A 57,671-nucleotide genomic window follows, 5' to 3' on the forward strand; every position below is an offset into this window, starting at 1 on the left:
GTTTTAAACCAGCGCTATAAATAAAGGATATCTAAATCGCATCCGTCATCCATATCTTTTTAAAAGTCTTGCTTTTTCACGTCCCCAATCGCGTTTTTTTTCCGTTTCGCGCTTATCATGAAGCTTTTTTCCCCGCGCTAGAGCAATCTCCAACTTAACACGCCCTCGTTCATTAAAATAAAGTTTAAGAGGAACAAGTGTCATTCCTTCACGAGACGTTGCATTAAAAAAACGTGCCATCTCACGTTTTGAAAGTAATAACTTGCGCAAACGTCGCGGTTCATGATTAAAACGATTAGCCTGCGTATATTCAGGAATATAGCTGTTTACTAACCATAATTCCCCATTCTCAAAACTCGCATAGCTTTCAGCAATATTGGCATGATTAGAACGTAAGGACTTTACTTCCGCTCCCTGAAGGACAAGACCGGCCTCGAGATTATTAAGGATTTCAAAATTAAAACGTGCTTTACGATTGTCAGCAATTATTTTCCGTACGGGCGCGTTCTTTTTTTTATTCATGGCTTTGTCAATATCATTTTATGCTTTTAAAATACCAGCATGACTGAGGGCTACATCAATAATCTTCTTTGTTCTTTCTGTTAATGGAACAATCGGAGAACGCACAGTATCACCACAAAATCCTAATTTTGCAGCAGCATATTTAATACCCGCTGGACTAGGCTCAATAAACACAGCACGATTAAGAGGCATCAAGCGATCATTTAATTCTCGTGCTGTTTTATAATCACCACGAAAACAAGCAGCTTGAAGCTCTGCACACAGCTTTGGAGCAACATTGGAGGAAACTGAAATACACCCCATACCTCCATGTGCATTAAAACCTAACGCTGTACAATCATCACCGGAAAGCTGTACAAAATCCTTCCCACACTTTTCACGTTGTTCACTAACGCGTTCAATTCTGCTCGTTGCATCTTTTACACCAATGATATTTTTAAAATCTTGATAAAGGTCTTTCATCGTTTCCACAGCCATATCGATAACAGAACGACCAGGAATATTATAAATTATAATCGGAATAGAAACAGCTTTGGCAATGGAAGAAAAATGTTTGTATAAACCAGATTGATTTGGTCTATTATAATAGGGAGTGACAACCAAAACTGCATCTGCACCAGCTTTTTGCGCGTATTGTGCAAGCTCTACAGCCTCACTTGTGCTATTTGATCCCGCTCCAGCAACAACAGGAACACGCTTTGCGACCTGCTCAACACACAATTCTATAATCCGCTTATGTTCTTCATGACTTAACGTTGCTGATTCACCGGTTGTCCCAACTGGGCTTACACCGTTAATCCCTTGTGTGATCTGCCATTCAATAAAATCACAAAACGCCTTCTCATCAATTTCGCCCTTATTATCAAACGGTGTAATAAGCGCAGTTATAGCTCCCTTGAGCATGATAAACTCCCTATAATATTCGCTTTTATTTTTTTAATAATCGCCTTTTATAAATTTTAAATAGAGCATAATCTTGCTCTATCATTGAAGCAAGATGAATTTCAAAAAAAGCCCTCATAAGATGAAAATGTCCCTCCTTAAATGTTGGACATTTGTTTAAAATAAACCGTCTATATTAACGCGTTTTTCATGCTTGTGTTCTATAAATCCTTAAGTTTTTACAAAAAGCAAGGTCTCAAGGTCTTTTCTCTATGCGTGTATTTTCCACCTCTCTTTTCGTATCAACCTTTACTGCACTTATACTGGCAATAAGAATTTTATTTTCAAGTGCATCCGCGCAAACACCTCTTTTGCACGGGAAAGCGCCAATCCCTTTGGTGCGCCCTACTCTCTTTCCCGAAAAAGGAGCTCAAGAGCCTCTTCCACAGATACACACGACATCACACAATACTGCTACACTTCAGCAACTGAAAGCTGGGCTAGATACACTAGCAAACAACAATATTGCAAAAACAATAAATCTTCGTAATTCAATGGAAAAACATAGCCTTGATCGTCATATTTTGACATGGGCGCTGGGGATATCAAACAAAGCTAATATACCAAGTTCTGAAATATTTAATGCAATCAACATGCTAAAAGGATGGCCCGGTATAGAAACGATGCAACGCAATGCTGAACGTGCTTTTCTTAACGAAACCAACCTCACACGCGCAATCATCCAAAAATTTTCTCATCACCCGCCCCAAACAGCGCAAGGAATGGCTCTCTTCGCTAAAGCACTTATTGCAACGGGACAAACCACTCGTGCTCGACACGTTATTGCGCCATGGTGGCATAAAACACAGCTTAATGCAAAAGAAGAAATATTTGTTCTTAAAAATGCAAGCGTTGCATTAAAACCCATTGATCATTTGAAACGCATGCAATTTATGCTGTATGCATATCGTTTTGATTCAGCAGCACGCGTTGCAAAATTAGCCCATGCTCAATCTCTTTTTGATGCTTTTGTGGCCGTTGAAAAAAATGACCCTAGAGCTACACAAAAATTAAAAGCTGTAGAGAGATCATGGCAAAAAGATCCTCTTTTTCAGTTTGCTCGAATACGCCATCTTCGACGAACAGAGCAATATAATGCAGCCGCAGCACTCATGATGAAAACATCAAAAGATGCATTCCGCCTTATGAACCCTCATTCATTGTGGAAAGAACAACGCGCCCTTTCTCGTGAAATGCTCGATTTAAACAAACCCAAAATTGCTTATCAACTCGTTGCAATGCACACTGGTATAACATCTGCATTAGCTATCGATGCTGAGTTTCATGCAGGATGGTACGCACTACGGTTTCTTCATAACCCTAAATTGGCAATGCAGCATTTTTCACGTATTCCTCAACTCTCTTCTTTACCTTTTTCTGCATCACGTGGATATTACTGGATGGGACGAACAGCAGAAACGCTAGAAGAACATAAAAATGCCCAGCAATACTTTCATCGCGCAGCTCATTTTGGTGCAACTTACTATGGTCAATTAGCCGCTGCACGACTCAACCAAAAAAAGCTTAAAGTTTCCTTTCCCAAACCAACAACCGCTGAGCGACAACATTTTAGTGCACGAAAAGCGATCAAAGCAATTCAACGTCTTGAAGCAGCCGGCTATGCTGATTTTGCTAAAATTTTTTATAGAGAGCTCGGAAAAAAAATAGAAAGCCCCGGCGAATTAGCCCTTCTGGCTGTTATGGCAGAAAAAAATGGAGACTATTATACCAGCCTCAAAATTGGAAAAATGGCTGTCTTTCAGGGAAAAAATGTCGGTGCACTCTCTCATCCTCTGGGAGCTATACCAGCTTCTACTAATATTTCTGTAGAAGAAAAATCGCTTATCTATGCCATTGCACGCCAAGAAAGCGAATTTAATCCAACAGCCATATCAAAAGCAGGTGCACAAGGTATACTCCAATTGCTTCCTACAACAGCAAAAGCATTGGCAAAAAAATACTCAATCGCATGGTCTCCTAAAAAATTTAGCAGTGATGCTCATTATAATGCAACATTAGGTGCCCATTTTCTCAATGAACAATTGGAACGTTTTAATGGATCCTATATACTAACTCTTATTGGCTATAATGCGGGTCCCCGTCGTGTCAATGAATGGATAAAACGTTATGGCGATCCTCGAGGACAATCTCTCGATAACGTCATTGATTGGATTGAGCGTATTCCTTATACAGAAACACGTAATTACGTGATGCGTGTCATGGAAAATTATGGTGTCTACAAAGCAAGACTCACTGGGAAAATAGATATAAAAACCGACCTGCTTTCTGGTCGACGGAAATAATATGCCTTAACTTCCCAAATGGTATTTGAAAGCGTTCATAAGAAATGTTTTTATTCCTTTTTAAATAGTATCCACATACCAACCTGCTTATGATGTATAAGCAAGTAATTTTAATTGATTCAGTATCAATAAATTCAAAATGAGAAAACCCTACGCTATCAGGGTCTTTTATTTCAAATACAAAATGATGAATTATCATTATAAATCAACATGTTGTACAAATAGTTCATTTCTTCTCAACATAAACGACAATATCATAGATGATTACAAATAGGTCATTTTTTTACTGTTGCTTATTAGTGTCAATATTCAAATCTTGTACAACAGCATATTTTAAGACTATTTTGTTCTGCTTATAACATTTCTATACCAAATAAGAGTACGTTATTATGTATATCGTTTGGATTATCTCTAATAACAGAAAGACAGACTCATTGAGTTAGAAAGCTTTAAAGACAAACAATTCTCTTCTACCCCTTCCCTTTTCATTCGGGTTTACGACTTTTAAATATGTCAATATCTTTTAATGATGAAGATAAAGCTTTGCTTTTTTTTCCCATTTTTACATATAAGCTCACATCCTTCACACAAAACAGAGCATCTCAAAATAGTATGTTTTTCTTATTTATATTCTTGTTTTATTTTAATGTTTCTAAGTCCATTTCACAACGGTGTATCTGAAAAGTATTTACGAAAATCCTCTCACGAATGGTATAAAAATCGATGAGACACGATTAACCTTTACTGAATAAAAGCTATAGCTCTATCATCCCTTAACTCCCAATGTTGCAACAGCCCTTTCATTTAGAACATTCATAAGAAGTATATTCACTGCTTTTTAGAAGTTTTTTACCCATACTCCCCCTTCAACTTGTGTCATAAGTAAGCGGATGGTTTTGATTGACACAACGTCAAAAAAATCGAACGAACTATATTTTAACTTTTATTCAAATTGTAAATAATTATTATAAATCAATATATTATAAGAATAAGCGCCCTATATAAAAAATCAGCTAAATATCAGGGATACTCTGATTATTTTATTCACTTTTGATGGTGGTGGTGGTGGAAAAGAACCAACGCGTTGAAGTGCCGCCATCGCTAATCGATCAAGTTCCGGATTACCAGCAGAGACTGCTACACGACTAGAAAAAATACTCCCCTGCTCACGCACCATAAATTCTAACTTCACCGTTCCTTTTGCACGACTGGTACGCTGTCCCACAATATAATTTTTTTGCCTTTCTAATTGTGACTGTACCTTTGCTAACCACTCCATTAACAACATATCTTCAAGCCCTGCCGTACCGACGCCCTTGTTGGTGGAAGAAGAACGTACCGCCTTTGCATTGGAGCGCTTTACTACAGCCTTTGGCATCGGTATTGTTTTTTTGATAAACGCTTTATGTTCCACTTTTTGAGGAAGGGGTTCTTCCAAAGACTTTAAGTCATCTTGTTCTATCATATGCTGAGGTTCTTCCGATTGAACTTCATCCACGGATTCCAATTCCTCTGACTCCTGCTCTAAAAGATCAGACTGTAATACTTTTGGCTCTGTATTAATATCCGACTCTGTATGAATATCTGACAAATCTGTATCAACATCCAGATAGATAGTTTCTTGCACAAAAGTCAGCTCAATCTCCGACGAGAGCAAGCCATTACCTACACCCGTACTTTGAAAATAAAATTGCGCTCCCAATAATACATGCAAAAATAAAGCTCCAACAAATGCACCAATCCAAAGAGTTAATAATTGCGTCGTATTTGCAAAATTCATCATTTCTTCTGCCACTATTTTAAGCTTAATATTGGTGTTCAATCTCATTAAAACAGGCTATTTTGAAATTGCAACTTTTTTCTTGACTGATTTTGTCATGTTTAATATGGTTTTCTAGTGATTTTGTCTTGTTGGCAAAATCATTTCTGCTTGGCTGGCAAGTTTTAATCAGCGGGTCCAGCCTTTTTGTATGTAAGTAAAATTTCAAAACAGAGAGGGGATGTTTAAAAAGGTTGTGATGTGTTATGCAAATAAGACGAAAAAATATCTATAAAAGCTGTGTGATTTTAAGTGCATTATCGGTCTGTATGCCTTCATTTGTTTTTGCACGAAATAAAGATGGAGGTGCTGTCACTGAACTCAAACCAATTGTTATTGAAGAGAAAAAAATAGGAACGGCCTTGGATTCGGTCAGTATTCTGACAGATCGAAAAACCGCGAAGGATATTCGTGAGAAGCAAATAACTGATGCCTATGATATTAGTCGTCTTTATCCAACCGTGGGGTATAACCCAAGCAATAACAGTTTTGTCATGCGTGGTTTAGAAGCAAACCGTGTTCTCACAACAATGGATGGTATTGTTCTTCCATGGTTCAATGATATATTGCGTGAGAACAGTGGTAACACAATGTTTGACTTTAGTGCGCTTTCCACACTTGATGTTATTCAGGGATCGGATTCTAGTCTTTATGGCTCTGGTGCACTAGGAGGAGTTGTTGCGTTGCGTACCCTTGATCCTGAAGATCTTATCACAGAAGGAAAAAATTGGGGTGGTCTTATAAGAGGTGGTTATCATTCTGTTGATAATAGTTGGCACGTAGATCAAGCTGTTGCAATGCGTGCTCAACAAACGTTTTTGCTTTTCCAAGGTTCTTATGCGGAAGGTCATGAGCGCAAAAATATGGGAACTCTAGAAGGCTATGAAGAGCGCACACGTAAAAACCCTGCTCATTTTGACCAAAATAATTTGCTCTTTAAAATTCACCAATACCTTGATGACAATCACCGGCTTGGTTTTACAGCAGAGCGTTTTGGTCACAATATTGATACACATTTATTGAATGCTTCTGACAGATATGCCCCTGGTTCCGTTTATGAGAAGGACGACAAACTCCGTGAACGCTTTTCTCTTTCTTATGACTATAACGGCAATGAAGATGCTATTTTTGATGCGTTTCGTGGACAGATTTATTGGCAAAGACAGTCAAGTCATGATATTACGACTTCATTTCGTGTTTCGGCACCCAAAGGGGATTTTTTGAGAGATAATTTTTTGCGTAATACCAATTATGGTTTCAATGCTGATGCTCTCAAGAAAGTTCATATTGGCACTGTAGATCATACGTTAAAGCTTGCCGCTAATGTCGTGTCATCTAAGTTTCATCATTATTTGTTCGGGAAAGATAATTGTCACTTGCCGGAAAATGCACGGGGGTGCCTCTTTGTACCCGCTAATCGGTCAGATTCACCAGATACAAATGGCTATAATTTGGGTTTTGTTTTTGAAGATGAAATTGGCTTTGCTGATAACCATTTCCGTATAACACCTGGAATTCGTTATGATTGGTATAAGTATATCCCTCAGAAAACGTCTTCTTATGAGAAAGCTCTGCTTTCTGACAAATTTCCTCCAGAAAGAAATGGTTCACGTTTTTCTCCCAAATTACGTGTGGAGTGGGATGTTCGTGATCAAGTAACGCTCTATGCTCAATGGGCACAGGCTTTTCGTGCACCACGTGTTGCAGAACTTTACGTCTCTTATATGAAACCCCCTGCTTATTACTCGAAGGGCAACCCTGATCTAAAAGCAGAAACGAGCAATGGGTATGATGTTGGCATAAGGTATGGAAATGGAAATTTCGGTGGTTCACTCAGTGCCTTTTTCAATCAATACAAGGACTTCATAGATACTGTGGATATAGGGCCATCAGAGGAATACCGATTGGGACGTCGCCATTATACAAATCGTGCGAATGTGCGTATTTATGGTGCTGAAGCAAAAATACATTTGGCTCTTAATGATGGATTCCATAGCAATTTTTCTCTTACCTATTCGCAAGGAAAGGATCTTGATAAAGATGAATATCTTAACTCAATTCCAGCTTTAAAAGTGATTGCTGGGATCGGATATGCAAAAGAAATCTGGGGAGCAGACGTCGTGCTTACCTCATCTGCCAAACGTGATAAAGTTGCTAAGGAATCGGACTATCAAAAAATTCCAGGTTATAATATTATTGATGTGTCAGGTTGGTTGAAGCCCTTTGGTGAAAAGGGTCCTGTTATAAGGGCTGGTGTTTATAATCTGTTCAATCAAAAATATTGGAATGTATCAGATCTTCCTTCCGATGACGGCTCAACGCCGAAGGATTATTATAGTCAGCCTGGTCGCAACTTTAAAGTTTCGTTCGTGCAAAAATTTTAGTCACTTTTGTTAACCATTAGATCAATTAAAAAGGTTATATCGATAAAAAATAAATTATTGCGTTTCTGTTCTCATTGTTCTTTGAACAACAAATTTTGAGGTTTGCGCTTTAACTCTTTGTAATTTATTGGTTTTTATTGTTCTATTGTTGATAAAATAAGGGCTTGTTTGGTGGTGAGTTGAACCATTAGTTGATAGTGGTTCGACTTACTTTTTTTGATTTGAAAAATTAAACAATTAACCTTTAAACAGGTAACATAAGGATAAGCCCATGTCATACACAGCCGAAATGATTATTCGCTTGCGTGAAGAAAAAAAAGAAATGCGTAACCGCGATTTCGCGGACTCTATTGGTATATCCGAAGCAGAACTCATTGCGGCTTATTGTACAATTGGAAAAGCAAAAAAACTACGCGCTGATGTCGCTACTCTCTTGGAAAATGCTCCTAAACTTGGAATAGTCATGGCATTAACACGGAATGAAAATGCTGTCCATGAAATAACAGGATGTTTTGAGAAGATTGTTCAAAGCCAGCATATTCCGATAACACTCGGTGAAATTGACTTGCGTATTTTTTCAAAACAGTGGAAGTTTGGTTTCGAGCATGACGTGACTATTCTCGGAACACCTATGAAAAGTCTGCAATTTTTTGATCAATATGGCATTGCTATTTTCAAACTCTATTCTCAAGACGCAACAAATATGGAAGAATGGGCTGCACTTGTTGAAAAGTTGCTTCATGACGATCAATCACCCGCACTTGATATTTCTCCCGTTCCTACTCCAGTACAATGTGATACGGCAAAGCTAGATGTTGAAAAGTTCCGAGATCGTTGGCGACAGATGACTGATGTGCATCAACTTCATGGAATTATTTCTGAACTGAAAATTAATCGACATAATGCTGTAAAACATGCCGGAAATGAATTTGCCGATGAGTTAAAAATAGAAGCTGTTGAGATGATGCTCAAACAAGTTGCGCAAGAAGAGTTACCAATTATGTGTTTTGTTGGAAATAAAGGATGTATCCAAATTTTCACTGGGCAAGTAAAGAATATTAAGCAAATGGGACCTTGGCTTAATGTTCTCGATCAGAAATTTCACCTCCATTTACTCGTTTCTGGAATCAAGAAGGTATGGCGTGTTCGCAAACCTACAATTGATGGGTATGTCAACTCACTTGAAGTTTTCGATAAAGATGATGAGATGATTATTCAATTCTTTGGCGTACGCAAGGAGGGCCAAAAAGAACGTGAAGATTGGCGCTCTTTATTGAATGGTTTACCATCGTGCCAAGAAAACAGCAGTAACTAAGATAAGGTAAGGTCAAACATGTTCATATCTCTTTTGCATAGGTTATCAAACCTTTTCCTTATGTGTTTACTGCTCTCTCTTACCTGTTTTTCTAAACAAGTGATTGCTGAACCCACAACCCGTTTTCCTGAAAATGCTCGAATTGTTTCTATCGGCGGAGCACTTACAGAAATTGTCTATGCATTGGGAGCCCAAGATCAACTTGTCGCCCGTGATAGTACAAGCGTCTACCCACAAGAAGCGCTCAAGCTTCCTGTGCTTGGATATATGCGTGCTCTTTCACCTGAGGGTGTTTTATCACTTGCCCCAGAGGGCATATTGCTTGTTGAAGGAAGCGGTCCCGCTTCAACAATTGATATTCTCAAAAAAACATCAATACCTCTGGTGATCATACCAGAAGACTACTCCCGTGAAAATGTGATAGAAAAGATTCGCCTCGTTGGCCAAGCTATTCATCGAGAAGTGCAAGCGGCTGCGTTAATTGAAAAATTGAAGCGTAATTTTTTAGAAAACGATGCGCTTTTGGCGAAAGTAACAACACCAAAGCGTGTTCTTTTTGTTTTCTCTGTGCAAAATGGACGCGTCATGGCATCTGGAACAGGTACTGCAGCTGATAGTATGATAAAACTTTCAGGTGCTATCAATGCTATCACCGATTATAAAGGATATAAACTTCTCAACGGCGAAGCGTTATTGAAATCAGATCCTGATGTTATCTTACTTGTAAAACATGGTGCAAGATCAACCAGCATTGATAAGATTTTAGCCATACCGGCAGTTCAAGCAACAACAGCAGCAAAAAATCATGCCATAAAACAGATGGATGCTATGTATTTTTTAGGATTTGGTCCACGCACTGCAGACGCATCAAGAGAGCTTATTGAGATACTTTATGGTGCAAATCAAAACGGTAAGAGCTGATAAAAATGGTAGACGGTACATCCATGATGCATTTACCTGAAGCAAAAGAAGGTAAAAAAATAAACCGTTCAAAGCAGGGAAAGATTTTATTATTAAGCTTAATAATATTCCTTATCTTTAGTATTTTTGGTGGGCTCTTGAATGGTGCCGCAAAGGTTTCTTTCGTTGATCTCCTCCATGTAATGCTTACACAAGATTTTTCAGTAAGTAGTAAAACGCGTGATTACCTCGTGCTTATCGACATAAGGCTTCCCCGTGTTATCTTTGGATTGTTGATTGGAGCAGCTTTAGCTGTCTCCGGTGTTCTTATGCAAGGGCTTTTCCGTAATCCTCTTGCAGATCCTGGAATTATAGGTGTATCAGCAGGTGCTGGACTTGGAGCAGTCTTAGCAATTGTTGTCGGTATTGCTTTTCCTGTTTCATTTGCACCTTTTCTAGAGCCTTACAAAGTTATCATAGGTGCTTTTTTTGGTGGACTTTTATCAACGATTATTCTCTACATAATAGCAACGCATAATAGCTTTACCTCTATTGCAACCATGCTGCTTGCTGGTATTGCTCTTGGTGCATTAAGCAGTGCAGTTGTTGGAACATTGATTTTTATCGCAAATGACCAACAACTCCGTGATATCACTTTTTGGAGTCTTGGCTCTCTTGCGGGCGCTACGTGGTTGAAAGTATGGCTCGTTCTCCCTTTCATCGTTATTGGTCTTCTTTTCTCTCCCTTTTTATCACGAGCACTTAATGCCCTTGCTCTTGGAGAAGCTGTTGCTGGCCATATTGGTTTCCATATTCAACGCGTTAAAAATATTGCTATTCCCCTTGTTGCTCTTATGTGTGGTAGTGCTGTTGCTGTCAGTGGTGGTATTGGTTTTATTGGTATTATTGTTCCTCATATTTTACGTCAACTCATTGGTCCTGATCATCGCTATCTCATTCCTTGCTCTGCTCTCTTGGGAGCAGCATTACTTATTTTTGCTGATACGTTTGCACGCTTAATTGTTGCCCCCGCAGAATTGCCAATTGGAATTGTAACAGCACTTTTTGGTGCACCTTTCTTTCTATGGATCCTTATATGCAAACGAGGAACAGACTTTTCATGATTGAAGCGACAAATATTTGTGTTCAGCGCGGAAAGAAGCAGATTCTTAAACACATTAATCTTCAAGCTAAAAGTGGTGCTTTTACCATTATTATTGGTCCTAATGGATCAGGAAAAAGTACTTTTATCAAAGCTCTGAGTGGTGAAATTCCTTACAGTGGAAAAATAACCTTAAATGGTTATAATGTATGCCAAACAAAAACTCATGAAATGGCGAAAATGCGCGCTGTACTACCACAATCAACAACGCTCGTATTTCCATTCTTAGTCCATGAAGTTGTAGGGCTTGGCCTTTCTGTAAACCAATTTACCATTGCCAAAGCCGAAGTGCAAAATCTTATCCAAAAAGCTTTAGAGTGCGTTGACCTTTCTGATTATGGCAACCTGTATTATCACCAATTATCAGGTGGAGAACAAGCTAGAGTACAACTTGCCCGTGTACTTTGCCAAATCTGGAAACCTGTTCATAATGGAATTCCTCGCTGGATGATATTAGATGAACCTATTGCTAGCCTCGATATTCAACATCAAATCATCGTTATGGATATTGCGAAACAATTTGCCCATTCTGGTGGCGGCGTTCTTGCTGTTCTTCATGACCTCAATCTCGCAGCACATTATGCAGATAACATGATTTTGCTCAAGGAAGGAGAGATTTATTGCGAAGGAAATGCAACTAACGTTTTGACAACACAAAATCTCCGCGATGTTTATCATTGTTCTTTAAACGTTTCTGAATTACCTAAAGAAGATATCCCATTTATACTCCCTCAAACAGCATCCTCCTATGAAATTAGATCTCTAAGCTATCGGTTTCAATCTAAAAACTAAAGTCCATAGAAAAATAAAACATGCAAATATTCAAGAATTTTTTTTATTTTTATATGAGTTTTTTTTGTCATCTGTCATTTTAAAAAAGAAGACCAAACACCCTAAAGATATTTTGGGAAAAAACTACTAGTTTAAAATTTTTTAAGATTTTACATAACTAAAAACATGTGAAATTTTGTTTTGCTATCACACTGTTAGATAATACTAATTTATACAACATAAATATGCGTTTTCCCACTCTTTCTATCACTTTTATCTTTATAAAAATGATTCAAGAAATGCGTACAAATGCCTTTGTTATAATAATGGGGTGTATTATTTATATCTTCTAAGGACCATGTAGAAATCAAGTACCTTTCTCCCATCCATAAAAGATTTATTTGTAGCTGTAATGGTAATATTTTCTTTATAACACATATAATTTAGCTTTTTGTATAAATAAATATTGATTTATAATGATATTCTTTACTTTTCTCTCTCTATTTTAAAAAAATGTTCATTGGCATATCACAAATAATTAAACTATTGAATAAAAACTTTAAAATAAATTCAATAACGCTTCTTATAAGCCCCCTAATGCAAAAACAGTGCGAAATATAGGGATGAGGAGAGAGATAGCGTTTGTCTGCTGCTTCACAAGCATAACGATGATTCCACTCAAGGAATACTATCATTTACAGGTAAGGCCTACACCATAGCAATGCAAAGAAATGAAATCGACAACAATATGAGAGATATCTTTATGAGATGAATTAACTCATACAGGGGTATGCTGTTTTTGCACAAAAAACGCTAAAAATATTGTACTTTTTTATGCCTCAGGTTGAATAATTTTATCACCTTACCCCCTATCAAAACACCTTATGAAAAAATATATCTCCAGATCTCTTCACGGCACAGTTTAAATGATTGTTACACATTTTTCCTATGTTATCATACAATTATAAAAAAGTTATGATTTTCTTTTTCTTATAATAAATTATATCCTTAACTCTTTCTTTCTATCATTTTAAAATTGTTTTTTGACTCTCTCAAGTATCGTATTAACAATATAGATTTCCTCTTCATGTATATGTATATGAAGATAACGCGGAATTGCTCCGCGTTAACAAAACTATCAGGGTGTATGGATTATTATTACTCAAACATACTCATGATTTTATAGCGTAGACAACGGTTGCATTAACAGGGCGCGTTTCTGCCTCACCCGTATGGGAAAGAGTTACCTTGTGTGTATGTGCACCAGCAGAACCTGTTCTCCCTTTCAGGGTCGCATTATAAGTATAGTGATTCGGTAGTCTCCCAATATCACCAACTGGCCATCCTACCCCTTGATACTCAAAATTATGCGCATGCTCGCCTGCATTTTCAATACTCCCAATATGCGTATGTGATTTTATGCTATCTTGTTGTTCATCTGCAAATTTTCTACCACCATCTAAACCCCGACCATTATCAAAGCCGCGTAAAAACATGCCTCTAAAATCAGGAACTTTAAAAGTTTTATTGCTGTCTTTTCCCCATTTATCACCTATTGCGTTGAATAACTGCGGATAATCTTCACGCTTATAGGCCTTACCATCACACAAAAGCCAACCATTTGGCACATTTTGCATAGCAAATGTTGCAATGAATCCAGAGGGGAAACTTTCTATCTTTGGTGGTGTAGGATTTAATAAGTACCACCCCTCATGCTCTTTTATTAAAACACCATTATTGTATACCATTTCATAAATGCCATCTGTTTGAAGTTCTCCACCTTCTAATGGTATAACCCCCGCATCAGTTGCTTTATAGATAAGCTTTTCTCCTATATTATTAACAGTTATTTTTGTCGCGCCAATATTTACACCACAAGCTTTAAAACGTATGATGATATCATTGTTGTATTTCTTTATAGGCGAAACTGTCTTTAAGGTAATTAATGTTGTTTTATCTTCCACATTTACTATAAAGCTTGAATTAATAGATCCACCATTATCTGCAAGATATTCACGCACGCGCTGCATCATCGCCCGTGCACTATCATTAACAGAACTAGGCGGCTGACCTTCTGCCCAATTAATGATACTATCTGAATAAGCATTTTCATCAGCCTTTAGAGACCAATCGTAAATATTAGACATTATAAATCCCCCATTATTTTCATAGTTTTTTTTAACAAATTCTCGTTCTGTGCACTAAAATGTGCTGCCGCTGTTGATTGGTACATCATAATCACTGCACCATCCGTATTTACGCATTTTACCTCTCTTCACTCCTTACAATTTAATAACCTAAATTCACCAGATGCTTTTCATAACATTAGTATTAATGTTTTCTCTTCTAATGTGTAATGTAACACCTCATCTGATGTTACTTAATATCTTGTTTTGTTGCTTTGCTGTTGTTATATAATTATTTTTTAAATCTTGCATCTTGTTGCAAAATTTATAAATACTGTTCAAAATTTTCCTTATTATGGATTTCATACAACCATTATCGAATGTAATAACTTATCATCCACATAGAAAGTTTCTGATTTAAACATTATCTTTTTTTATTTTTTTCAATAGTTTAAATCTATCGCGTCGATATTTTAAAACAAAGAAACTCTATCTTTTGGCTATCACTTGTATTAAAATTTTAAAAGTTAGCTTCAACTTCGTTGCATGCTTCATTATGTTTTTATTCACATGCAGATGCTTTGTTCTATTTTATTCAATTTATTCCTGAAATTGTGTCACAAGGTCAGCACCAATGTTTTTTTGAACAAGCTTTTGTCTAATCTAAATGCACCATAGAGAATATATTCAATATGGACATTTCTTCACACTTTCATTGAACTGGAAATGAAATACTTTGAAATACTAAAGAAACACCACACACCCTCACCAAATCTGAAGGTTGTATCCAATCCGGAAAATATTAAAAAACATAACCTAGCATCCTCCCCCAATTTTTATGAACAATACTCTTGTTTTTTTAAACGCCCCGTAATCAAATTCTCCCCTCCCGCACTTAGCATATCTCTATATATATTATTATATGTATATTTTTTTTGCAAGAATAATAAATCATTCTCAACAACATCTTGCAATTATTGGTGCTCTTCTCTATTCTTTCCGGCGTTTACCTCATTATTTAGTATAAGTGCACTACTTAAAAATGATTTTTTTAACAAGATCTAAAAGATAAACTGTTTTTTATATCTTTCATAATGTTCATAACCAGTTTTATAGTATTAGTGGGACAATACAAAGCGATTATAGAATGCTATAATAGTGTAGATAAAGAATTCACTAACGAATTTACCTATGAGTCTCTTGTTAACACATTTGTCTATCTCTGGGGTATACCAATCATCTTTGCCTGTATAGCTGCAGCTTTTATATGGCTACCAATTGTAACATTGCTAATAATAGCAATATTAGTGGGAATTTGGTTACTCCTCCTCATAATTCCCTACTTATTCCAAAATTAGTTTTTGGCTTTGTTAATCATTATCATAATAATTCTTTGTTTGCGTTTGTTTTATTTATTACCTATTTTAGTGTTTAAAAAAATTTTGACGCAAATTTACTCAATTTTTCTCTTGTTGTCTTATAATAATAAGAGCACTTCATTATAATTAGAAAGCTTTTTGTATATAATTAGTGATTTCTTATCTGTAATATTGTTGCACGATATCACATGACTCTTGAATAACTTTACCTTGAAAACAAAGAGTTTTATGTCTCAAAAAATGAATTTTTGCCTCATCTTAAGCTAAAACACAGCGCTTTGTGCGCATTTCTATTGCAAACTAATTAATGAATTTACGTAGTACTTTATGCTGAGATACATCCTTTTGCTTTCCTCTCTCTTCCAACTCTTTAAAAGTGTTGATGACATTTCAAGATGAAAAGCCTTTGTTTATTTTCATCATCATTTTTTAATTCCGCTTTACGATTTTTAAAACATTCAAGGCAATTTATTTTTAATAATGAAGATTAGGTATTGTTTCACGCTTTTGTTTATCGCATTCTTAATGGGAACATCCCCTCATGAAAAATAGAATGCCCCACACAAAATATAATGATATTGCATATCACGCACTTTTTAAAGAAATATTGCTTAAAATATACTCCGTTCATTTTACGACAGCGCACGTCAATGATACAATGATAAGCCATTACAGATCATCATCTTTAAGCTTTTGAAGATACAAGCTAGAACCCATTATACATTTTGTTGGTCCCCACATTGCGATAGTCCTCGCATCTGAGAATGTTCATGAATGACTTTTGGCTTCCTTTCTTCAAGTGTTTTGCCCCATATGCTCCCACTGATGACGTGCAAGAAGTGATTTTATATGAAAAGATGTATGATGAAAGAATCTTATGGTATTCTGAGTTATTACTTTAATATGAAAAAAATCTCGATCAGAGCTATAAACTATCTAATTTTTCCTTGATAATCCGTTTTTAACTTTATTCTTGTTTATAAAAGCTTCAGTATCATAGTTTATCACTTCATAATATCTATTTTCACTCTTAAAAAACACACCAAAATCGTTTAAATATATTTTTATGATTGACAATATAGATATTTAAGCCAACCATATTCGTATTAACAAAAATACTTTAAGTGGGAGGAGGCATGCAAATATTAGAATAGATATTGTATCAATTTTTCAAAATAAATTTTCTTGAGCTTTATTGGGTTTGCTTTGCTATAAAGCAATACTATTTCTATTCATCCGCATGCTCGTAATTGATAATTTGAATACATCCCCATTAACATCGCAACCTATTTTTGAACTCTGTATCTATAAGGAAAAAGTTTGTGCAGAAAAATACTCCATCAATCAGTTGTAGCCCCTTTCCCGCTTCACGCAAAATTTATCAACAAAGTCCTATCTTTTCTGATGTGCACGTACCATTGCGTGAAATTTCACTGACTGATGGCAGTGATGAGAAACCTTTAAACGTTTACGATACTTCTGGCCCCTACACAGATAAAAATATGATCATTGATATTACAAAAGGCTTGCCAGCAATTAGCTTGCCTTGGCTCTCTAAGCGGGATGATACTGAAACTTATCCTGCACGATTAGTTAAACCTGAAGATAATGGATTGGCTTCTGATAAAAACCTTACACCAACCTTTAAACAAAAACGTCCCATTTTACGAGCAAAAAATGGCAAAGCAATTACACAAATGGCTTATGCGCGCGCAGGCATTATTACAGCGGAAATGGAATATGTGGCTATACGAGAAAATGAAGGATTAGCAGTAAAAGAACGGCAGAATGTACCATCAAATGAAACATTTTCTGGATCAATACCAGAAATTTATACTGCCGAATTTGTTCGCAATGAAATTGCTTGTGGACGCGCCATTATTCCACAAAACATTAATCATCCAGAGTGTGAACCCATGATTATTGGGCGTAATTTTCGTGTTAAAATTAATGCCAATATTGGCAATTCAGCAGTGACTTCATCTATGGAAGAAGAAGTTGATAAAATGGTTTGGGCCATTCGCTGGGGAGCAGATACAGTTATGGATCTCTCAACAGGTCGAAATATTCATAATATTCGTGAGTGGATTATTCGAAATGCCCCTGTTCCCATTGGGACTGTTCCACTTTATCAAGCACTTGAAAAAGTACAGGGTATTGCCGAAAACTTAACATGGGATATTTTCCGTGATACCCTTATTGAACAAGCAGAGCAAGGTGTTGATTATTTTACCATTCATGCGGGATTAAGATTACCTTTTATCCCTTTAACCGTTGATCGGGTAACAGGTATTGTTTCACGAGGTGGTTCTATTATGGCAAAATGGTGCTTGCATCATCACAAAGAAAGTTTTCTTTATGAACATTTTGATGAAATTTGTGATATTGCACGCACGTATGACATCTCTCTTTCCTTGGGAGATGGATTGCGCCCTGGCTCTATTGCCGATGCCAATGATGAAGCCCAATTTGCAGAGCTTAAAACTTTGGGAGAATTGACAAAAATTGCTTGGGAAAAAGATGTACAGGTTATGATTGAAGGTCCTGGGCATGTCCCAATGCACAAAATTAAAGAAAATATGGAGCAACAATTAGATCTCTGTCACGAGGCGCCTTTTTATACTTTGGGACCTCTTACAACCGACATTGCTCCTGGTTATGATCATATTACATCAGCAATTGGTGCCGCTATGATTGGATGGTTTGGAACAGCTATGTTGTGTTATGTAACGCCTAAAGAACACCTAGGACTCCCCGATAGGAATGACGTAAAAACTGGTGTGATCACTTATAAAATTGCTGCTCATGCCGCTGACCTTGCCAAAGGTTTGCCTAGAGCACAATTGCGCGATAATGCTCTTTCGCGTGCACGATTTGATTTTAGATGGCATGATCAATTCAACCTTTCTCTTGATCCGGAAACAGCCTGTGCCTTTCATGATGAAACAATGCCTAAAGAAGCCCATAAATTGGTACATTTTTGTTCCATGTGTGGACCAAAATTCTGTTCTATGCGTATTTCTCATGATATTCGTGAGGCAGCAGCAATAAGAAAAACAAAAGGGGAAGGTATGATCGCCATGGCCGAAAAATATCAAAAAAATGGTGATCTTTATATGGAAATCGTTTCTCCTCAAAAAGAGAAAGTAAACAGTTGAAGAACATTCTTATCAAAGGTGCAGGTGTAGGCGGCTTAACGGTTGCCTTTATGTTACAGCGAAAAGGTGTTTCTGTTACTATATCAGCTCCCCCTCATTCTCCTATAGGAAGTGCTAGTTGGTATGCAGGAGGAATGCTCGCACCTTACTGTGAGAGAGAAAATGCGGAACAGATTGTTGAAGATCTTGGTATACAAGCTATACAGTGGTGGCGTAAAATGCTCCCCAACCTTGTCATACAAAAAGGCACTTTAGTGGTTGCACCTACACGAGATAGAGGAGAGCTTGAACGATTTTCTGGGCGCACGCATAATCACAAAACCATAGATAATACAGAAATAGCTCATCTTGAACCAGATCTTGCGGAACGTTTTAACTGTGCGCTCTTTTATGAAAATGAAGCCCATATTGATCCTCGCAAAGCACTTATGGCTTTAAAAGAAAAGCTTCTCAACAATGGAGCGTGTTTTGTTGATGTAGAGACGGCTGAAACAAATTTTGATATTGTTATTGATGCGACAGGAATAGCCCGTTTAGGAAAAGATAAAAATATACGGGGCGTACGCGGCGAAATGCTTCTCGTGCGCTGTACCGATATTAAAATTTCGCGTCCAATTCGTCTTCTTCATCCACGGTTTCCTCTCTACATTGTACCTCGACAAGATAATATCTTTATGATTGGCGCAACAATGATTGAAAGTGACTTTGATGGTGCAATCTCAGTGAGATCAATGATGGAACTGCTCAACGCGGCTTATACTTTACATCCTGCTTTTGCTGAAGCAGAAATTATTGAATCTGGTGTTGGTGTTCGTCCATGTTATCCTGATAACTTCCCTTCTGTGCATAAAGATGGTAATTGTATTTCTATTAATGGATTTTATAGACATGGTTTTCTTTTATCTCCAGAAATGGCAAAACGAGCAATGAAATTGGCATTGGAATAAAGCATGCAAATATTTGTTAATGGTGAAACAGTCCAAACAGAAGTTACGACTCTCGGTCTCTTGCTTGAAGAATTGGGTTATGAAGAAAATTGGCTTGCAACCGCTGTTAACGCTGAAGTTGTTTCCATAGATGCACGAAGCCAATTTGTCTTGCATGAAGGAGATAAAATTGAAATTTTAAGCCCAATGCAAGGAGGCTAAAATTATGCTGAATCTTTATGGACGACAATTCTCTTCCCGTCTTCTATTAGGTACAGCGCAATATCCTTCACCAGCAATTCTTCGTGATGCTATTCATAAATCGAATACGGAAATTGTGACTGTTTCCTTGCGTCGTGAAACGGCAGGTGGAAAACAAGGTGGACAATTTTGGCAATTTCTTCAAGAACTTGGGGTAACAGTGCTTCCTAATACTGCTGGTTGTTATACTGTTAAAGAGGCCGTAACCACAGCGCAATTAGCAAGAGATCTCTTTAAAACAGCTTGGATTAAACTCGAAGTGATAGGAAACCCAGACACCTTACAGCCAAATATTTTTTCCTTAATCGAAGCAGCGCAAATTTTAAACAATGAAGGTTTCAAAATTTTTGCTTACACAACGGATGATCTCATTGTTGCTGAAAAACTTTTCGACATTGGTTGCCGTGTTATTATGCCTTGGTGTGCTCCTATTGGTTCTGCCAAAGGACCTCATAATACTGATGGACTGCGTTCTATCCGTGCTTACCTTCCTGACGCTACTCTTGTTATTGATGCCGGCATTGGACGCCCATCACATGCTGCCATTGCGATGGAACTCGGTTATGATGCAGTACTGCTTAATACCGCAGTTGCTAAAGCAGGTGATCCTGTCTTAATGGCTGAAGCATTTTCTAAAGCTGTTCAAGCAGGACGTATGGGATATAAAGCTGGCATGATCGAAGCACGCAATGTAGCAGTCCCTTCAACGCCAGTCATTGGAAAAGCAGTATTTTCATGAAACTGGATCCATTTTACCTCATCGTTGATAACGCTGATTGGGTTGAACGTTTGCTCCCTCTTGGCATCAAGCTCGTACAATTGCGTATGAAACATGAAAATCAACAAATAATCCGTCAACATATCAAGCGCGCAAAAAACATATGCAATAAATTGGAAGCACAATTAATTATTAATGATCATTGGGAAATAGCAATTGATGAAAAGTGCAATTTTATTCATCTGGGACAAGAAGACCTAAGCAATGCTGATCTTCACGCAATTCGTAAAAGTGGTATAAAAGTTGGTCTTAGTACACATGATGAACATGAATTGGATATCGCACTCTCTGTTAATCCTGAGTATATTGCACTTGGTCCTATTTATCCGACAATCTTAAAAAAAATGAAATGGATGCCGCAAGGACTAGAAAAAATCAAACAATGGAGAAAGCGGATTGGTGCTTTACCTTTGGTGGGTATTGGTGGTTTAACACCAGAACGCGCAGTTGGTGTTTTAAAAGCGGGAGCAAATAGTGCTGCTGTTGTGACTGATATTATCCTCCATAAAAAACCTGAAGAACGTGTCCAACAGTGGATAAAAGTGACACAAACATGGCGTTGATACCTTCCATTCTTATTGTTGCAGGCACGGATCCAACAGGAGGTGCCGGTATTGTTCGTGATATAGAAACCGCTGCACATTTTCAAATAAAAGCAAATTTGGCAATCACTTGTGTTAACGTACAAGATGATAATCGCGTTGCCGAAATCATTCCAATGCGTGAAGACCTCGTCGCTGCGCAAATGCGTGCTGCCCTAGAAGCAAATCCAATAAGCGCAATAAAAATCGGTATGATGGGTACAAAAGCAATTATAACAGCAATCTGTAACGTACTCAAAGACTATCCCCATGTTCCAGTTATTTTGGACCCCGTACTTGTCGCTTCATCAGGAGGAAAACTAACAACGGAAGCAATCATCGACACGATGATCGATAAACTGCTTTCTCATGTTACTCTTTTAACACCGAATAGAGAAGAACTTGCTCTTCTTAGCCAAAGTCCATTGGCATCTCATGATGAGCAAGCAATACAACAAGCAAAAAAACTTTTGTCATTGGGAGCTCGATCTATTTTAGTAAAAGGGGGACATGCAGAGGGTCCTCTTGCAATTGATAGCTTCATTGACAAAACTGAAGTCATAAATATTTCTACGCCACGTTTAAAAGGAACAATGCGAGGAACAGGTTGCATTCTCTCAAGCGCTATTGCTGCGCATTTAGCATTAAATGAACCTCTCATTTCAGCTGTAAAAAAAGCAAAAGCATATATCTACACATTGCTTTTAACCCATTGCAAAAACAGTTTGTAAAGTCTTAGTATTTTCTCATATATCTAATATTTTCTCATATAAAAGTAATATTTATATATCTCATTAATATATTTAATATTTTTAATAAAAATTATTAAAAAAAAGATAAAAATATAATAATAAAAAATTTATACTTAATTATTACAAATAAAATACTACAAAAATCACTTTCATTAATTATTAAATATAGAATATAATGATCAAAAATGTTATCATACCACTTGCATTCAGTAGAGAATTCTTTTATTATAAAGAGCTTAGTCTGTTTAAAAATTTAAAATAGCGTAATTTAAACAAATTGTACATTTAAAGATGTATATAATCGCGAACACTCGCATTTTACGATTTGCCTTTTTTGTGAAAAGAGAGAATCCTATCAGCGTTCTTGTACATTAATGGCTAGCGAATACATTTATAAAACTTGAAGGATAATTTTGTTTGATCTATAGTTGCTAGATCATTAGAAAAAATAAAATGTTAAATCAAACGCCGTGCTCAATTTCCTATGAAGAACTCTTAAACTTTTATAAAGAAAGTGGTGCGGATGCTGTTCTGACAAATTTCCCTATTAATCGTTTTAAGCAGTCTGCTTGTTCAGAGAGCAAATTAATATCTGTCGTGAACATTTCTCATAATCAACAAACATCTCCCACCGTAAAATCAGATCATCGTCCGCTGCATAACTCTAGGGGGGCTATACAAAATGAACCCACAGCTATAGAGAGTGCAAACAATGCAAAAACACTTGATGAATTAAAATCTGCGCTCCTCGCATTTAATGGCTGTTCACTAAAATTGACAGCAAAAAATACCTGCTTTTCAGATGGAACAGCAGGAAGCCCCCTGATGCTTATAGGCGAAGCACCAGGACGAGAAGAGGATATACAAGGAATTCCTTTTGTGGGAAAAGCAGGGATGTTGCTTAATAAAATCCTCGCATCAATTGGCTTAACAAGAAATAATGTTTACATTGCCAACACTATTCCTTGGCGTCCACCAGGAAATCGTACACCAACACCAAGAGAAGTTGCCTTGTGCCGCCCTTTTATTGAACGGCACATTTATTTAGCGCGTCCTCGTGTACTTATAGCACTGGGAGGCATTGCTGCACAGTTTCTTACGGGATCTCAAAATGGGATTATCCGAACACGAGGGAAATGGCATATTTATGAAAGTGAGGATAATATAAAAATACCTGTTATGCCAACTTTCCACCCTGCCTACCTTCTCCGAACCCCTAGTCAAAAAAAACTTACATGGACAGACTTCTTAGAAGTAAAAAATCGCCTCGATAGCCTTTTGTAATTCTGTAATCTTCTTTGACTCTAAAATTAAACACCTTCTTTAACTCTTAAAATACGAATGGGAAAAACTATGGAACAGCCAACAACATCTATTTATCGTTTGGAAGACTACCAGCCAACCCCTTACGCTATCCCTAAAACACAACTTTCCTTCCAATTGGCACCAACAAAAACCTATGTTACAGCCATATTGTCTATTGAACCCCGTCACAATACAAAAGAATTAACACCTCTTGTTCTTTCTGGTGATGATCTTACTTTAATTTCCGTTTCTATCAATGGTGAGACGTTAGCCCCAAACACTTATAAAGTGACGCCTTCACGTTTAGAAATTACAAACCCACCAGCGGCTCCTTTTACATTGAAATTGGTTACGGAACTGAATCCTGAAAGCAACCGCCAACTTATGGGCCTTTATCTTTCAAATGGTGTTTATTGCACACAATGCGAATCGGAAGGCTTTCGTCGTATTACTTATTTTTACGACCGCCCAGATGTTCTTTCTACCTATAGAGTGAAAATTGAAGCAGATTCCCAAACAATCCCAATCTTGCTTTCAAATGGTAATCTAGTGGAAACAGGAACTTTAGAGAATAATCGCCATTTTGCCATTTGGGAAGATCCTTATCCCAAACCATCTTATCTCTTTGCTTTAGTAGGTGGAGATCTTGATAAGTTAGAAGATCATTTTACAACTGTATCTGGACGACGTATCGAGCTTGGTATCTATGTGGAAAAAGGAAAAACCAAACGCGCAACCTATGCAATGGATGCTCTTAAACGTTCCATGCGTTGGGATGAACAATGTTTTGGGCGCGAATATGATCTTGATGTTTTCAATATTGTTGCTGTGTCCGACTTTAACATGGGAGCAATGGAAAATAAGGGACTTAACGTTTTTAATGATAAATATGTTCTGGCAGATCCTGAAACAGCAACCGATCAAGATTATAGAAATGTTGAACGTGTCATTGCACATGAATATTTCCATAATTGGAGCGGTAATCGTATTACCTGTCGCGATTGGTTTCAACTCTGTTTAAAAGAAGGATTCACTGTTTATCGTGATCAGGAATTTTCATCAGATCAAAATGTACGCAGCCTACAGCGAATTGAAAATATAAAAACATTAAAAGCTACTCAATTTGCCGAAGACGCTGGTCCCCTCGCTCATCCTGTACGTCCTCGTCAATATAGCCAAATTAACAATTTTTACACCACAACTGTTTATGAAAAAGGTGCTGAGGTTGTTCGCATGATACGGACTATTTTAGGACCCTCTCTGTTTCGTAAAGGTACTGATCTTTATTTTCAACGTCATGATGGACAAGCTTGTACAATTGAAGATTTTATCACCTGTTTTGCTGAAGTATCTGGTCAAGACTTTTCCCAATTCATGTTGTGGTATGAACAAGCTGGAACACCAAATGTAGAAATCGATAGTCATTATAGCGATGGTGTTTTAACAATTCATGCAAAGCAACATATTCCGGCAACCCCACAACAAAATACAAAAAAGCCCATGCTTATCCCTATATTATTTGGCTTGTTAGGACCTAATGGAGAAAACCTCACCTATGAAGCGGATACAGATATTCAATCAAACGTTATGCTTTTATCCAAGGAAAACCAAACGTTTACATTAAAGGGTCTGCGTGAAAAACCTGTTTTATCACTGCTTAGAGACTTCTCTGCGCCAATCAATCTACAAACTCCATTCAATGAAAGCGAACTTATTTTTCTTGCACAACATGATGACAATCACATCAATCGCTGGCAATCTCTTAATCATTTAATGACGCAAGCTTTGATTCAAAGCATTCAAGATGAAACAAAAGCAAAAGAGGGGATGCCCTCTGCTTTGATAAAATTGATTGAAGCTATCATTACAGATGAAAGTCTTGAACCTGAGTTTCGTGCATTTTGTTTAAGTTTACCGAGCGAAGTTGAACTTGCCCATACACTTGGTAAAAATATTCACCCAGAGCGTATTCATCATGTGCGCAATCAGTTTTTAGCTTCGCTCGCACATACACATCAAGGGCTCTTCACAAAATTTTATGGGCAAATGCAAACCAAAGAGCCCTATTCATCAAACACTGTACAAGCTGGAAAGCGAGCATTAAAGAATATAATACTGGATTATCTTTCCATTACTGAGGCCAATCCAAATCGTGCTGCCGCACAATATGCAACAGCTGATAATATGACTGACCGTATGGCTAGTATCGCTGTTCTCGTGAAGCGTTTTAATGAAAGTGAGCAGGCGCAAAATGCCTTAAATGATTTTGAAAACCGCTATCACCATGATCCTTTGGTCATGGATAAATGGTTCTCCATTCAAGCAATGGTTGCAGGGGCATCAACGCTCGAGAATGTTCAAAAGCTCATGCAACACCCGCTATTTTCAAAAGACAATCCCAATCGTGTGCGTTCCCTAATCGGTGTCTTTGCCTCTAACAATCTCACGGGCTTTAACAGGATGGATGGAGCATCTTATCATTTTCTTTGCCAAATCATTTTGGAAATTGACAAAAAAAATCCACAGCTCGCTTCACGATTATTAACGACGATGCGCTCTTGGCGACAATTAGAACCCATTCGACAACAAAAACTTGAAACTGAATTAAAAACAATTGCTGCTGCGCCAAAATTATCAAGCGATGTCGCTGATATTATCAACCGTCTGCTCACTTGAAACGAAAAATTATTTTAAATCAATATTCTATAATATTTTTTAAATAAATTCTACAGACTATTCGATCATCATTAAATCTATAAACAGGCAATCTAAGCCTGTTTATAGATCATGTTTAAAGTGCCTTTTCCTTTTCATATTCCAAGTTCATAGAAGTAAAATTATTTTTTTAAAAAAAAAGACTGGACAGAAGACTCCTGTTTTGATTCATTGCACTCGATGGGGTTACTATGAATATCGAAGCAGTTTTTAAATCACATTATTCTGTAATTAAAGGAACAAGAGATGGCTAAATTGGACGCATATAATGCGCCAAGGGGGATATATGCTGATTCAAAATCGAGCGCTCCAAGTCATAAAGCGCAGAAAAAACGTATTCATCTGCTTTCTGGCTCCGCCTATCAAAAGCTTCTCTTTATTGAACCTTGGTTGCGTCGCTCACTTCCGTTTGTCATTTTAGCATTTCTTATTGTACTTGCATCAATTCGTTTTGTATCACTCTATGATTGGCGTAACACGATTGATAAGAACACGCGTTCTACCATCACTCTCTTAGCTTCTCATATTACCAATACAATTAATCATGACTTACTGGCTGTTTCTCAGAAAGGAAAAGTCTCTGCCCTTTCTCATAGTCATTTGCAAAATATCCTCACCACTTTTCGTAATCAAGATCTTATTAATCCTAGCACTCTAATCGCCATTATTGATCAAAAAGGAAATGTCTTAGCTTCATCCAGTTCAGAGATTTCTTTAGGAAAACCTTTGCAAGATTTTATCTCTGACAGCATTGCTTTACAATCTCTTGGACAGCACGTTGGAATTATGAAAATCACAATAGGAAAAGATGCCCCTGCTCTTGCTTCATTTCAGCAAACAGAAAATGGGCAATATGGCGTATTCATTAGCGAAAAAATGCAAGATAGCGCCATGGAATGGCGGAAAATTCTCTCGTTAAATATAACCCTGTTCATTGGAACTAGTGGCGTTATCCTCGCTCTTCTTTATGCTTATTACAACCAAATTGTACGAGCACGCAAAACGGATCTTGTCTCAGAAAAAATTCAAAACCGTATTGATATGGCAATGATGCGTGGACGCTGTGGACTATGGGATTGGAATATGGCAAGTGGACGCGTCTACTGGTCACGAGCAATGTATGAAATGCTGGGCTATGTCCCTCAAGATGCACTGCTATCAATTTCCCAAATTAGCGCCATTATCAATCCAAATGATGCGAATTTTTTTGATCTTGCTCAGGAATTAATGAGCGGTAAAAAAAAGCATATCGATATTAACGTTCCCATGCGTCATGCCGATGGCCATTATGTCTGGATGCGCATTCGTGCTGAAGTTACTGAAGAAGAAGAACCCCATTTGGTTGGTATTTCCTTCGATATTAGTGAACAGCAACAATTGGCTGAACAAACAGCGCAAGCCGACCTTCGTATCCGTGATGCAATTGAAAACATTTCAGAATCTTTCGTCTTGTGGGATTCAGAAGGACGTTTAGTCATGTCCAACAGCAAATTTTGCGAATATGCTGCTATTCCTAAACAAATTCTACAATCCGGTATCCAACGTGCAACCGTCGAAGCCATGGCACGCCCTGCACTCAGTGAATATCCCCTTAAAGATGATGGTACTGGTAACTTAACCAGTATTCGCCAAACGGCAGATGGTTGTTGGCTCAAAATTAACGAACGGCGAACCCAAGACGGAGGATTGGTTTGTATTGGTACTGACATTTCTGAGCTTAAACAACAACAGGAAAAATTTGAAGACAGTGAAAGGCGTCTTTTTTCTTTTATTCAAGAACTCAAACGTGCTCGAGGAAGTGCTCAACAACGTGCCTCAGAAGTTGAAAAACTTAATAAAAGTCTCAAGGCAGAAAAAGAGCGTGCTGAAAGTGCTAACAAAGCTAAATCAGAGTTTTTGGCTAATATGTCCCATGAATTGCGCACTCCTCTTAACGCTATTCTCGGCTTTTCAGATATCATGTTGCAATCGACTTTTGGACCTCTTGGCTCACAACGCTATAAGGAATATATGCATGATATTTACAATTCGGGAACCCATCTTCTAACCCTTATCAATGACATCCTTGATATGTCAAAAATTGAAGCTGGAAGATTTTCGCTTGATTGTAAAAATACCGATCTTGAGCCCATCATTAGTGAAGCAGTACGGACACTAACGCCTCAAGCTCAAGAAAAAAATATTGTTGTTACAACAAACATTACGCCAGAACTTCATGCTGAAGTTGATGGTCGTGCTATGAAACAGATTTTCCTTAATCTCATCTCTAATGCCGTTAAATTTACGCCTTCTGGCGGAAATATTGATGTTTGCGCTTTCAAGAAAAAAAACAACCTTATTTTTAAAATTACAGATACAGGTGTTGGTATTCCCCAATCAGCAATTAAAAAACTTGGGCAACCTTTTGAACAAGTTGAAAATCAGCTTACTAAATCTCACACGGGCTCAGGTCTTGGCTTAGCCATTTCACGCTCCTTGCTAGAACTCCACAAAGGAAAACTTGAAATTACCTCAAAAGAAATGAAAGGGACAACTGTAACGATTATAATGCCCATCACACAAAATTAAATTCCTCCATTTTGTTCTCGTTGTAGCAAAATCTGTTTCCGTTTGGATCCCCAACGATACCCTGAAATAAAACCATTTTTACGCACAACACGATGACACGGAATGATAACAGCCAATTCGTTACGTGCACACGCATTAGCAACGGCACGAAAAGCGTTCGGTATACCAATACGGCATGCTAAGACTTCATATGAAATTGTTTCACCACATGGTATATCACATAATACTGCCCATACTTGTCGTTGAAAAACTGTACCATTTATATCTAAGGGAAAATTATATTTTTTGACCAACTTAGGTGTTTCTATCATAGCTATAATATGAGCAACTTCTCTCTTAAATGTATTGTCACCTACAACTTGTTGTGCATTGCCAAATCGTATCGTAAACTCCTGTAATAATTGTTCTATAGTATCTCCTAACGCTATATAACAAATCCCTTTTTGAGACCTAGCCACCAAAAGCTTTCCTATTGATACATCTTTCAGACAGAATATTCTCGTTTGGGAAATGTTCAGCATTTTAGCCTTCTTTATATTTTTAAATATTTTTGAACATCATCCATAAAGTAAAGAGAGAGTATTCACTATCTTTTAACAGCAAACAAAATCATTCTGAAATTATCTCCTTAGCCATTGTATTAAAATACACTCTCACCCTTTTATGAAATGGAAATATACATCAATTGACTTTCTTCCTACCCTAAAACGGAAAATTCGACCAGAACAGATCTATCAACAATCTTGCTTTTTATCTAACAGATTCCAACTAAGACCATTTCATATGGTTTATTTCACAAGCTCTCTAAAAACAAATCCCGCCCTGAATTCTATCATATACTCTAACAAAAAACACCTTAATGTGGTAAATTTTCATACCTTATATCACAGCTCTAAACGGCAGTATTTTACGGAATAACAAGATAAACTTCCCATTTTATTTTACGAAATCCCATCGAACCATCAATAGTGGCTTATGTTTTACAAGCAACAGAAAAAGTGCGCGCCCTCTCTTTAGGAAAACAACGTCATAAAACACAAAATGTGCCGGCAATGGACTGAAAAGATGTTCCGGCTTTTATTCTCCACAGTATGCTTAAATATTCTAATTTGTTGGAGTACTACTATTATTTTTTTATCAAAGATCATACTTTTGATATACTTACGAGATGACTCAGCTCAAAAAAGAAATTTATCTTCAATTTTATGAAAAAAAGCATGGAAAAGGTATTTTAGTGCTTACTTTCTTTGTCACTTAACTTATAAAATGACTGTAGCCTCAGAACTGAAATATTTTACCCGCAACAATCGCGCACAGATATTTGTCATAGGAAAAAGCCATGCCCAAACGCACAGATATAAAATCTATTCTTATCATCGGAGCAGGACCTATTATCATTGGTCAGGCATGTGAATTTGATTATTCAGGCACACAAGCCTGTAAAGCATTAAAAGAAGAAGGTTATCGAATTATTTTGGTAAATTCTAATCCTGCCACGATTATGACAGATCCAGATCTAGCTGATGCAACTTATATAGAGCCCATTACTCCTGAAATAGTTGCCAAAATTATTGCCCACGAACGTCCCGATGCCCTTTTGCCCACTATGGGAGGACAAACAGCCCTCAACACTGCTTTATCATTAAAGCGTATGGGTATTTTAGACCGCTATCATGTTGAAATGATAGGGGCCAATGCTGATGCTATTGATAAAGCTGAAGATCGTGCTTTATTCCGCCAAGCGATGGCAAAAATCGGTTTGGAAACGCCACGCTCTATGTTAGCCAATGCAACAGAACTAAAAGAAGAAAATCGCCGACAGCACGCAAAAACGCGTGCTGAACTTAAAGCAAAACTTTCTGGTGCTGCACTTGACAAAGCACTCGAAGAACTTGAGCGCAACTGGCGACATACCGAAACTGATCGCAAACAACATTATATCGCCCATGCAACAGCAAAAGCAGTTCAAGCTCTTGATGTTGTTGGACTTCCAGCTATTATTCGTCCTTCATTTACCCTTGGTGGAACCGGTGGTGGAATCGCTTACAATCGTTCTGAATTTTATGAAATTATCGAACGCGGTCTTGAAGCTTCGCCTACAACTGAAGTTTTAATTGAAGAAAGTGTTTTAGGGTGGAAAGAATATGAGATGGAAGTTGTTCGTGATAAGAACGACAACTGTATCATTGTTTGTTCTATTGAAAACATTGATCCAATGGGGATTCATACCGGTGATTCGATCACTGTAGCGCCTGCTCTCACCTTAACAGATAAAGAATATCAATGTATGCGTAATGCTTCGATTGCTGTTTTGCGTGAAATTGGTGTTGAAACGGGGGGATCCAATGTACAGTTTGCTGTCAATCCTGAAAATGGGCGCCTCATTGTTATTGAAATGAATCCACGTGTTTCTCGCTCTTCAGCGCTTGCCTCAAAAGCAACGGGGTTTCCCATTGCCAAAGTAGCCGCTAAACTGGCTGTTGGTTATACTCTTGATGAATTAAAAAATGATATAACGGGTGGTGCAACACCAGCATCATTTGAACCTTCTATTGACTATATTGTGACAAAAATTCCTCGTTTTGCTTTCGAAAAATTTCCCGGTTCATCACCTGTCCTCACAACTGCGATGAAATCTGTAGGAGAAGTCATGGCAATTGGACGCACTTTTCAAGAATCGTTACAAAAAGCACTCCGTGGACTTGAAACAGGACTTACGGGTCTTGATGAAATTGTTATTCCAGAGCATGCTGAAGGTGATGAAAAAAGTTCTATACGCTCCGCCATTGCAATACCAAGCCCTGATCGTCTACGCTATATTGCTCAAGCCATGCGCACAGGCTTACCCTTAGATGAGATTCACCAAATTAGCAAAATTGATCCGTGGTTTTTAGAACAAATAGCCTCCATCATTGAAATGGAGCAGCGTATCCGCGTTCATGGATTACCCCAAGACGCAGATAACTTACGTATGTTAAAAGCTATGGGATTTTCAGATGCGCGATTAGCCTCCCTTACTGGAAAAGAACCCGATGATATCGCAGCTTTACGCAAATCACTGAATGTTAAACACGTCTTCAAACGGATTGACACTTGTGCTGCTGAATTTTCTTCTCCTACAGCCTATATGTATTCAACATATGAAGTTCCCTTTGCAGGTATAGAGCACTCGGAAGCACACATTTCTGAACGCAAAAAAATTGCTATTTTAGGCGGTGGACCAAACCGCATTGGGCAAGGTATTGAATTTGATTACTGTTGCTGCCACGCTGCTTTTGCACTGCGTGATGCAGGCTTTGAAGCGATTATGATTAACTGTAATCCTGAAACAGTTTCAACCGACTATGATACCTCTGATCGCCTTTACTTTGAATCTTTAACAACAGAAGATGTTATCGCTATTTTAGAAGCAGAACAGGAAAAAGGAGATTTGGTTGGAGTCATCGTCCAATTTGGCGGACAAACACCCTTGAAATTGGCAAGCGCTCTAGAAAAACACAACATTCCCATCTTGGGTACTTCACCTGACGCTATCGACTTAGCAGAAGATAGAGATCGCTTTCAAAAACTGTTATTTAAACTTAACTTAACACAACCTCAAAATGGTATTGCTCACTCCATCGAACAAGCACGCCTCATTGCCCACGAACTAGGCTTCCCATTGGTTGTACGTCCCTCTTATGTTTTAGGAGGACGTGCTATGCAAATTATCCGTGATGAACGTAGCTTACAAAATTATTTACTTGAGAGTGTCCCAGAATTAATTTCAGAAGATATCAAAGTCCGTTATCCTAACGACACAACAGGACAAATCAATATATTGCTTGGTAAAAATCCGCTTCTTTTTGATACCTATTTAACAGAAGCAATTGAAGTAGACGTTGATTGTCTATGTGATGGCAACGAAACACTGATTGTTGGTATTATGGAACACATTGAAGAAGCTGGTATCCACTCTGGTGATTCAGCATGTTCTTTACCAGTCCGTACGCTCTCAAATAAAATAGTTACTGAATTAGAGCGCCAAACCAAAGCATTAGCACAAGCACTTCATGTTCGCGGCTTAATGAATGTACAATATGCTATAAAAGATGACACCATTTATGTCTTAGAAGTCAATCCCCGTGCTTCACGTACTGTCCCATTTGTTGCAAAAACGATTGGTCGCCCTATTGCTAAAATGGCTGCACGTATTATGGCAGGAGAAACACTTCATGATGCTCTTCAAGCTTATGGTGGATTACCTTCCTTGCAGAAAAAACAACATATTGCCGTCAAGGAAGCAGTGTTTCCTTTTGCTCGTTTTTCAGGTGTTGATACACTTCTTGGTCCAGAAATGCGCTCAACCGGTGAAGTTATGGGACTTGACTATGAATTTTCGCTTGCTTTTGCTAAAGCACAACTTGGAGCTGGTGTAAAACTCCCTAAAGAGGGAACTTTGTTCGTTTCTGTAAGAGATGAAGATAAAAAACGCATCTTAAATCCTGTAAAACGTTTAACTGAACTTGGCTTTTCTGTTGTCGCCACAAGTGGAACACATAAATTTCTTACCGAACACCACGTTGAAGCAACAAAAATTAACAAAGTCCTAGAAGGGCATCCTCATATTGAAGATGCTATTCGTAATCGCCAAATTCAATTGATTTTTAATACAACTAGCACTGCCAGTGCCATCTCAGACTCAAAATCATTACGTTATGCAGCACTCATGCAAAATGTTCCCTATTATACAACAATAGCTGGGGCCGAAGCCGTCGTAGAAGCGATCAAAGCACTCAAAAAAAGGCGCCTTGAAGTACGTTCACTACAAAGTTATTTCAGTTAAATTTTTTCTACTCAGCAAAAGGTACACTGCTTTCTTATTTTTTTTATATAAAAATTGATTAAGACTTGCTTTTTGTTCTAAAGACTTTTATAGAGGTTTCATCGAATTTTCGGTTACGTGACTTTCTTTCCTGTGCGATCTGCACTTTTGACGAAACTTCTCCCACCTAATTTCGATCTACAACCGTATTGAAGGAATGAAAGCTTCAATACTCAATATAATTATATATTCTAAGGAGTTTCCTATGTCTACAGGAACAGTTAAGTGGTTTAATACAACAAAAGGCTTCGGATTCATTCAGCCTAGTGATGGTAGTGCAGATGTATTTGTGCACATTTCTGCTGTTGAGCGTTCTGGTCTAAACAGTCTTAATGAAGGGCAAAAAATTTCTTATGATGTTCTTCAAGATCGTCGTTCAGGAAAATTTGCCGCTGGCAACCTTGCAGCTCTTTAAGGTTTAAATTCTGCAATATTTTATTTAAAAATCTTCGTCTGTAACGACGAAGATTTTTTTTATTTTGTATAAAGCATCATTTTACCTTGTTAAAATAAAAGACTGCTTATCTCCTTTGCACAATTTATCACCCCCCTTATACTTCCTCTAAAACTTTCATAAAATCTAAGAATAGATTATCTTGTAAAAATCTCAAAAAAGAAGAATGTAAAGCCCGTGTAAGAGTATTTTGGAAGTTTTTTATTGCATACAATATAATCTCTTATAGAATATCCTTAAAGCAATAACCATTTGTTGATATAATATAAGGATTTAAAATTATGGCTTTTATTGCCGACAAACTGTCTCGTATCAAACCTTCTGCAACAATTGCTGCTTCCCAAAAAGCCCGTCATTTAAAAACATTAGGGCGCAACGTTATTGCTTTAAGCGCTGGAGAGCCAGACTTTGATACCCCAGACAACATCAAAAACGCAGCTATTGAAGCTATTCGAAGAGGAGAAACAAAATACCCTCCCATATCTGGAATTCCAGAATTGCGCCAAGCAATTGCTGCAAAGTTTAAAAGAGAAAATAATCTCAATTATGAACCAGAGCAAATTATTGTTGGAACCGGCGGTAAACAGATTCTCTTTAATGCTTTGATGGCAACTTTAAATAAAGGGGATGAAGTTATCATTCCATCTCCTTATTGGGTAAGTTATCCAGAAATGGTTGCACTCAACGATGGTACGCCTGTTTTTTTAGAAACAAAAGCCGAATTTTCTTATAAACTCCAACCACAAGAGCTAGAAGCTGCCATTACCCCCAAAACTAAATGGTTCATCTTTAACTCTCCTTCAAATCCATCAGGTGCCGCTTATACACATAATGAATTGAAAAAACTCACAGATGTTTTAGTAAAATATCCTCATGTTTATATTCTTTCCGATGATATATATGAACATCTCACATATGAGGGTTTTACCTTTGTTACTCCAGCTCAAGTAGAACCAGCGCTTTATGAGCGTACACTCACAATGAATGGTGTTTCCAAAGCCTATGCGATGACGGGATGGAGAATCGGCTATGCAGGGGGACCACAAGAATTAATTAAAGCTATGGATACCATTCAAGGTCAGCAAACATCTGGAACAAGTGTCATTTCACAATGGGCTGCTGTTGAAGCACTCAATGGGCCACAAAGCTTTATCGCTAAAAATAAAAGTATTTTTCAAGCACGCCGTGATTTCGTTGTTTCCATGCTAAACCAAGCTCCTGGCATTCACTGTCCAACGCCCGAAGGTGCTTTTTATGTTTATCCCTCTTGCACAGGACTTATTGGAAAGAAAACACCCAACGGTCAATGTATTACGAATGATGAAGACTTTGCCATAGCGCTTCTAGAAACAGAAGCTGTTGCTGTCGTCCAAGGATCTGCTTTTGGACTTGGATCAGCTTTTCGTATTTCTTATGCAACATCAGAAGAATTACTTGAAGAAGCTTGTATACGTATACAGCGCTTTTGCAACAGTTTAATTTAAAATTTTTAATATCATCTCTTGTGATCGTTTTTTTTGCCGAATGTCAGTATATCCGAGAAAATATCGGAAATTGTATCATGGTCTGAATCAATCGATTCAGTAAAAATATCCATGAATAAACACAACAATAGAGGCTGTAGATAAAGAGCAAAAAAATCTAGCGATCAAATAAATGAATCGGTTTATTATCATGAGAGATGAAAAAACTATTCTGCTTTCTCTATTCAATTTATAACTCTAAAAAAGATCGAGCACTTTTAAACACAATTGCCCTTATAATCAAATCTTTTCTATTTCTCGGCTTCTTCTTCGTCCTAAAATGAAGAAGAAGCCTCCTCCCGTCGTTATGTAAACAATCCAGTTTCCTTTAAGTTCTATCTAATAACGACTTGATTTACTTCATAGGCTTTATGAACAAGACCTGCCTTAAATATTCACCTCTCACTCTAATAAAAAGCACCTCAATGTATAAAGTTTTAAATATTTTATATCACGCCCCTAAAAGACAGACTTTTATGCTACAACAGAATAAATCTCTCTCAAACTCCTTATTGAATTTTAGTATTCTTAAAAAATTGTTGGATATCCACAAGTTTCGAAATTTTTTCCTTATCATCCTCCCATATATTGCAATTTCTAGGAGCTCTTTCAAAAATAAAAAAAAGCCGGACATACGTCCGGCAAATTTGGAAAATCCTCAGAGATAAAATCAATCTGATAGATCTTCGTAAGGGAACACTCAAGAAAATGCACTGGGAGGCAACATAATCAAGAGATAGTATTCTATGTCATTTTATAAGAAAAAGTACAATAAAGACTTAAGCGCATCTGCTATGCAATAAACACATAGCTTTAAATTTGTCTCCATCATGTACCACTCTTTTTAATTAAATATAAAAATGTAAGCTACACCATCACACGATTATCCAGTTTTCAATATATAATACCCCTCACATTTGCTAGCATTCATAAAAAACGTTTATCCCTTTTTTCAAAAGTATTTTTCCACACGGACTCCATCCACTTTTAATGTGCAACGAATAGTTTTAATTGATTCAATATGAGCAAATTTAAAACGAAAGAATATTAGGGGAATCTCAAATTGTAAAAAAGTTAATTATTCCTTATAAATTAAGGTATTAACATTAAAAAGACCACTGACGGGCTTTTAAAAAAATATAATCTCGAAAAGCATTTAACCTTGCCAAATTCTTTAAATTATAAGGATAACAAAAAAAAGTATCAAAAGAAGGAATATCAACCATATCAGGAAAAAGACGCACCAAATGCTCATCATTATTGACGATATAATCAGGCAGCACAGCAATCCCAAGATCACGCATAAGCGCATTCTTTATTGAGATGATATTGTTGATTTGTAGAACTGAAACGCGCAATGATCCATCACTTCTACCAGCCTTTTCCAACCAATTTAAACCAGACAAATAAGGTGGGACAGGTTCACCGAACGAAATAATACGATGTTCATCAAGATCAGACAATTTTTCCGGCTTTCCATAATTTGCAATATACTTTTCCGAAGCATAAACATGCATATGAATTGTAAAGAGTTTTCTTTGTATAAGATCAGGTTGTTGGGGTTGATGTAAGCGAACAGCACAATCCGCATGACACATTGTCAAATCAAGCTCTTCATCGGAAAGCAAAAGCTGAACCTGCATATCAGGATAAAGACTAAGAAATTCTGGCATACGCTCCGCAATCCACCCTGCCCCCATTCCAAAGGTCGAGGTCACACGCAAGTGCCCCGTTGGTTTTGCATAGCTTTCACTTAATTGCAAACGTACACTTTCAAGCTTCATCAAAACATCATGAGCTGTACGATAAAGAGTTTCTCCCTGTTCTGTAAGAATCAAACCACGCGCATGACGTTGAAATAAGGATACCCCAACCTCTTGTTCTAAAGCCGAAACCTGTCGTGAAACTGCTGACTGAGATAAATGAAGCTTTTGAGCAGCATGCGTAAAAGATCCCGCTTCTGCTGCAGCGTGAAAAACCCTTAACTTATCCCAATCCAACGGTGGCGCCACAATTAATTCTACCTCTAGATTCTTTATGTTCTCAATAAGTTACTAACGCTTAGATATATCCAGAAACCGTTCTGCTTCCAACGCAGCCATACATCCTCTTCCCGCAGCTGTTACAGCTTGGCGGAATATTTCATCTGTTACATCCCCAGCAGCAAAAACACCAGCAATGCTTGTTGCTGTTGAGTCCGGTGCTGTCCATAAATAGCCGCCTCGTTTTTGTTTCAGCTGTCCTTCAAACAGAGAAACAGCAGGATCATGCCCAATAGCAATAAATATTCCCTCTGCATTCACTGTCATCTCGTGACCTGTCTTAACATTTTTCAGACGTGCCCCTGTTACAACAGCGCCCACTGGCCCCTGTGCTGGCAGCCCCACAATTTCTTCCACCACATGATCCCAAATGATACGTACGTTCTTGCAAGCAAGCAACCTATCTTGCAAAATTTTTTCTGCCCGAAAATGATCTCGGCGATGAACCACGCTTACACTTTTAGCCAAATGCGATAAATAAAGTGCTTCTTCAACAGCGGTATTTCCTCCTCCCACGACAATAACGTCCTTATTACGGTAAAAAAAGCCATCACATGTAGCACAAGCGGACACACCACCGCCCATAAAGGTTTGTTCACTTTCTAAACCAAGCCAGCGCGCTTGAGCTCCTGTTGCAATAATCAGTGCATCACAAGAATATTGTGTTCCTGAATCCCCATATAAGACAAAAGGATACTTCAACAAATCAGCCTTTATAATTGTATCATAGACAATTTTTGTCCCCATATTCTCAGCTTGTTTCGCCATTTGTTCCATCAACCACGGTCCTTGAATGGGATCTGCAAAACCTGGATAATTCTCAACATCAGTTGTAATTGTCAATTGTCCACCCTGCTGCAAGCCCGTCACCAAAACCGGCTTAAGCATTGCTCTTGCTGCATAGATCGCCGCTGTATAACCAGCTGGACCTGAGCCAATAATCAGCAGACGAATATGCGATTGTACCATTAAATCCCCTTCACTTTATTATAACTTAATTATTCTATAAATGATAACGGAATGCAGCCTTTTAAAAAAATATTTTTCAAGAACTCCAATTATGTTATATGTACTTCATTTTCAAGTTTTATGAAAAGGTCTGATTACCAATTTCATCAAGGCATCCTAATGTTAAGAATTAATCTTTATCCTATAAAGAGAAAAACGTAAATTCTTATGAGCACAAAACCATAATAAAAAGAGATACAAAGATAGGGAACGGTCATTTTTCAGTTTATTATCAATGTCTGTGCACGTTTTGCGTTAATCATGGCAGGAGCAATGCTTTTGCCAATTTTTGTGGATCTGCACGACAACAATCGTAATTGGATAACCTTTCTCTATTCTTGTGCCATAACCACCATGTTAGCAACGCTGATTCTTTTAGCAACTAAGGGAGCTACTTGTCGTTTTTCAGCACGGCTTGGCTTTATGCTCACTGTTTGTCTTTGGCTAACAGGAAGCATCGTAGGTGCCTTACCTCTTTATCTTTCTCCTCTTCCCATTTCTCTAGCAGGAGCCATTTTTGAATCTGTTTCTGGAATTACAACAACAGGTTCCACAGTCCTTTCTGATCTTGATAATTTATCGCGAAGTATTTTGTTATGGCGTTCTCTTATATGCTGGATTGGGGGCATTGGTTTTATCGGTTTAGCCCTCTTACTTTTGCCTTCACTGCGTGTGGGTGGCGTACGACTTTTTCATATGGAATCATCTGATAAATCTGAAAAAATATTGCCTCGCATCAACCAAATTGCTAACGGAATTATCATCGCTTATGTTGGTCTCACATTGGCTTGTATGCTTTCTTATTTTGCTGCAGGCATGAATTTATTTGATGCCATTAACCATGCAATGAGTACAGTCGCAACAGCTGGTTTTTCAACGCATGATGCTTCTTTTGGTTATTTTTTAGATAAACCAGCCATCTTAATTATTTCAACAATCTTCATGTTGCTTTCTGCTTTGCCCTTCGTACTTTATGTTAAATTAGTCCTTCCTGGACACTCCAAACGCTTCCTTGACCCACAAGTGATTGTTTTTCTCCATATCGTTCTCCTTTTCAGCTTTGCTTTAGCGGCATGGCTACGGTTTTATGATCATCGCGCATTCCACTTAATTTTCCTTGATGTCATTTTTCACCTTTCATCCATTATTAGCACCACAGGTTACAGCGCTGAAGATTATCAACTTTGGGGACCATTTGCGCTTGGAATTTTCTTCATTGTTTCTTTTACAGGCGGATGTGCTGGTTCTACTTCTGGTGGCATGAAAATCAATCGCCTCATTATTCTTTGGCGTATTACACAAACAAATATAGAAAAACTTCTTTCTCCTAATGTCGTTGTAAAGGCGCGCTACGATCACTCAAATATATCAAACGATGTTGCTCAAGCCGTTTTGTTTTTTGTCTGTCTTTATATGTTTTGCCTTGTTATCGGCACTGCACTTTTGCTTACAACCGGTCTTGACTTTACCTCTGCCTTTACCGGTGTCTTAACCGCACTTTCAAATGTTGGTCCAGGCTTTGGAGATATTATTGGCCCCGCTGGTAATTTCTCTACAATCAACGATAATGCTTTATGGATTTTAAGTTTTCTAATGTTAGCTGGACGCCTTGAAATCATAACAATATTCGTCCTTTTTATTCCCGCTTTCTGGCGTGAACAATTCTAATGCATAGAGCATTTTATTCTACCATGATAAAAAATTTACAAGATAAAAAAGCGTGAACAGTATGAGTCATAATATTCACCCCTCACTCAATCCACTGAAGATTTCCTAAAATTTCATACAAATCATCATATCAACGATATAAAATAGGCACCATCATTTTTACTTAAATAATAATAAGGTGCAAGTCGGTACCACAAAATAAGATATAAATTAGTACCACCATACTATTTTCTTTCTGTTAATGTCGTAACAGCCTGCATTTCAGACAATTTATAAGAAATTTCTTTATACCCTGTCTTCAATAGTTTTTATCCACCACATGCTTTCTTCCAATTGTGATGTGCAAGAGGATAGCTCTTATTCAAATTAAAAAGGTAAATTATCTATAGAAATCATATATATATTGATCTTAGATCCATCTTATTATGAATTTATTGAAAATATGTACGACTATTTTACCCATGGAGACACCATAAATATCTTTTTAAAGACAAGAAAACGTTTTTTCTATCTATTTAAGTCTTCCAAAACGAACAATATCAGTACGACACCGTATATCTAAACTTGAGTTAAAGCATTATTTTCTTATTCTAAAATATCACTGAATAAAAATAATTTTCCTCTCTCCTAGTATGCTTCATCATAAAGCACATATTGCTCTCAAGCGTATACATTTTTAATCTTTTATCCAAAATTTTGAGAACTTCTTATAGCGTTCTACTAAAGACAATATAAATTTTGTAAAATAACATTTATATCATTGAGCTGTTTTCTTGATGACTATGAAAAACCTTTAAGGAAGACACTTTTTATCACTCCTCAAAAAGATTTTTGATATAATAATCAAAGTGTTTTTTCCGCAAACAGTTCTTTGTAAACACGCTCAATCTCGGTTGTCTCCTTTTCCAAAGGAAAGTGTGTACGAACATGGGTTAAAGCTTTCTTTCCGGCTACCAATGTTTTTTCTACATCAGCAAAATAAGGTTCAATTGCTGCTGTTAAAGCCGCTCCATCTCCTGCTTTTACAACTGTTCCTGTTCCCTCGACCACCAATTCTTTATAAGCTCCTGCATCACTCGTTACAACCGCAACCTGTGATGCCATTGCTTCTAATGGTGTTAAACCGAAACCTTCTGTACGAGAAGGTGCAACATAAAGCGATAAACGACGATACCACAAAGGGATATCCAGAATCTCACCAAGAAAAATAATGCGATCATCCAGACCAGCCTTAGCAATCTTTTGGTGTAATTCTTTTTCAAAATGATAATATTGCTCTGTCGTACGACCAGCGATAAGTGCTGTCCATTCAGGATAGTCAGGCAATAACGCTATCATGGCATCAACAAATAAATCTGTTCCCTTTGAGTAACGCAGACGCCCAAAACACCCTACCGCGTATTTTCCTGGAAATCCTGTCGAAAAAAAGCAATCATCAAGAGTCTGTGGTGGAGTAAAACGCTTCACATCCACCCCATGCATAATAACCTTATGAGGCACTTCTAGATAAGCGCCCGTATGTGTACTGGTAGCGATAACCCTATCCATACAGCGAATCAACCATTTGGTAAAAGGCTTATGATGGCGTTGTGAAGCCGATGTAAAGATAAGTTTCAGCTTCATTTTCAAGATATCGCGCAAAAAGATCCCAAAAAGCATCTCAATATTGCGTCGTGCATGCCAAATACGAAATGGCTTCCCTTTCGGACTTTTCCAAAGTCCGAAAAGGTCCTTAAAAGCAAGAGCCGGCAAAGTTTGTGGTAAACCAAACCCCAAAGTGGATATACGCACACCCTGTTCGCGTTGCAGTGGAATAAGCTGAATAATCGTAGATGTTACTCCCGATAAACGCCTTTTAAAGTGAGGCGCAATAATCTCAGTTTCATCCAAAGATACACGCATAATAATCCATATGTTATTTAGATGTACTGAACCTTAATGATCTCGTAATTATGCGCACCACCGGGTGCATTCACCTCAATCACATCACCTTCTTGCTTGCCAATGAGTGCACGTGCAATAGGCGAAGAAATAGAGATTTTACCAACCTTTACATCAGCTTCTTGATCTCCTACGATCTGATACACTTTTTTTTCTTCAGTATCCTCATCCAAGAGTTTAATGGTTGCTCCAAATTTTATTTTGTCGCCTGAAAGACGCGTGACATCTATAACTTCTGCTCGTGCGATATAATCTTCAAGCTCATTTATACGCCCCTCATTATGGCTTTGCGCTTCTTTAGCTGCATGATACTCAGCATTTTCTGATAAATCACCATGTGCACGCGCCTCAGAAATTGCTTCAATAATTCGCGGACGCTCCTGTTGTTGACGCCAACGCAACTCTTCTTTAAGACTCTCAAAACCAGCTGTAGTCATCGGAACTTTTTCCATAATCCGTCCCTTTCTATTACACGGAAGGTTTAATAAAAATACAAAAAACGGCTTCCAAAATTACTTTTGGAATCCGAAAACTACGATCTTTTTTATTATATAGTACAGTATCGCTATTTTCCATACAAAAATAAATAAAGGAAACAAAACATGCACAAATAGTGATTAAAACATCTCATTTTGGTGTTTAAACCGTTAAACTTCACTCTTCTCTTTAAAGTCTCCTAAAGAAGAAAGAATTGTATTTTTTTCTGTTTTATCATAATCTAGCAAAAGAAATCATATGGGATACAAAGAGAGAAGGATAGAAAATCTCTAAAGAAATTCTTTACAGAAGAATGAAAAAAATCGTCATTTTTTTTATGTTTGGCTCTTTCTTTTTCGCCACAACAGTATCTGAAGCTGCGGATGCTTTTGTTACGAGAAATCTTAATTTTAGAACAGGTCCTAGCACTCAGTATGCACTTTGCGGCTTAATCTCTGCTGGAGAATTGGTTTTTGTTAAAAACTGTGAAGGCAATTGGTGCCATATCCGATATAACACTCAAATAGGTTGGGTGTCATCTCGTTATCTTTCATTTAAAGATGGAAATGATCTTTATCACACATACACGATGTCTTTAGTGCCCAAACGTACCGATTATTCTCCATAACAGCCATAATAACTTATGCCATCTTAAATATCATCATGGCAAAAATGCAATAGTGTCCACGAACAACCACAATATGCCCCCTCCAAAGAAACACTTCGAAGAATTCGTCTCATAGAAAAAACTTGATCAATATCCTAATGAAAGCTCCAATAAACCAAAATAAATCTGTTCAATAACGTTTTGCTGTTGTCGTAATGAAATTGTAAAAATTAGTATTTTCTTTAAAATCACCAGCACTTTTCTATTAAAGGATACAACAATGAAAAATGGTGTTACAGCAACAGTTGAGGCTCTTTCTGCTCTGATTGCCTCAGGCAATCCTCTTTTTAAGAATGGCGCGTTATGGACACCTCACCGCCCTGTTCGTCCTGAAAAGTCTGAAGGTGGCATTCCATTTCAACTCGAAACACCCTTTGAACCTGCGGGAGATCAACCTCAAGCAATTAAAACTCTGGTTGAGGGAATTCAAAAAGATGAACGTACACAAGTGCTTTTGGGTGTTACCGGCTCAGGAAAAACCTATACAATGGCCAAAATCATTGAAAAAACACAGCGTCCAGCTCTGATTTTAGCACCAAATAAAACTCTAGCAGCACAGCTTTACGGAGAGTTTAAAAGTTTTTTTCCCCACAATGCCGTCGAATATTTTGTTTCCTATTATGACTATTATCAGCCAGAAGCCTACGTTGCACGCTCTGATACCTATATTGAAAAAGAATCCTCAATTAATGAACAAATCGACCGTATGCGCCATGCTGCAACACGTGCTGTTCTTGAACGTGATGACGTCATTATTGTCGCATCTGTATCCTGTATCTACGGGATTGGTTCAGTAGAAACTTATACTGCTATGACCTTCAAAATAGAAAAAGGTGATAAACTCAATCAACGGCAATTACTGGCCGATTTAGTTGCCCAACACTATCATCGACAAGATATTAATTTCATTCGTGGTTCCTTTCGTGTTCGAGGGGATACAATTGAAATTTTCCCTGCCCACCTCGAAGATCGTGCTTGGCGTATTTCGCTCTTTGGCGATGAAGTGGAAACAATTACGGAATTTGATCCTCTCACAGGACAAAAAACAGGCGACCTTCAATCGATTAAAATTTATGCCAACTCACACTACGTAACACCACGCCCAACACTTAACCAAGCGATGAAATCGATTAAAATGGAACTCGTTCAACGCCTCGATGAGTTGAACGCAGCTGGACGTCTTTTAGAAGCACAACGTTTAGAACAACGTACAATTTTTGATTTGGAAATGTTGGGAACCACCGGCTCATGCTCTGGAATCGAAAATTATTCACGCTATTTAACAGGACGAAAACCCGGAGAACCACCACCAACCTTGTTCGAATACATTCCAAACAATGCTCTTGTTTTTATCGATGAAAGCCACGTAACCATTCCCCAAATTGGAGGCATGTACCGAGGTGACTTTCGAAGAAAAGCAACCCTAGCAGAATATGGGTTTCGCCTACCTTCCTGTATGGACAATCGCCCTTTACGCTTTGAAGAATGGGATGCCATGCGCCCACAAACTATTGCCGTCTCTGCAACACCAGGACGCTGGGAAATAGAACAATCTCATGGCACTTTTGCAGAACAAATTATTCGTCCAACAGGGCTCATTGATCCACCAACAGAGGTTCGTCCAGCCAGCAATCAAGTCGATGATGTTGTGAATGAAATTCGTAAAACAATTCAAAAAGGCTACCGTACATTGGTGACAGTTCTCACAAAGCGTATGGCCGAGGACTTAACTGAATATCTCCACGAACAAGATATTCGCGTACGCTATATGCATTCTGACATTGATACATTAGAACGCATTGAAATTCTACGCGATCTGCGGCTTGGCACCTTTGATGTCCTCATCGGTATCAACTTGCTCCGAGAAGGCTTAGATATTCCAGAATGTGGTTTTGTTGCCATTCTAGATGCCGATAAGGAGGGCTTTTTGCGCTCTGAAACTTCCCTCATACAAACAATCGGACGTGCTGCACGTAATGTGGATGGCCACGTTATCCTCTATGCAGATATAATCACAGGCTCCATAGAACGAGCCTTACAGGAGACACAAAGACGTCGACAAAAACAAATAGCCTATAATGAAGAACACCATATCACACCGAAAAGTATCAAAAAAAATATCGGAGATATTCTCAATTCAGGCTATGAAAACAACCATATTCGCACAAATATCCCTGATGTCATCGAGAAAAAAAATATGGTTGGCAACAATTTGACATCTCATATTAAACACCTTGAAAAATTAATGCATGAAGCGGCTGCTGATCTCAACTTTGAAGAAGCAGCGCGACTTCGCGATGAAATCAAACAATTACAAAAGATAGAACTAGAAATCGCTGAGAGCCCCTTAACACATCATAGCGAACAATCCACCCATGAGCCCGTGTTACAACCAAGCCTTTTCTCCAAACCAGACCTTGCACATATGGGACCAACCATAGACACTGGTATTTTGGAAAATCGAAAAGGAAAATCTGGTAAAAACACCCCTAATCAAGCAACAATAAAACGAAAAAAACGCAATCAATAAAGGAGCAAAAAATTTCAAACCGCCTAAAATAATCTTCAGCTCTTCTAAAAAACGACTAAAGCTCAAAAGCAAACAGCACTATCCGCAAAACAGACGACCTCAAACATCAAGGAAGCTCCAGTTTATCTAAAACACCATGAGAGAGAACATTTTACAAAAAATGCCCAAACTTTATTGACTTTTTAAGCAATTTTTCTTGTTAAACCGCGTTATAAAAAATCCCTAAAAATGTAAAAAACTTCTAAACTCTAAAAAAGCAGACAAATTTAAAGAAAATGTTTTATATATATCAAAAAAATCATAAAATGTATTATCTTTATAAAGTTATACTCTGATATCGAACTCAAATATTATTTAGCATCAAAAGAGAATATTCAAACAGGACACTGTTCTATAACACAAATAAAGTAAAACAAGACTTTATCATAGCACCATAAGCTTATGATAAAAAATGATAATTTTTATTCATACGCCTATTATTCAATTCATATTGTATCAAGTGATACAAAAAGTATCCCTAAATAAAGAGTTTATATTCCATAGTAAAAAATCGGGTACTCTCAATACAAACTTATTAATTAACCTCAAGCAGAGTACATTAATTGAAATCAAAATTCTGTCATGATTTTATTTTACTGTATCTTCGATAGGTTTAACTAAATGAATTTTCATTTGTTTTGTCACAATAAAGTCCAAAATTATTCAGGCTCTATTCAGTTTGAAACGTGTAGGATGTGAAAAATACGAATTTACACAAGGAGCATCATTATGAAAAAGGTGATCAGGTTAGCGGTATTATCAGCAATGTCAACTGCAACCGTTTTCATGCCGCTAAATGCAACGCTTGCGGATATGGCACGGTATCATAGTTACTATGATACCATGCGTGAAATGAAGAGGGGGGCTGGTTTACCGTCTCGCAATTTTAGCTCCCATTCTTTTCATAGTGAACATCACTCTTTTGATGATCCCCACAAGCGTCATTATTTCAGCCAGACATGGAGAGAACAACATCAGCATCACGTTGAAAGCAAGACATATCATTATGTCGAACGCAAAAAGACAAAACACAGTAATATTCAAGGAAATGCTTTAGCATTGGGCATTCTTGCTCTTGCAGCAGGTGCAGTTCTTAGTAAAGTTTTTAAAAAACCAGAACAGCCACAAATTGTCTATCAAGACGCACCACAAAATCAGGTGATTTATCAAGTGCAGCAAACGGTGGAATATGAGCCAGTACAACAATCATCAGAATCTGATTGGCTTCAATATTGCAAGAAAAAATACCGTTCCTTCAACCCTAAAACAGGGACTTTTCGAGGCAGTGATGGCTTAAATCATGTCTGCTATGCTCCAGTAAATTGAATTAACATTGAGAAAAGCCCGCTCTAAAGCGGGTTTTTTTATGCCCTCCCCCTTAGATCTTTTGAAGAAAAGGATTCCATTGGCGTTCATAGCCTATGTTACTTTTGGGACCATACCCACAGATAAAATAAACGTCGTCGCCTAAGGACAAAACTTTTTCTCGAAGGGATTGCATCAATTTTTCATGGAAACACAATGGGATGCCATGCGCCCACAAACTATTGCCGTCTCTGCAACACCAGGACGCTGGGAAATAGAACAATCTCATGGCACTTTTGCAGAACAAATTATTCGTCCAACAGGGCTCATTGATCCACCAACAGAGGTTCGTCCAGCCAGCAATCAAGTCGATGATGTTGTGAATGAAATTCGTAAAACAATTCAAAAAGGCTACCGTACATTGGTGACAGTTCTCACAAAGCGTATGGCCGAGGACTTAACTGAATATCTCCACGAACAAGATATTCGCGTACGCTATATGCATTCTGACATTGATACATTAGAACGCATTGAAATTCTACGCGATCTGCGGCTTGGCACCTTTGATGTCCTCATCGGTATCAACTTGCTCCGAGAAGGCTTAGATATTCCAGAATGTGGTTTTGTTGCCATTCTAGATGCCGATAAGGAGGGCTTTTTGCGCTCTGAAACTTCCCTCATACAAACAATCGGACGTGCTGCACGTAATGTGGATGGCCACGTTATCCTCTATGCAGATATAATCACAGGCTCCATAGAACGAGCCTTACAGGAGACACAAAGACGTCGACAAAAACAAATAGCCTATAATGAAGAACACCATATCACACCGAAAAGTATCAAAAAAAATATCGGAGATATTCTCAATTCAGGCTATGAAAACAACCATATTCGCACAAATATCCCTGATGTCATCGAGAAAAAAAATATGGTTGGCAACAATTTGACATCTCATATTAAACACCTTGAAAAATTAATGCATGAAGCGGCTGCTGATCTCAACTTTGAAGAAGCAGCGCGACTTCGCGATGAAATCAAACAATTACAAAAGATAGAACTAGAAATCGCTGAGAGCCCCTTAACACATCATAGCGAACAATCCACCCATGAGCCCGTGTTACAACCAAGCCTTTTCTCCAAACCAGACCTTGCACATATGGGACCAACCATAGACACTGGTATTTTGGAAAATCGAAAAGGAAAATCTGGTAAAAACACCCCTAATCAAGCAACAATAAAACGAAAAAAACGCAATCAATAAAGGAGCAAAAAATTTCAAACCGCCTAAAATAATCTTCAGCTCTTCTAAAAAACGACTAAAGCTCAAAAGCAAACAGCACTATCCGCAAAACAGACGACCTCAAACATCAAGGAAGCTCCAGTTTATCTAAAACACCATGAGAGAGAACATTTTACAAAAAATGCCCAAACTTTATTGACTTTTTAAGCAATTTTTCTTGTTAAACCGCGTTATAAAAAATCCCTAAAAATGTAAAAAACTTCTAAACTCTAAAAAAGCAGACAAATTTAAAGAAAATGTTTTATATATATCAAAAAAATCATAAAATGTATTATCTTTATAAAGTTATACTCTGATATCGAACTCAAATATTATTTAGCATCAAAAGAGAATATTCAAACAGGACACTGTTCTATAACACAAATAAAGTAAAACAAGACTTTATCATAGCACCATAAGCTTATGATAAAAAATGATAATTTTTATTCATACGCCTATTATTCAATTCATATTGTATCAAGTGATACAAAAAGTATCCCTAAATAAAGAGTTTATATTCCATAGTAAAAAATCGGGTACTCTCAATACAAACTTATTAATTAACCTCAAGCAGAGTACATTAATTGAAATCAAAATTCTGTCATGATTTTATTTTACTGTATCTTCGATAGGTTTAACTAAATGAATTTTCATTTGTTTTGTCACAATAAAGTCCAAAATTATTCAGGCTCTATTCAGTTTGAAACGTGTAGGATGTGAAAAATACGAATTTACACAAGGAGCATCATTATGAAAAAGGTGATCAGGTTAGCGGTATTATCAGCAATGTCAACTGCAACCGTTTTCATGCCGCTAAATGCAACGCTTGCGGATATGGCATGGGACTTTACTCACCCTCTCACGAGAGAAATAGATGATATGAAGAGGAAGATGCGTAAAGAAAGAGATGATGCGACAAGGGAAATTGATAAGAAAATTGATGATATCTGGCGTTCCCGTTTTTCTAGCTCCCATTGTTCTGATAGCAAAAATGTCTGTCATTCTGATGATTTCCAAAAGTTTGTTGATGATTTCCGCAAGCTTTCTGAAGAAAACTCTAGAAGATTTAAAGCCAAACATAATAGGACGGAACAACAACATCATCATCAACATCATCATCAACATCATCATCAACATCATTATTATCATCATTATTATCATCATGTTGAAAACAAAACATATCATCACATTGAGCGTAAAAAGACAAAACACAGTAATATTCATATAGACAACTCAGGAGATGCTTTAGCGGTGGGTATTCTTGGTACAATTTTAAAAAAACCAGAACAGCCACAAGTGGTTTATCAAATAGTACCACAAAATCAGGTAATTTATCAAAAAGTTCCGCAAAATCAAAGAGTTTATCAGGTGCAGCAAACGGTGAAATATGAGCCACTCCAGCAATCATTAGAATCTGATTGGCTTAACTATTGCAAGAAAAAATACCGTTCCTTCAACCCTAAAACAGGGACTTTTCGAGACCGTAATGGTTTGGAACACATTTGTTATGCCCCAATAAATTAACTTCTGTTCTACTAAAAAGTCTTAAATGGCACAAAAAAACGCTTCAAAGCGTTTTTTTGTTTGCTCATATATTAAAATCTTGAAGAAAAGAATTATTTTGGCGCTCATAGCCTATGCTACTTTTAGGACCATGCCCACAGATAAAACAAACATCATCGCCTAAGGGTAAAACTTTTTCTCGAAGAGAGTGCATCAATTTTTCATGAGAACAGAAGGGGAAATCAGTGCGTCCAATAGAACCACGAAAGAGCACATCACCCAAGAGAGCTAAGCGTTCTTTTTCATTGAAATAAATAACATGACCAGGAGAATGTCCTGGGGTGTGAAAAACCTTAAACACATGTCCAGCAAAATGAACGCACTCACCATCTTCTAACCATTGGTCAGGAATACAGATGCACGCATCAGTGATGCCGTAATTTCTTGCGCTTTCGCTCACGGCATCCATCACAGGCTTATCATCGCGATGTGAACCGATAATTTTTACATTAAGCGCCTCTTTCGCTTGCATTGCTGCTCCCACATGATCAAAATGACCATGTGTTATCCAAATAGCCTCAACGATAACGCCATTCTTTTCGATTACGTCTTGAATCCGCGGCCAATCACCACCGGGATCAACGAGAACCCCCGTTTTACATTCACTATCAAAAAGCAAAGTGCAATTTTGTTGGAATGTCGTAACTGGAATAATATGTGCACTAAGATTCCCCATGACGTCCTTTTCAAAAGTAAAATTTTACTAAGTTTATAAGGAGCATTCCTCTCCCTCTACAAAAAATAGTCTGCTCGACAGCTTTATACAACTTATGTAAACTTGCATCTTGTGTAAACTAAATTTTTATCAAGGTTTTTAAGAATGTCCGATCATGTTCAAGTTTTGTGTGATGACGCACCTCACCTTCTTGTGATTGATGACGACACTCGTATCCGCAATCTTTTATTTCAGTTTCTCATTAAAAATGGATTTCGTGTTTCAGTTTCAGCCAATGCTAATGAAGCAAGACGACTGTTGGCAAGTTTAGATTTTGATCTTCTTATTGTTGATGTCATGATGCCTGGTGAAAACGGTATTGATCTTACTCATTCACTCCGCCAAACAAAAGATGTTCCCATTCTCATGCTAACAGCTTTATCAGAAATAGACAATCGTATCCATGGCTTAGAAGCGGGTGCAGATGATTATCTTGCTAAGCCGTTTGATCCTCGTGAACTTCTCCTTCGTATCAATGCCATTTTACGGCGTGGCTTTCCCCTTAGCCAACCAAAAATTGAGCAGATCGTTTTTGGACCTTATATATTTTCAATTTCACGACGCGAACTCAAAAAAGGAGGAGAAATTATTAAATTAACAGATAAAGAACAAGAAATGATGGTCATTTTTGCCGAAAATGCAGGCGATACAATTCCGCGCCATAAATTCGCAACCGATGACAGCAATATAAGTGAACGTGCCATTGATGTACAGATCAACCGCCTTCGTCGTAAGATCGAAAAAAACCCAGCACTGCCTATATGGCTCCAAACCGTGCGAGGAATAGGGTATAAACTCTCAATTGAATAGGCACAAGAATGACCAAACCTTTAAGATTTTTTCTTCGATGGTTAACGAAAAAAATGCCTAAACGGCTTTATGCTCGCTCTTTGATCATTATTATCGCTCCCATGGTACTGCTGCAAACAGTCATTGCTTATGTCTTTATGGAACGCCATTGGCAAATGGTAACCGAGCGTCTTTCAATGGCTGTCGTGCATGACATTTCAGCCATTATTGATATTCTTGAAACATATCCACAACAAGATAACTATGGAGATATCAAGCGTATTGCACAACAACGCATGGGATTAAACATTTCTATTCTATCTCCTACCTCCTTACCCCCTCCAGGACCTAAGCCATTTTTTGCAATTCTTGACTATTTTTTAAGTGAAGAAATCACCCGCCAAATTAACCGTCCCTTCTGGATCGATACCGTAGGAGATTCTGATCTTGTTGAAATCCGTATCCACCTTGGTCACAATATCTTACGCGTCTTTGCTCCACGCAGCCAAGCCTACGCTTCCAATACTGCTATTTTTTTAAGCTGGATGGTAGGAACAGCTCTTGTTTTATTACTGATAGCAATTTACTTTTTGCGCAATCAAATTAAACCTATTCAACAATTGGCTGAAGCAGCAGAAAGCTTTGGACGCGGTCGTCCTTTACCAAAAGGATTTCAACCACAAGGAGCTGATGAAGTCCGTCGTGCTGGCATTGCTTTTTTACGTATGCGAGAACGTATTGAACGCCAAATCGAACAACGCACCATGATGCTCTCAGGAGTAAGCCATGATTTAAGAACCATTCTTACACGCTTTAAACTTCAGCTAGCATTAGTAAATACTGACTTTGATACTAAACCGCTTGAGCAAGATGTAAGTGACATGCAAAATATATTAGAAGATTATCTTGCTTTTGCTCGTGGTGAAGGAAGTGAAAGTGTCAAGACTTTTGATTTAAATGCTCTTATGCAAAAATTCTCCGCCGATGCTCATCTTCACAAACGTCAATTTTTTTACACCATTGAAGGTCCTACAGAAATACAAGTACGTCCCCGTGCTTTCACACGCTTGGTCAGCAATCTTGTATCAAATGCATTTTGTTACGGCACAACCGTTAAACTAACAGCTAACTCTCAACAAGAATCTTTTATATTGATAATCGATGATAATGGACCTGGAATTCATGAAAATATGCGTACAGAAGTTTTTAAGCCATTCTTTCGACTTGATAAAGCACGAAATCAAGATGCAAGTGGAACAGGACTTGGTCTTTCTATTGCTCAAGACATAGCACGCAGCCATGGTGGCAATATACAATTAGATGAAAGCCCACTTGGGGGATTACGCGCTATTCTTGATATCCCCCTATGAGCAATATTTCAGCAAACCATCTGTAAAAATAACAGACTGTGTATTTTAGGCATTCCCTACAGTTTCAAACAAAGTGTACTGCAGTGCCTTGTAAGCACTTTCTCCCGACAAAGCAACCATCTGAAATGCAACATAATGGCTTTCACAGACTTTAAGTGCATGTATCAACAATGTTTCAACCTGTATATGAGATGGATGCATCCCACCAGCCAAAAGAAGACCTTGCCGATAAATAACTGAATTATTCCTTTGCCAGTAATCAAAATGTCCCAACAACAACTTTTCATTAATTGCTAGCAATAAGCGCTGTATTTCAGCTGTTCGAGCATTTTTAATAGAGAGATCAAACGAACAAGCCAAATGAAGTGCTTCATGCTCTTCCATCCATGAAAAAGCAAGACGATAATTTGCGCGCTTTCCTTCCACACAAACGCTAATTTCATCTTGCGCATCCCGCTCAAACGACCAATCATATTCACAGGCAATCTGTTCGATAAAGTCAACAGGGTGCTCTTTTCTCTCTGTGGCGCAAAATGCAAGCCTCATCACAATCCTCAATCATCTTAAAAACATTGTCAACAGAATATAAACCGCCTAAACTGTAACAATATTTTGCTACAATCAGAACCTTTACACCAAACAAATACACATAAAAACATCGACAGTACACAAACACCCAGAACACAATCGCGCTGTTTAGGGCAACCTGATAGTCATAAAACGAATCATCAAGTCTTTTCAGTGTATTGATACAATTTCATAGCGCCAGCCCCCCTGATTCAAAAAAATGTATTTTACCCAAAAAAAAATCAAAAATAAACAAATGCTCCGCTCTAACAGACTCAAGATTAAGCATTTTTTAGTTTCACGCATCATATTGAAAAATTGGGGATATTTTTTTGAAGATTCTTTTTTTAAGAAACTATCTTACTTTTTTGTGTCTGCGTTTTTTAAATCATCTTTTTTTAAATCATCAAGGCGCCTTTTCAAATCAGCATTATCAGCATGGATTTTCAGCACCATCTCCTTAAAAGTCTCAAACTCTTCGCGAGAAACAAGATCAAGTTTGTTTGCTATCTTTTCAGCCTGCACACGAAAAGCTGTTCCAGCTTCACGTCGTATACCTTGCGCGACGTCAGCAGCATCTGTTGCTAATTTTGCTAATTCATCAAGAATACGATTTGATCCATTACGCATAACATTTTTCCTTAAATTTTAATTATTGACGCACGCATTATAGCGTATTCTCATAACATTTAGATACTGTAATTTGTTCCTTTTACCCTATATTTTACATACTGTGCAGAATTTTACATACTGTGCAGATTTTTCATGACGATCTTTTTAAGATTTTTTAATATTTCTTTTATCACCATTTTTTTTACCGCGATAAATCAGTGGAAATCTATCTCCCTTTCTGACTAGCCTCCCTACTGACTTGACCATTGCGCATTCATCTGTCATTTCTGACCATCAGAGTCACTTCATATTCATCTCGTATAATGTAAGATGCTTAATTCATGAATAATCTGTCTTGTCCAGCCATTGCTTTTCCGTCTTTTCTTGATCCTGTCATTATCCAGTTAGGTCCCATAGCACTTCATTGGTATGGACTTGGTTACGTGGTAGGTATTCTTTTTGCTTGGTGGTATGCGCAAAAATTATTAAAAAAAACATCTCTATGGTATAGAGACCACCCTCCTATGGATAAAGAAAAGATCGGAGATTTTGTTGTCTGGTCTGCCATAAGTGTTGTTGTCGGAGGGCGTTTAGGACAAGTTCTTGTATGGGATCCCATTTACTATTTTAACCATCCAAGTGCTATCATTGCCGTATGGGATGGGGGAATGTCCTTTCATGGCGGACTTATTGGTATTATCATTGCTATGATCTGGTTTGCCCGTAAAAATCATATTAACATACGAGCCATGTTTGATATCATTGCTGCAGGTGCTCCTATCGGTATCGGCATTGTACGAATTTGCAACTTCATTAACCAAGAGTTATGGGGCAATATTACTACACGTCCTTGGGCTGTTTGTTTTCCTCTCGATCCTCACTATCTACCGCGCCATCCAAGCCAACTTTACGAAGCTTTCATGGAAGGATTTCTTCTCTTCATCATCTTATGCCTTATCATTTTTGCCTTTAAAGCATTAAAGCGCCCTGGAGCTGTTGCAGGAACATTTATTATAGGCTACGCAGTAGCGCGCAGCATTTCTGAAGTTTACCGTGCGCCCCAAGAAGATCCAGAATGGTTTTCAACTCTTTTCCATTCTACTGGTTTTACCTATGGCATGGCTTTATCTCTTCCCATGCTTCTTTTAGGGTTTTATCTTCTTCTCCATGCCTTTAAATATAAATCGACAGAAAATGGCCAATCTAAAAGAAAAAATTAAAGAAATTATTGCCCTTAATGGACCAATCACTGTTAGCCAATATATGACGTTGGCACTTACCGATCCTCAATTTGGTTATTATCAAACACAAACACCTTTTGGACGTACCGGTGATTTCATTACAGCACCTGAAATAAGCCAATTATTTGGAGAAATGATTGGGATTTGGGTTCTCGCAAGCTGGAACGCTCATGGTTTTCCTCGACCTTTTATCCTCGCTGAAATAGGTCCAGGACGTGGAACTCTCATGGATGATGTTTTGCGTACCATTCAAAAATTATCCACGACAGCATTTGAATCTTCTGAAGTTTTTCTCCTTGAAATAAGTAAAAAGCTTGCAAAAGAACAAAAAAAGCGCCTTTGCTCTTATCAAAAACAAATCCATAGCATTGAAAATTTTAATCAAATTCCTTCAAAACCTCTCTTCCTCATAGCTAATGAATTTCTCGATACACTCCCTATCAACCAATATATTAAAGTCAATGGAGAATGGAAAGAGCGCTGCATTACAGTCAATCAAGATGGAGATCTCATCTTTATTGCTGCCCCGCATAAACTTCCCTCTTCTTATCTACAAACCTATTGTTCTAAAGTGCCTGACGGAACAATTTTTGAATATGCCCCCTTACGGCATCAATTCATGCAACAAATCAGCCACCATTTAGTGCAAGTGACAGGTTCTGCTTTGCTCATTGATTATGGTGCTGCTGATCTTGCATTTGGCGATACCTTGCAAGCACTGTCAAAACATAGATTTCGTGATATTTTTGATGCCCCTGGTGAACATGATTTAACATCCCATGTTGGTTTTTCTTTTTTAAAAAACATAGCCCTTGAACAAGGTTGTTTTGCTGAAATCTTCGAGCAAGGAGATTTTCTTTTAAAAATGGGGCTACTGGAGCGCGCAAAACAGCTTGGAGTTGGCAAAAGTGCTCCTTTGCAAGACAAAATCCGCCAAGACATCGAACGGCTCGCTGGTCAAGATCAAATGGGAAAATTATTTAAAGTTTTACATTTCAGTGATAAAAACATCTCCATACCTCCCCAATTTTGATGATCGGCGCTTTTGTCAATAAGCACATCATTATCTGAAATATTCATTGATAAATATGAACATCTCCACCCTCACTTCAAATAATCTCCATAAGGAACTTTTATGAAATCTATCCCTCATCCCATTCTTGCAAAAAATCTTTCTACTTTACACACCCATGGGATAGAACATGGTTTTTTTACTCGTCAAGGTGGTGTTTCAAAAAGCCTTTACCAAAGCCTTAATGTTGGACAAAGCTCAAATGATCACCCTGAACATATTACACAAAACCGCACTTTGGTCGCTCATTATTTTGATGTTGAGATACAAAATTTAGTCACTGTCAATCAAATACACTCTTGTGAAGTCATTGTCGTTGATAAAGCTTTTATCGGCTCCCCTCCTAGAGCCGATGCTCTCGTTACCACCACACAAGAACTCGTAATCGGCATTCTTACAGCAGATTGTGGACCCATTCTGTTTGCTGATCCACAAGCAGGTGTCATCGCTGCAACTCATGCTGGCTGGCGCGGAAGCTTAAATGGAATTATCGAGAAAACAATTGCTGTTATGGAAAAACAAGGTGCCAAAAGACAATCAATAACAGCAGTCCTTGGACCTTGTATTGGTCCTTGTCACTACGAAGTAACAAGTGAATTTTACGACCAATTTATTGATTGCCACTGCAAATACCAAAAATATTTTATAAAAACAGACAAAATAAATCACTTTTACTTTAATCTGTGGGCATTCATTATGAATCAACTCATCAAAGCAGGCGTTAATGCTTCTTGTGTGGAGCTTTGTACCTACAAAGATGAAAAGCGTTTTTTCTCCTATCGCCGTGCAATCCACCGCAGCGAACCTGATTACGGACGGCAAATTTCTGCTATTATGCTAAAAAATAAAAAATGATCCTCTTTTATGCTTTAAAACAATACCAAAACTGCAAAACTAAACTTTTTACTCAAATGTAAAAATAAATCCCATTGTATTTTGCTTTGCTTTTTTTACAAAATTATTTACCAGCCCATAAAATATGATAGCTTTTGCTCTGAATCATTTTCAATGTTTGGTTATAATGATTGAAGGCAAGATGATACTCCTCTTTTTTACTCCTCTTCATTCATCTTAAATATGAAACATTCCCCATATTGAAAGCATTTTTTTATAAAGTAATAACCAAAAAGCTTAATCAATACGTATTTCTTTGTCACATGGAGAAAAAACTTTGCTCTAAAAGAAACAAACTTTTGGAAAAAGAGAAAACATACCGCATAGCTCTTTAACAATAATCGATAAAATTGTAAGGCTTTTGTAATTGTTCTCTTGCAATTT

The 57,671-nt window shown here is 37.6% G+C and carries 40 protein-coding genes and 2 pseudogenes; 29 read left to right on the forward strand and 13 right to left on the reverse strand.

The window, feature by feature from the left end:
- Positions 1-45: 45 nt before the first annotated feature.
- Together smpB and dapA are read right to left on the reverse strand one after the other, a co-directional pair.
- A complete protein-coding gene (smpB, locus tag ACFIKQ_RS03075) occupies positions 46-522 on the reverse strand; it encodes an SsrA-binding protein SmpB (RefSeq protein ID WP_012231306.1) in 477 nt (158 codons plus the stop codon).
- 18 nt (positions 523-540) lie between these two features.
- Positions 541-1,425, reverse strand: coding sequence for a 4-hydroxy-tetrahydrodipicolinate synthase (gene dapA, locus ACFIKQ_RS03080; protein WP_375655878.1), 885 nt, complete (start codon positions 1,423-1,425; stop codon positions 541-543).
- 251 nt (positions 1,426-1,676) lie between these two features.
- Between dapA and ACFIKQ_RS03085 the strand changes: the two genes are divergently transcribed.
- Positions 1,677-3,767, forward strand: a complete 2,091-nt coding sequence (locus ACFIKQ_RS03085) for a lytic transglycosylase domain-containing protein (RefSeq protein ID WP_375655880.1) — start codon at positions 1,677-1,679, stop codon at positions 3,765-3,767.
- A gap of 1,009 nt (positions 3,768-4,776) precedes the next feature.
- Here the strand turns inward: ACFIKQ_RS03085 and ACFIKQ_RS03090 are convergent.
- On the reverse strand, positions 4,777-5,547 hold the full coding sequence (locus tag ACFIKQ_RS03090) for a cell envelope integrity protein TolA (protein WP_375655937.1): 771 nt from the start codon (positions 5,545-5,547) through the stop codon (positions 4,777-4,779).
- 245 nt (positions 5,548-5,792) lie between these two features.
- Between ACFIKQ_RS03090 and ACFIKQ_RS03095 the strand changes: the two genes are divergently transcribed.
- The 5 genes from ACFIKQ_RS03095 (at position 5,793) to ACFIKQ_RS03115 (ending at position 12,139) form a co-directional block, all read left to right on the forward strand.
- Positions 5,793-7,970, forward strand: a complete 2,178-nt coding sequence (locus ACFIKQ_RS03095; protein WP_375655882.1) for a TonB-dependent hemoglobin/transferrin/lactoferrin family receptor — start codon at positions 5,793-5,795, stop codon at positions 7,968-7,970.
- Between the two features lie 271 nt (positions 7,971-8,241).
- Positions 8,242-9,285: a hemin-degrading factor gene (locus tag ACFIKQ_RS03100; RefSeq protein ID WP_375655884.1), complete on the forward strand. Its 1,044-nt coding sequence runs from the start codon at positions 8,242-8,244 to the stop codon at positions 9,283-9,285.
- A gap of 18 nt (positions 9,286-9,303) precedes the next feature.
- Positions 9,304-10,206, forward strand: coding sequence for a hemin ABC transporter substrate-binding protein (locus ACFIKQ_RS03105; protein WP_375655886.1), 903 nt, complete (start codon positions 9,304-9,306; stop codon positions 10,204-10,206).
- Between the two features lie 5 nt (positions 10,207-10,211).
- Positions 10,212-11,309 (forward strand): FecCD family ABC transporter permease, encoded by a 1,098-nt coding sequence (locus tag ACFIKQ_RS03110; protein ID WP_375655888.1) that lies wholly within the window; start codon positions 10,212-10,214, stop codon positions 11,307-11,309.
- On the forward strand, positions 11,306-12,139 hold the full coding sequence (locus ACFIKQ_RS03115; RefSeq protein ID WP_375655890.1) for a heme ABC transporter ATP-binding protein: 834 nt from the start codon (positions 11,306-11,308) through the stop codon (positions 12,137-12,139). Before ACFIKQ_RS03110 ends, ACFIKQ_RS03115 begins: the two co-directional genes overlap by 4 nt.
- A 1,151-nt stretch (positions 12,140-13,290) precedes the next feature.
- Here ACFIKQ_RS03115 and ACFIKQ_RS03120 read toward each other — a convergent pair.
- Positions 13,291-14,265 carry a phage tail protein gene (locus ACFIKQ_RS03120; protein WP_375655892.1) on the reverse strand — a complete coding sequence of 325 codons (975 nt, stop codon included), beginning with the start codon at positions 14,263-14,265 and terminating at the stop codon, positions 13,291-13,293.
- Between the two features lie 2,680 nt (positions 14,266-16,945).
- Between ACFIKQ_RS03120 and thiC the strand changes: the two genes are divergently transcribed.
- From thiC to ACFIKQ_RS03165, 9 genes are all read left to right on the forward strand, one after another.
- Positions 16,946-18,781, forward strand: a complete 1,836-nt coding sequence (thiC, locus tag ACFIKQ_RS03125) for a phosphomethylpyrimidine synthase ThiC (protein ID WP_375655893.1) — start codon at positions 16,946-16,948, stop codon at positions 18,779-18,781.
- Positions 18,778-19,728, forward strand: coding sequence for a glycine oxidase ThiO (thiO, locus tag ACFIKQ_RS03130; RefSeq protein ID WP_375647035.1), 951 nt, complete (start codon positions 18,778-18,780; stop codon positions 19,726-19,728). Before thiC ends, thiO begins: the two co-directional genes overlap by 4 nt.
- A gap of 3 nt (positions 19,729-19,731) precedes the next feature.
- A complete protein-coding gene (thiS, locus tag ACFIKQ_RS03135; RefSeq protein ID WP_375644880.1) occupies positions 19,732-19,929 on the forward strand; it encodes a sulfur carrier protein ThiS in 198 nt (65 codons plus the stop codon).
- Positions 19,930-19,933: 4 nt separating this feature from the next.
- Positions 19,934-20,707, forward strand: a complete 774-nt coding sequence (locus tag ACFIKQ_RS03140; protein WP_012754916.1) for a thiazole synthase — start codon at positions 19,934-19,936, stop codon at positions 20,705-20,707.
- Positions 20,704-21,309: a thiamine phosphate synthase gene (locus tag ACFIKQ_RS03145; RefSeq protein ID WP_375655895.1), complete on the forward strand. Its 606-nt coding sequence runs from the start codon at positions 20,704-20,706 to the stop codon at positions 21,307-21,309. Before ACFIKQ_RS03140 ends, ACFIKQ_RS03145 begins: the two co-directional genes overlap by 4 nt.
- The gene (locus ACFIKQ_RS03150; RefSeq protein ID WP_012754914.1) at positions 21,300-22,058 is read left to right on the forward strand and encodes a hydroxymethylpyrimidine/phosphomethylpyrimidine kinase; all 759 of its coding nucleotides are present in this window, start codon (positions 21,300-21,302) and stop codon (positions 22,056-22,058) included. Before ACFIKQ_RS03145 ends, ACFIKQ_RS03150 begins: the two co-directional genes overlap by 10 nt.
- 474 nt (positions 22,059-22,532) lie before the next feature.
- Positions 22,533-23,363: a uracil-DNA glycosylase family protein gene (locus ACFIKQ_RS03155; protein WP_375635701.1), complete on the forward strand. Its 831-nt coding sequence runs from the start codon at positions 22,533-22,535 to the stop codon at positions 23,361-23,363.
- Between the two features lie 69 nt (positions 23,364-23,432).
- Complete coding sequence (pepN, locus tag ACFIKQ_RS03160) at positions 23,433-26,060, forward strand: aminopeptidase N (protein WP_375655897.1); 2,628 nt, start codon at positions 23,433-23,435, stop codon at positions 26,058-26,060.
- 285 nt (positions 26,061-26,345) lie between these two features.
- On the forward strand, positions 26,346-28,667 hold the full coding sequence (locus tag ACFIKQ_RS03165) for an ATP-binding protein (protein ID WP_375655899.1): 2,322 nt from the start codon (positions 26,346-26,348) through the stop codon (positions 28,665-28,667).
- Here ACFIKQ_RS03165 and ACFIKQ_RS03170 read toward each other — a convergent pair.
- Positions 28,664-29,188 (reverse strand): methylated-DNA--[protein]-cysteine S-methyltransferase, encoded by a 525-nt coding sequence (locus ACFIKQ_RS03170; protein ID WP_273788414.1) that lies wholly within the window; start codon positions 29,186-29,188, stop codon positions 28,664-28,666. The genes ACFIKQ_RS03165 and ACFIKQ_RS03170 overlap by 4 nt on opposite strands.
- 818 nt (positions 29,189-30,006) lie before the next feature.
- Here ACFIKQ_RS03170 and carB point away from each other — a divergent pair.
- The 3 genes from carB to ACFIKQ_RS03185 all read left to right on the forward strand — a co-directional run bounded on the left by carB (position 30,007) and on the right by ACFIKQ_RS03185 (position 35,469).
- Entirely contained in the window at positions 30,007-33,492 is a 3,486-nt protein-coding gene (carB, locus tag ACFIKQ_RS03175; RefSeq protein WP_375655901.1) for a carbamoyl-phosphate synthase large subunit, read from the forward strand.
- 244 nt (positions 33,493-33,736) lie between these two features.
- Positions 33,737-33,946: a cold-shock protein gene (locus ACFIKQ_RS03180; RefSeq protein WP_012754908.1), complete on the forward strand. Its 210-nt coding sequence runs from the start codon at positions 33,737-33,739 to the stop codon at positions 33,944-33,946.
- Positions 33,947-34,266: 320 nt separating this feature from the next.
- Positions 34,267-35,469, forward strand: a complete 1,203-nt coding sequence (locus tag ACFIKQ_RS03185) for a pyridoxal phosphate-dependent aminotransferase (protein WP_375655903.1) — start codon at positions 34,267-34,269, stop codon at positions 35,467-35,469.
- Between the two features lie 1,145 nt (positions 35,470-36,614).
- Here the strand turns inward: ACFIKQ_RS03185 and ACFIKQ_RS03190 are convergent.
- Positions 36,615-37,520, reverse strand: coding sequence for a LysR family transcriptional regulator (locus ACFIKQ_RS03190; RefSeq protein WP_012754906.1), 906 nt, complete (start codon positions 37,518-37,520; stop codon positions 36,615-36,617).
- 42 nt (positions 37,521-37,562) lie between these two features.
- Positions 37,563-38,519, reverse strand: a complete 957-nt coding sequence (gene trxB, locus ACFIKQ_RS03195; protein WP_375644873.1) for a thioredoxin-disulfide reductase — start codon at positions 38,517-38,519, stop codon at positions 37,563-37,565.
- A 312-nt stretch (positions 38,520-38,831) separates the two neighbouring features.
- Between trxB and ACFIKQ_RS03200 the strand changes: the two genes are divergently transcribed.
- Positions 38,832-40,226, forward strand: a complete 1,395-nt coding sequence (locus ACFIKQ_RS03200) for a TrkH family potassium uptake protein (protein WP_375655905.1) — start codon at positions 38,832-38,834, stop codon at positions 40,224-40,226.
- An 843-nt stretch (positions 40,227-41,069) separates the two neighbouring features.
- On the opposite strand, the gene ACFIKQ_RS03205 is transcribed toward ACFIKQ_RS03200, so the two are convergent.
- Both ACFIKQ_RS03205 and greA read right to left on the reverse strand, forming a co-directional pair.
- A complete protein-coding gene (locus tag ACFIKQ_RS03205) occupies positions 41,070-42,128 on the reverse strand; it encodes a glycosyltransferase family 4 protein (RefSeq protein WP_375635708.1) in 1,059 nt (352 codons plus the stop codon).
- 17 nt (positions 42,129-42,145) lie between these two features.
- A complete protein-coding gene (gene greA, locus ACFIKQ_RS03210; RefSeq protein WP_012754902.1) occupies positions 42,146-42,619 on the reverse strand; it encodes a transcription elongation factor GreA in 474 nt (157 codons plus the stop codon).
- A 338-nt stretch (positions 42,620-42,957) separates the two neighbouring features.
- On the opposite strand from greA, the gene ACFIKQ_RS03215 reads away from it, so the two are divergent.
- The 3 genes from ACFIKQ_RS03215 to ACFIKQ_RS03225 all read left to right on the forward strand — a co-directional run bounded on the left by ACFIKQ_RS03215 (position 42,958) and on the right by ACFIKQ_RS03225 (position 47,206).
- On the forward strand, positions 42,958-43,272 hold the full coding sequence (locus ACFIKQ_RS03215) for an SH3 domain-containing protein (protein WP_273788409.1): 315 nt from the start codon (positions 42,958-42,960) through the stop codon (positions 43,270-43,272).
- A 259-nt stretch (positions 43,273-43,531) separates the two neighbouring features.
- A complete protein-coding gene (uvrB, locus tag ACFIKQ_RS03220) occupies positions 43,532-45,841 on the forward strand; it encodes an excinuclease ABC subunit UvrB (RefSeq protein ID WP_375655907.1) in 2,310 nt (769 codons plus the stop codon).
- Positions 45,842-46,609: 768 nt separating this feature from the next.
- Complete coding sequence (locus tag ACFIKQ_RS03225; protein ID WP_375644871.1) at positions 46,610-47,206, forward strand: BA14K family protein; 597 nt, start codon at positions 46,610-46,612, stop codon at positions 47,204-47,206.
- A 52-nt stretch (positions 47,207-47,258) separates the two neighbouring features.
- On the opposite strand, the pseudogene ACFIKQ_RS03230 reads toward ACFIKQ_RS03225, so the two are convergent.
- Positions 47,259-47,405 (reverse strand): annotated as a pseudogene (locus ACFIKQ_RS03230) (MBL fold metallo-hydrolase); the annotation flags it as partial.
- On the opposite strand from ACFIKQ_RS03230, the pseudogene ACFIKQ_RS03235 reads away from it, so the two are divergent.
- Positions 47,400-48,446 (forward strand): annotated as a pseudogene (locus ACFIKQ_RS03235) (helicase-related protein); the annotation flags it as partial. The pseudogenes ACFIKQ_RS03230 and ACFIKQ_RS03235 overlap by 6 nt on opposite strands.
- A gap of 768 nt (positions 48,447-49,214) precedes the next feature.
- On the forward strand, positions 49,215-49,988 hold the full coding sequence (locus ACFIKQ_RS03240) for a BA14K family protein (RefSeq protein ID WP_375655909.1): 774 nt from the start codon (positions 49,215-49,217) through the stop codon (positions 49,986-49,988).
- Between the two features lie 64 nt (positions 49,989-50,052).
- On the opposite strand, the gene ACFIKQ_RS03245 is transcribed toward ACFIKQ_RS03240, so the two are convergent.
- Positions 50,053-50,703, reverse strand: a complete 651-nt coding sequence (locus ACFIKQ_RS03245; protein ID WP_375635713.1) for an MBL fold metallo-hydrolase — start codon at positions 50,701-50,703, stop codon at positions 50,053-50,055.
- Between the two features lie 144 nt (positions 50,704-50,847).
- Between ACFIKQ_RS03245 and ACFIKQ_RS03250 the strand changes: the two genes are divergently transcribed.
- The gene (locus tag ACFIKQ_RS03250) at positions 50,848-51,552 is read left to right on the forward strand and encodes a response regulator (protein WP_375655911.1); all 705 of its coding nucleotides are present in this window, start codon (positions 50,848-50,850) and stop codon (positions 51,550-51,552) included.
- 8 nt (positions 51,553-51,560) lie between these two features.
- A complete protein-coding gene (locus ACFIKQ_RS03255; RefSeq protein WP_375655913.1) occupies positions 51,561-52,901 on the forward strand; it encodes an ATP-binding protein in 1,341 nt (446 codons plus the stop codon).
- A gap of 45 nt (positions 52,902-52,946) precedes the next feature.
- Here ACFIKQ_RS03255 and ACFIKQ_RS03260 read toward each other — a convergent pair whose 3' ends face one another.
- Both ACFIKQ_RS03260 and ACFIKQ_RS03265 read right to left on the reverse strand, forming a co-directional pair.
- Entirely contained in the window at positions 52,947-53,447 is a 501-nt protein-coding gene (locus ACFIKQ_RS03260) for a YbjN domain-containing protein (RefSeq protein ID WP_012754893.1), read from the reverse strand.
- 381 nt (positions 53,448-53,828) lie between these two features.
- On the reverse strand, positions 53,829-54,098 hold the full coding sequence (locus tag ACFIKQ_RS03265; protein WP_012754892.1) for an accessory factor UbiK family protein: 270 nt from the start codon (positions 54,096-54,098) through the stop codon (positions 53,829-53,831).
- Positions 54,099-54,421: 323 nt separating this feature from the next.
- Between ACFIKQ_RS03265 and lgt the strand changes: the two genes are divergently transcribed.
- The 3 genes from lgt to pgeF all read left to right on the forward strand — a co-directional run bounded on the left by lgt (position 54,422) and on the right by pgeF (position 57,248).
- Complete coding sequence (gene lgt / locus ACFIKQ_RS03270; RefSeq protein ID WP_375628150.1) at positions 54,422-55,300, forward strand: prolipoprotein diacylglyceryl transferase; 879 nt, start codon at positions 54,422-54,424, stop codon at positions 55,298-55,300.
- Positions 55,275-56,354 (forward strand): class I SAM-dependent methyltransferase, encoded by a 1,080-nt coding sequence (locus ACFIKQ_RS03275; RefSeq protein ID WP_375644867.1) that lies wholly within the window; start codon positions 55,275-55,277, stop codon positions 56,352-56,354. Before lgt ends, ACFIKQ_RS03275 begins: the two co-directional genes overlap by 26 nt.
- Positions 56,355-56,456: 102 nt before the next feature.
- On the forward strand, positions 56,457-57,248 hold the full coding sequence (pgeF, locus tag ACFIKQ_RS03280; protein ID WP_375635717.1) for a peptidoglycan editing factor PgeF: 792 nt from the start codon (positions 56,457-56,459) through the stop codon (positions 57,246-57,248).
- Positions 57,249-57,671: the final 423 nt, after the last annotated feature.

The sequence above is a fragment of the Bartonella sp. MR63HLJHH genome, from assembly GCF_042194155.1.
Taxonomy (GTDB): domain Bacteria; phylum Pseudomonadota; class Alphaproteobacteria; order Rhizobiales; family Rhizobiaceae; genus Bartonella; species Bartonella grahamii.

Bases quoted from the DNA above. Each gene is read 5' to 3' on its own strand.
- ACFIKQ_RS03225 (WP_375644871.1), top strand. From the start codon at position 46,610: ATGAAAAAGGTGATCAGGTTAGCGGTATTATCAGCAATGTCAACTGCA.
- ACFIKQ_RS03205 (WP_375635708.1), bottom strand. From the start codon at position 42,128: ATGCGTGTATCTTTGGATGAAACTGAGATTATTGCGCCTCACTTTAAA.
- ACFIKQ_RS03240 (WP_375655909.1), top strand. From the start codon at position 49,215: ATGAAAAAGGTGATCAGGTTAGCGGTATTATCAGCAATGTCAACTGCA.
- greA (WP_012754902.1), bottom strand. From the start codon at position 42,619: ATGGAAAAAGTTCCGATGACTACAGCTGGTTTTGAGAGTCTTAAAGAA.
- smpB (WP_012231306.1), bottom strand. From the start codon at position 522: ATGAATAAAAAAAAGAACGCGCCCGTACGGAAAATAATTGCTGACAAT.
- ACFIKQ_RS03100 (WP_375655884.1), top strand. From the start codon at position 8,242: ATGTCATACACAGCCGAAATGATTATTCGCTTGCGTGAAGAAAAAAAA.
- ACFIKQ_RS03150 (WP_012754914.1), top strand. From the start codon at position 21,300: ATGGCGTTGATACCTTCCATTCTTATTGTTGCAGGCACGGATCCAACA.
- ACFIKQ_RS03095 (WP_375655882.1), top strand. From the start codon at position 5,793: ATGCAAATAAGACGAAAAAATATCTATAAAAGCTGTGTGATTTTAAGT.
- ACFIKQ_RS03115 (WP_375655890.1), top strand. From the start codon at position 11,306: ATGATTGAAGCGACAAATATTTGTGTTCAGCGCGGAAAGAAGCAGATT.
- ACFIKQ_RS03180 (WP_012754908.1), top strand. From the start codon at position 33,737: ATGTCTACAGGAACAGTTAAGTGGTTTAATACAACAAAAGGCTTCGGA.
- trxB (WP_375644873.1), bottom strand. From the start codon at position 38,519: ATGGTACAATCGCATATTCGTCTGCTGATTATTGGCTCAGGTCCAGCT.
- ACFIKQ_RS03255 (WP_375655913.1), top strand. From the start codon at position 51,561: ATGACCAAACCTTTAAGATTTTTTCTTCGATGGTTAACGAAAAAAATG.
- ACFIKQ_RS03170 (WP_273788414.1), bottom strand. From the start codon at position 29,188: ATGCTGAACATTTCCCAAACGAGAATATTCTGTCTGAAAGATGTATCA.
- uvrB (WP_375655907.1), top strand. From the start codon at position 43,532: ATGAAAAATGGTGTTACAGCAACAGTTGAGGCTCTTTCTGCTCTGATT.
- pepN (WP_375655897.1), top strand. From the start codon at position 23,433: ATGGAACAGCCAACAACATCTATTTATCGTTTGGAAGACTACCAGCCA.
- ACFIKQ_RS03275 (WP_375644867.1), top strand. From the start codon at position 55,275: ATGGCCAATCTAAAAGAAAAAATTAAAGAAATTATTGCCCTTAATGGA.
- thiS (WP_375644880.1), top strand. From the start codon at position 19,732: ATGCAAATATTTGTTAATGGTGAAACAGTCCAAACAGAAGTTACGACT.
- ACFIKQ_RS03245 (WP_375635713.1), bottom strand. From the start codon at position 50,703: ATGGGGAATCTTAGTGCACATATTATTCCAGTTACGACATTCCAACAA.
- pgeF (WP_375635717.1), top strand. From the start codon at position 56,457: ATGAAATCTATCCCTCATCCCATTCTTGCAAAAAATCTTTCTACTTTA.
- ACFIKQ_RS03110 (WP_375655888.1), top strand. From the start codon at position 10,212: ATGGTAGACGGTACATCCATGATGCATTTACCTGAAGCAAAAGAAGGT.
- ACFIKQ_RS03215 (WP_273788409.1), top strand. From the start codon at position 42,958: ATGAAAAAAATCGTCATTTTTTTTATGTTTGGCTCTTTCTTTTTCGCC.
- ACFIKQ_RS03200 (WP_375655905.1), top strand. From the start codon at position 38,832: ATGCTTTTGCCAATTTTTGTGGATCTGCACGACAACAATCGTAATTGG.
- dapA (WP_375655878.1), bottom strand. From the start codon at position 1,425: ATGCTCAAGGGAGCTATAACTGCGCTTATTACACCGTTTGATAATAAG.
- carB (WP_375655901.1), top strand. From the start codon at position 30,007: ATGCCCAAACGCACAGATATAAAATCTATTCTTATCATCGGAGCAGGA.
- ACFIKQ_RS03145 (WP_375655895.1), top strand. From the start codon at position 20,704: ATGAAACTGGATCCATTTTACCTCATCGTTGATAACGCTGATTGGGTT.
- ACFIKQ_RS03155 (WP_375635701.1), top strand. From the start codon at position 22,533: ATGTTAAATCAAACGCCGTGCTCAATTTCCTATGAAGAACTCTTAAAC.
- ACFIKQ_RS03185 (WP_375655903.1), top strand. From the start codon at position 34,267: ATGGCTTTTATTGCCGACAAACTGTCTCGTATCAAACCTTCTGCAACA.
- ACFIKQ_RS03250 (WP_375655911.1), top strand. From the start codon at position 50,848: ATGTCCGATCATGTTCAAGTTTTGTGTGATGACGCACCTCACCTTCTT.
- ACFIKQ_RS03090 (WP_375655937.1), bottom strand. From the start codon at position 5,547: ATGAATTTTGCAAATACGACGCAATTATTAACTCTTTGGATTGGTGCA.
- ACFIKQ_RS03265 (WP_012754892.1), bottom strand. From the start codon at position 54,098: ATGCGTAATGGATCAAATCGTATTCTTGATGAATTAGCAAAATTAGCA.
- ACFIKQ_RS03140 (WP_012754916.1), top strand. From the start codon at position 19,934: ATGCTGAATCTTTATGGACGACAATTCTCTTCCCGTCTTCTATTAGGT.
- ACFIKQ_RS03105 (WP_375655886.1), top strand. From the start codon at position 9,304: ATGTTCATATCTCTTTTGCATAGGTTATCAAACCTTTTCCTTATGTGT.
- ACFIKQ_RS03260 (WP_012754893.1), bottom strand. From the start codon at position 53,447: ATGAGGCTTGCATTTTGCGCCACAGAGAGAAAAGAGCACCCTGTTGAC.
- ACFIKQ_RS03120 (WP_375655892.1), bottom strand. From the start codon at position 14,265: ATGTCTAATATTTACGATTGGTCTCTAAAGGCTGATGAAAATGCTTAT.
- ACFIKQ_RS03165 (WP_375655899.1), top strand. From the start codon at position 26,346: ATGGCTAAATTGGACGCATATAATGCGCCAAGGGGGATATATGCTGAT.
- ACFIKQ_RS03085 (WP_375655880.1), top strand. From the start codon at position 1,677: ATGCGTGTATTTTCCACCTCTCTTTTCGTATCAACCTTTACTGCACTT.
- lgt (WP_375628150.1), top strand. From the start codon at position 54,422: ATGAATAATCTGTCTTGTCCAGCCATTGCTTTTCCGTCTTTTCTTGAT.